Genomic DNA, 57,671 nt, shown 5'->3' with positions numbered 1-57,671 from the left:
CGTACTGCTCGACGTAGGCCTTGCCTTCCAGCTTGCGGCGCATGGTTTCCAGCGCCTGGCCCAGGTCGCCGATCTCATCACGGCGCGGCTTCGGCGGCGGCACCGGTTCACCGGCGCTGACCGCCTTGGCATAGCGGTTGAGCCGGTTCACCCCGTGCATCAGCCAGGCGGTCATCAGCAGGCCGATCAGCGCTGACAGCCCGATCAACCACGCGCCACGCTTCATGATGGCGCGCTGGCTGGCCGCGATGAAGGGATCGATGCTGCGGTTGGGCTGGGCCAGGCTGAGTACGCCGATCAAGCGGCGCCCATCGGCGGGATCGAAGATCGGCGCGGCCACGTGCATCACCGAGTGGGTGTCATCACCGGGCGTTTCCGGGCTGGAGCGCGCCCCATACTCGCCGCGCAGGGTGCGGTAGACATCGTTCCAGCGCGAGTTGTCGCGGCCGGTATCGCGGCCGGTCGAGTCATACACCACGATGCCCTTGGCATCGGTGATGGTGACCTGGTAATCCAGCGTACGCTTGGGAAAGCGCCACACCATCGCCTTGGGGTCGCGCCGCTGCGCACGCGCCAGATCGGCGACAAAGCGGCCGTCGCGGATATGCCCGGCCTTGAGATCGGCCGCCGCCATTTCCGCCAGCACGTTGGCCGCATCGACCAGGGTGGACTCCATCGCCTGGCGCACGCCCGGCTTCACTTCGTTGACGAAGATGCGCATCACGAAGAACGCGGCGATGCCCACGATCAGGAAGAAGCCCAGGAACAGTTTCAGGCCCAGCCGCATGCCTACACCTCCAGTGCGTAGCCCAGGCCACGGTGGGTGCGGATCGGGTCGGCCTCGGCGCCAGCGGCGCGCAGTTTGGCGCGCAGGGTCTTGACGTGGGTATCGACGGTGCGGTCGGCACTGTCGGCATCGCTGTCCCAGCCACGGTCCATCAGCTGGGCGCGGCTGAGGATCGCCCCGGGCCGCTGCAGCAGGGCCGCCAGCAGCGCGTACTCGTAGCGGGTCAGGTCCAGCGGCTGATCACCGAAGCGGATCCGGCTGCCCTCACGGTCGATCGCGAAGCGGCCGTGCTGCTGCCAGCCCGAGGTTTCGACGGGGGCAACGGTACGGCGCAGGCGTGCGCGGACGCGCGCCACCAGCTCGCGTGGCGAGAACGGCTTGGCCATGTAGTCGTCCGCACCCAGTTCCAGGCCGAGCACGCGGTCGAATTCGTCGTTGCGGGCGGTCAGGAAGATCACCGGCACCTCGCTGAAGGTACGCAGGGTGCGGCAGACCTCGAAACCGCTCATGTCCGGCAGGCCGACATCCAGCACCACCACGTCGAAGGCCTGCTGGCGCAGCCGCGCCAGTGCCTGGCCGCCGAGCAGGCAGTGCTCGGCGCCGTAGCCTTCGCTGCGCAGGGCATACAGAACGGTATCGGCGATGGCGGTTTCGTCCTCGACCACCAGGACGTTGTGCAGGGGGTGGCTCATGCGCGCAGCATAGCCGCTGGGCCCGCCGCCCCGTACACTGCGCCGATGAATTACCGCCACGCCTTCCATGCCGGCAACCATGCCGATGTGCTCAAGCACATCGTGCAGCTTGCCCTGCTCGACACCTTCAAGCGCAAGGACAGCCCGTTCTTCGTGCTGGACACCCACGGCGGCGCTGGCCGCTACCTGCTGGCCAGCGAGGAAAGCCGCAAGACGCTGGAGGCCGAAGACGGCGTGATGCGCCTGATGGCCCAGCCGCAGCTGCCGGCCGTGGTCGAGCGCTACCTGAAGGCGGTCCAGGCCGACAACCCGGTCGGGGCGATGATCAGCTACCCCGGCTCGCCGCTGCTGACCGCCCAGACCCTGCGCGAACAGGACCGCATGGCCGTGTGCGAGGTGCAGGATGCCGAGGCCGCGGCGCTGAAGGCGCTGTTCGCCCATGACAGCCGGGTCGGCGTGTACCACGCCGATGGCTATGCCCAGAACAAGAAACTGCTGCCACCCAAGGCCAACGGCGTGAAGATCGGCCGCGGGCTGGTCCTGATCGACCCGCCCTACGAGGGGCAGGACGCCGAATACCAGGCCATCCTGGCCTCGGTGACTGAAATCCTGGGGCGCTGGCCGCAGGCCAGCTTTGCGATCTGGTTCCCGATCAAACAGCGCCGGACCATCCTGCATTTCCTGCGCAAGGCCTGCGCCCTGCCGGTGAAGTCGGTGCTGACCGCCGAGCTGCTGATCCGCCCGGACGACTCCCCGCTGCGGCTCAACGGCAGCGGCATGCTGCTGCTCAACCCGCCGTGGCAGTTCGACCAGGTGCTGGCCCCGGCGATGCCGGCGCTCAAGCAGCACCTGGGCGAGGCCGGCGCCTCGACCCGCCTGCAGTGGCTCAAGCAGGCCGAATGACCCCCTGACGCCCAGGCCGGTACCCGGCCTGGCCGGCGCTTGCGGTCCGGCGCGGCGTGAGTGATCCGTTCACGGAACGCTGCCCCCGGAATGCGAGAATCCGAAGACCACCAAGGAATCACCGGTATGGCTACCCGTAACCGCATGCCGCCCTGGCACGAGATTTTCAAGGCACCCAGTGGCCACGAGCTGCTGATCCGCCCCATCCGGCCCGAAGACGGCCCGCCGCTGCATGCCGCGTTCAGTCTGTTCGGTCCGGAAGAGATCCGCGACCGCTTCCTGCAGTCGGTGACCGAACTGTCGCCGGAGACGACGCAGCGCCTGACCCATCCCAATCCCAAGAGCGAAATCACCCTGGTCGCGGCCGAGTCCCTGCCCGCCGGTGAAGCCGTGGTGGGTGCGGTCGCGCGCGCCTCGATCATCCCCGGTACCCGCGAAGCCGAGTACGCGATCCTGGTCAGCCGCTTCCTGGTCGGCCAGGGCCTGGGCCGGCAGCTGATGCGCAAGCTGGTCAAGTGGGCGCGTGGCAAGTACCTGGACCGGCTGTACGGCGACGTGGCCGAAGAGAACGAGCCGATGAAGCAGCTGGCGGCCTCGCTGGGCTTCCAGCCGATCCCGCACCCGAACGGCACGCCGGGCCTGGTGCGCATGGTGCTCGAACTGGACAGCTGAAACGGGGCGCGTGGCCACGCCCTGATCGGTAGCGCCGGCCACTGGCCGGCTCCCGAACATCATGCATCACCTGGAGCCGGCCAGCGGTCGGTACTGCCGGCAACGGGATCGTCCCTACGCTTGCCGCCGCCGGATGACACGGCCGCCACGTTGCGGTCTGCTAAAATCGGCGGTTCATGTCACGCACCTCCTATCCCGTTCCGCCGCTGCCACGTCCTGGACAGCTCCGCGCCTGGTGGCGCGCTCCCGCTTCGGCGACAGCGCTGGCGTGGTACATCGCCCGCGCGGCACAGTCGCACGACGGGCCGTTGCTGGTGGTCGCGCGCGACAACCACGGCGCGAACCAGATTGAAGCGGACCTGCACACCCTGCTGGGCAGTGCCGGCGACGTGCCGATCGTGGCCTTCCCGGACTGGGAAACCCTGCCCTACGACGCCTTCAGCCCGCACCCGGACATCATCTCCCAGCGCCTGGCCGCGCTGCACGCCCTGCCGTCGCTCAAGCGCGGCATCGTGGTGGTGCCGGTGCAGACGCTGTTGCAGCAGCTGGCCCCGCTCAAATACGTCATCGGCGGCAGCTTCGATTTGACCGTCGGCCAGCGTCTGGACCTGGATGCGGAGAAACGCCGCCTGGAATCGGCCGGCTACCGCAACGTCCCGCAGGTGATGGATCCGGGTGATTTCGCCGTGCGTGGCGGCCTGCTCGATGTCTACCCGATGGGTGCCGAAGCGCCACTGCGGGTGGAGCTGCTTGACGAAGACATCGATTCGATCCGCGCCTTCGATCCAGAGTCGCAGCGCTCGCTGGACAAGGTCGAGGCCGTGCACATGCTGCCCGGCCGCGAAGTGCCGCTGGACGATCTCAGCGTCGCGCGGGTGCTCAACACGCTGCGCGAACGCTTCGACGTGGACACCCGGCGCAGCGCGCTGTACCAGGATCTCAAGGCCGGTATCGCGCCGGCCGGCATCGAGTATTACCTGCCGCTGTTCTTCGACCAGACCGCGACCCTGCTCGATTACCTGCAGCCCAATGTGCTGCCGGTGCTGGCGCCGAATGTGTTCGACGCGGCCGCCGCCTTCTGGGCCCAGACCCAGAACCGCTATGAGCAGCGCCGCCACGATGTCGAGCGCCCGCTGCTGGCCCCGGAAGAGCTGTACGCCAGCCCCGAACAGCTGCGCGGCACGCTCAACGGCCTGGCCCGCGTGGAAGTATGGCCGCCGGATCACGACCGCATCGGCGATGCGCAGCCGCTGGGCGACCAGCCGCTGCCACCGCTGCCGGTCGCCGCACGCGATGCGCCGGCGGGTGAGGCACTCAAGTCCTTCATCGGTCATTACCCGGGCCGGGTGCTGATCGCCGCCGATTCCGCCGGCCGCCGCGAAGCCCTGCTCGAAGTCCTGCTCGCCGCTGAGCTCAAGCCGCCGGTGGTCGCCGACCTGCCTGGCTTCCTGGCCGACGACAGCGTGCGCTTCGGCATTACCGTGGCACCGCTGGAAGATGGCTTCGCGCTGGAGAACCCGCCGATCGCGGTGCTCACCGAGCGCCAGCTGTTTCCAGAGCGTGCGGGGCAGCAGCGCCGCAGCCGCCGTGCCGGACGCGAACCGGAAGCCATCATCCGTGACCTCGGCGAACTGAGCGAAGGCTCGCCGATCGTGCATGAAGACCACGGTGTCGGCCGTTACCGCGGTCTGATCGTGCTCGATGCCGGCGGCATGCCCGGCGAGTTCCTGGAAATCGAATACGCCAAGGGCGACCGCCTGTATGTGCCGGTCGCCCAGCTGCACCTGATCAGCCGCTATTCCGGTGCCTCGCCTGAAACCGCGCCGCTGCATTCGCTCGGTGGCGAGCAGTGGACCAAGGCCAAGCGCAAAGCCGCCGAAAAGGTCCGCGACGTTGCCGCCGAACTGCTGGAAATCCAGGCGCGCCGCCGCGCGCGTGCCGGCCTGGCGCTGCACGTGGACCGCGCGATGTACGAGCCGTTCGCGGCCGGGTTCCCGTTCGAGGAGACGCCCGACCAGCTCGCCGCGATCGACGCGACCCTGCGCGATCTGGCCAGCAGCCAGCCGATGGACCGCGTGGTATGTGGCGACGTCGGCTTCGGCAAGACCGAGGTCGCCGTGCGCGCCGCGTTCGCCGCTGCCAGTGCAGGCAAGCAGGTGGCCGTACTGGTGCCGACCACGCTGCTGGCCGAACAGCATTACCGCAACTTCCGCGACCGTTTCGCCGATTGGCCACTGAAGGTGGAGGTGCTCTCGCGCTTCAAATCCACCAAGGAGATCAAGGCCGAACTGGAGAAGGTCGCGGCCGGCACCATCGACGTGATCGTCGGTACGCACCGGCTGCTGCAGCCGGACGTGAAGTTCAAGGACCTGGGCCTGGTCATCGTCGATGAAGAGCAGCGTTTCGGCGTGCGCCAGAAGGAGGCGCTCAAGGCGATGCGGGCCAACGTGCACCTGCTCACGCTGACCGCCACGCCGATCCCGCGCACGCTCAACATGGCCATGGCCGGGCTGCGCGATCTGTCGATCATCGCCACGCCGCCGCCGAACCGGCTTGCGGTCAAGACCTTCATCACCGCCTGGGACAACGCGCTGCTGCGCGAGGCGTTCCAGCGCGAACTGGCCCGTGGTGGCCAGCTGTACTTCCTGCACAACGACGTGGAGAGCATCGGCCGCATGCAGCGCGAGCTGGCCGAACTGGTGCCCGAAGCCCGTATCGGCATCGCGCACGGGCAGATGCCCGAGCGTGAGCTGGAGCGGGTGATGCTGGACTTCCAGAAGCAGCGCTTCAACGTGCTGCTGTCGACCACGATCATCGAATCGGGCATCGACATCCCCAACGCCAACACCATCATCATCAACCGCGCCGACCGCTTCGGCCTGGCCCAGCTGCACCAGCTGCGCGGCCGCGTCGGTCGCTCGCACCACCGTGCGTACGCCTACCTGGTGGTGCCGGACAAGCGTGCGATGACGCCTGATGCCGAGAAACGGCTGGAGGCGATCGCCTCGATGGATGAGCTCGGCGCCGGCTTCACCCTGGCCACCCACGATCTGGAAATCCGTGGCGCCGGCGAACTGCTGGGCGAAGACCAGAGCGGGCAGATGGCCGAAGTCGGCTTCAGCCTCTACACCGAGCTGCTCGAACGTGCGGTACGCAGCATCCGCCTGGGCAAACTGCCGGACCTGGATGCCGGCGAAGAGGCCCGCGGCGCCGAGGTCGAGCTGCACGTGCCGGCCCTGATCCCGGACGACTACCTGCCAGACGTGCACACCCGCCTGACCCTGTACAAGCGCATCAGCAGCGCGCGCGACAGCGGTGAGCTGCGCGAACTGCAGGTGGAGATGATCGACCGCTTCGGCCTGCTGCCGGATCCGGCCAAGCACCTGTTCGCGATCGCCGAGCTCAAGCTGCAGGCCAATGTGCTGGGCGTGCGCAAGCTGGAGCTGGGCGAGAACGGCGGCCGCATCGTGTTCAATCCCAAGCCGGAGATCGACCCGATGGCGGTGATCCAGCTGATCCAGAAGCAGCCCAAGCTGTACACGATGGACGGCCCGGACAAGCTGCGCATCAAGCATCCGCTGCCACTGCCGGAAGACCGTTTCAGTGCCGCCAAGGCGTTGCTGCTGACGCTCTCACCACGCTGAGCTGCCTCCGAGATTCCCCACGACCCACCGCTTCTGCGGGCCGGCGGGTCTTTGCTGTTCATTGCCCGCGACAAGGAGAGTTGCTTTGAAACGATTCCACACCCTGCTGCTGGCCACCGGCCTTGCCCTGCTCACCGCCTGCAATGGCGGCGGCACGGGCATGACCGCCAGCGAATACCTCACTGAAAACGTCGCCCTGTGGAATGGCACCGCCATGACCGTGCAGCAGTGGACCATCGGCCCGCGTGGCGAGCAGCTGCAGAAGGCGCTGGGTGAAGGCAAGGGCCTGGCCACGTTCAAGTCCGGGCTGGAAGGCGCACGCGCCGAGACGAAGCAGCACCTGGCGATGATCGACCAGATGCCGCCGGACGAGGACGCCAAGGACGTGCACCAGAAGCTGCGCACCTACGTGCAGAGCGCCGATGAGATGTTCGGCATCCTGCTGGAGATCGCCGCGCTGCCCGAGGGCTACGACAAGGCCCAGATCATGCCGCTGGCCGGGAAGCTGCAGGCCGTCGGCAATCGCATCGACGGCGAAATGCAGGCCCTGGACGCGGCCCAGGAGGCTTACGCCAAGAAGCACGGCATCCAGCTGCAGCGGCAGTGATTCCATCGTCTCCTGGCGGCATCCGCCGCTGGGAGACGCAGCAAGAAGCTCCCGTGACCGATTCCGTTTCGCTCCATCCCGGCCCCGCGCTGGCCTGCTCCATCGATGCGCTGGCACTGTCGTTGCAGTTGCGTGATGCCTACACCCGTCACCACTGCGACCGCGTCGGCCTGCTGGCTGCGGCGCTGGCGCGCCATTGCGGGCTCGAGCCGGCGCACTGCGACCGGATCGGGCTCGCCGCCTGCTTCCACGACATCGGCAAGATCGGCATCCCCGACGAGGTGCTGCTGAGCCCCGGGCGCCATGGCCCTGCCGAGCAGGCGATCATGCGCCAGCACCCCGTGCACGGCGAACGCATTTTCCTGGCTACCGGCCGCAGCGATGCGGCGGACGTGGCACGGCTGATCCGCGCCCACCATGAAGCCTTCGACGGCAGCGGTTATCCCGATGGGCTGCGGGGCGAAGCGATTCCGCTCGGCGCGCGCATCCTGACCATCGTCGACGCCTGGGATGCGATGACCAGTGACCGCCCCTACCGCGGGGCGATCGCCCATGACCGCGCCATGCGCCTGCTTGACGATGCCGCCGGCGGGCTGGTGGACCCCTACCTGCTGGGCGCCTTCCAGGGATTGTTGAAGCGCGCCCCTGCGCTGGTCTGATCCGATCCGGCCGCCTACGAAAAACCCGGCGTTCGCCGGGTTTTCGTTCCACTCAACCGCGTGCGATCACCAGATCACGACGCGCTTGTCGTCGGCCCGCACCATCGCATCGCCCGCCTTGCACTCGAACGCCTGCGCGTATGCCGGCATGTTCGACGGCGCGCCGTTGGCACGGAAGTTGGCCGGGGCGTGCGGATCGGTGTTCAGGCGCACGCGCAGCTCGCCTTCGTTGAAGTTGCGGCGCCATACGGTGGCCCAGTTCATGAAGAAGCGCTGATCCTGCGTATAGCCATCGACCTCGACGTTGGCCTTCGGGTTTTCCTTGAGCGCCATCTGCAGCGCGTCGTACGCCACGGTCAGGCCACCCAGGTCGCCGATGTTCTCGCCCAGGGTCAGCTTGCCCTTCACGTTCACGCCCGGCAGCGACTCATAGCCGTCAAACTGCGCGACCAACTGATCGGTACGCTGGGTGAAGGCGGCACGGTCGCCGTCGGTCCACCAGTTGTCGAAGTTGCCGTTGGCGGCGAACTGGCTGCCCGAGTCGTCATAGCCGTGCATCATCTCGTGGCCGATGACCGCACCGATGCCACCGTAGTTCAGCGCCGGATCGGCCTTGGCATCGAAGAACGGCGCCTGCAGGATCGCCGCCGGGAACACGATCTCGTTCTTGGTGGCGTTGTAGTAGGCGTTCACCGTCTGCGGGGTCATGCCCCACTCGGTCTTGTCGACCGGCTTGCCGATCTTGTTGAGCATGAAGCGGTAGTTGAACGTGCGCGCGGCCTGCATGTTGCCCAGGTAGCTGTCGCCGTTGGTTTCCAGGCCCGACCAGTCACGCCACTTGTCCGGGTAGCCGATCTTCGGCGTGAAGCTGGCCCACTTCTCCAGTGCCTTCTTGCGGGTGTCTTCGCTCATCCACTCCAGCTTCTCCAGGCGTGCCTTGAGCGCCACCGAGAGGTTCTCCACCAGGTGCTGCATCTGCACCTTGGAGTCGGCCGGGAACACGGCGTCGACATACATCTGGCCCAGGCCTTCGCCGATGGCGCCGTTGACCGACTCCAGCACGCGCTTCCAGCGCGGCTGCATTTCCTTCTGGCCACGCAGGGTGGTACTGTAGAAATCGAAGTTGGCCTTCTCGAAGGCGCTGCTCAGGTAAGGCGAGGCATCATCGATGGTGTGGAAGCGCAGGTAGGCCTGCCAGGTGGCGGCCGGCACATCGGCCAGCATCTTGTCCACCTCACCGAAGAAGCCCGGCTGGGCCATCGAGAACTTCTGCGCGGCCGGCACCTTCAGGGTGTCGAACAGCGCGGTCCAGCTGAAGTTGGGGGTCAGCTTGTCCGCGTCCGCCGCGCTGACCGGATTGTAGCGCTTGGCCGGGTCACGCATTTCGATGCGCGACATCGAGGCCTTGGCCAGCCGCGTTTCGAAGTCCATCACGGCCTTGGCCTGGGTCTTGGCCTGCTCGGCATCGACGCCGGACAGGGTCAGCACCTGGGCGATATAGGCAACGTACGCATCGCGGATCTTGGCCTGCGAATCGTCGAAGTAATAGCCCTTCTCCGGCAGGCCGAGGCCGCCCTGGCCGACATAGGCGATGACGTTGGCCGAATCCTTGTAATCGGCATTGGCGAACAGCGAGAACAGTACGCCCTGGCCCAGCGCCTGGCTGTCGCGCAGGTACTGGGTGATGGCAGCGGTATCGTTCAGCGCGGCGATCTTGTCCAGCTGCGGCTGCAACGGGGTGATGCCGGCGGCCTCGATCTTGGCTTCGTCCGAACCGGTCTTCCAGATGTCGCCGATCTTGGCTTCCACCGTGCCGGCCTTGGCCTGGCTGGCGGCGGCCTGCTGCACCAGCGCGTGCTGCACTTCCAGCGAGCGCTCGCGCAGGATTTCGAAGCTGCCCCAGGTGGTCTGGTCGTTCGGGACCGGGTTGGCCTTGAGCCACTTGCTGTTCACGAACCCGTTGAGGTCGGTACAGGCGGCGATGGCGGTATCCAGATCGGCATTGTTGAGCGAGATCAGCGGGGTCTTGATCTGCGACAGATCAAACGCCGGCTTGGCATCGGTGGTGGCGGCAGGCGTGGTATCGGTCTTGCCACACGAAGCCAGCGACACGGCGATGGCGGCGGTCAGACCCAGCGGGACCAGCTTGGAAAACTTCATTCGACTCTCCGGCTACAGATGGATGCATCACCCGGACCACGGGCAATCGGGCAGCGTAGCGCGGGAGGGGACCGGGCGGACCGGCCAAAGGTCACAGGGGGGAAGTGCCCGTGGCCACAGGTGGGAACGCCCATGGTCACCGGTCGGTAGGTGCGGACGGTTGGTCCGCACACACCGGGCAGATGCATCCCCACCAACGGTGGCGATCTACCGCGCCTTGCCCTGGTTCGCCACGGCTTCGGCCGCCTTGCGTGCCGCCTCCGGGTCGCCCAGGTAGCGGAACGACTGCACCGTCAGGTCGTCGTTGAGTTCGAACAGCAGCGGGATGCCGGTCGGGATGTTGAGCTCCAGGATCGCTTCCTGCGAAACGTTGTTGAGATACTTGTAGAGCGCACGCAGCGAATTGCCATGGGCGGTGACCAGCACGGTCTTGCCGTCCTTGAGCTGAGGGGCGATCGAATCGAACCAGTACGGCAGCACGCGGTCCAGCGTGGTGGCCAGCGATTCGGTGCCCGGCAGCGCGTTGCGGTCCAGGCCAGCGTAGCGGCGGTCGTGGATCGGGTGGCCCGGGTCTTCGATGTCCATCGCCGGCGGCGGGATGTCGTAGGAACGGCGCCAGATCTTGACCTGGTCCTCGCCGTGCTTGGCCGCGGTCTCGGCCTTGTCCAGGCCCTGCAGGCCGCCGTAATGGCGCTCGTTCAAGCGCCAGCTCTTGCTGACCGGCAGCCAGTCCTGGTCAAGCTCGGCCAGGGCACCCTGAAGAGTGTGGATGGCGCGCTTGAGCACCGAGGTGTGCGCGACATCGAACTGCAGGCCTTCTTCACGCATCAGGCGGCCGGCGGCGGCAGCCTCGCGGCGGCCCTGTTCAGTCAATTCCACGTCCACCCAGCCGGTGAAGCGGTTGTCCAGGTTCCACTGGCTCTGGCCGTGGCGCAACAGTACGAGTTTCCGGGTCACTGCAGTATCTCCGACAGATGGCAAGGCAGAGCCGCATTGTAGCGGCAACCCCGCCCTGCCCGTCCGTCGTACCCGGTCCGTGGCCCTCAGGGATGCGGATGCCCGTGATGGCCCTGCGCGTCCGGTGCGGTGCGCCGGCGGCTGTCGCCGCTGCCGTGTGCGTGGCTGCCGTGTGCGTGCGCGGCATGATCGTGGTCTGCATGGCCATGCCCGGCATGGTCATCGGCATGCGGGTCCCGCGGGCTGCCGACACTGCAGGGATCACCACAGTGATCCGCCTCGATCTGCAGGGTCACGTGGTCGATGCCGTACTGCTCGTGCAACCGGGTGCCCAGCTCGCGGCGCAGACGGTCTGCATCAACGCCGACCCCCATCACCACGTGCGCGGTCAGTGCCGGGGTACTGGAGGCCAGCGCCCATACGTGCAGGTCATGCACATCCACTACGCCGTCATGCGCGCACAGGGTGGCGCGTACCGCAGCGACATCCATGCCCTTGGGCACGCCTTCCAGCAGCACGTTGATCGCTTCGCGCATCAGCACCCAGGTACGCGGCAACACCCACAGGCCGATCAGCACGGCCAGGATCGGATCGATCGGTTTCCAGCCGGTCCAGCGGATCAGCAATGCGCCGAGGATCACCGCGACCGAGCCCAGCATGTCCGCCCAGACTTCCAGGTACGCGCCCTTGACGTTGAGGCTCTCGCCGCTGCCGGCGCGCAGCAGGCGCATCGAGATGAGGTTGATGACCAGCCCGAACACCGCGATCACCAGCATCCCGGTGGAGGCGATCTCCTGCGGCGCACGGAAGCGCTGGACCGCTTCCCAGAGGATGTAGCCGGCGACCACGAACAGCATGCCGCCGTTGATCATCGCGCCGAGTGCTTCCAGCCGCGCATAGCCATAGGTGCGCTTGGCATCGGGCGGGCGTCGGCTGAGCCGGACCGCGACCAGCGCGATCATCAGCGCGAGGGTGTCGGTGGCCATGTGCGCGGCATCGGACAACAGCGCCAGGCTGTTGGTCCAGAACGCACCGGCCACTTCCACCAGCAGGAAGGTGGTGGTCAATCCCAGCGCCCACCACAGGGGTTTCTCGTGGCGGATCTCGCTGGGCAGATGGTCGTGGTCGTGACCCATGGAAGCTCTCCTGGACAATGCCGGCAGGTTAAGCAGCGCCTTGCGCGGAGACTATTACACTTACCGTAGCGTTCAGTTTGCAATTCAATAACAACAGCGCCCGGCCGCTACCTCTCGACGGCCTGTGTGGCGGGAAGACAATCGTGCATAACGTTCCAAATCTTGACGAGGCCAGCCAGCCGCTGGCGCTGGCCTGGGCCGATACGCTGGCGCGGACTCCAGAGGCTGCGGCGACGCTGCTGGCGAGCCTGTCGGCGCAGAGCCCGCCCGGGCTGGCCCACCACTTCTACGACGTGCTGCTCGAAGATCCGCGGGCCAGCCGTTTCCTCTCGCACGACCAGGTGCGGCTGCGCCTGAAACCGGCAATGCAGCGCTGGCTGCAGCCGCTCCTCACCGCCACCGCGGACAGCATCAATGCACTGGTCGCTGCGCAGCGCGTGATCGGCGATGTGCATGCCCGCGTAGGCATCCCGGTGGACCTGGTGGCGCGCGGTGCGCGCGTGCTCAAGCATCGCCTGTTCGACCGCATCATCGCGCAGGCCGACGACAGCGCGACCGCGTTCGCGGCGATCCACTGTCTCAGTGCCTCGATGGACATCGCGCTGGAAGGCATGACGCTGGCTTATACGCATGCACGCGAGCGTTCCTCGCGGACGGATGCGGCTTACCGCCTGTTCTCGCTGGTGCAGAACGTCAGCACCGAGCGTGAACGCCAACGCGCCCTGCTGCTGGATTGGGAAAACGCCCTGCTCTATGCGATGGCCAGCCAGAATGCCGACGCCGAGCTCACCGGGCTGGCCCAGTCCGAGTTTGGCCTGTGGTTCACCCACAAGGGCATTCCCAGCTTCGGCGAAAGCAGCGAAACCGGCCAGGTCGGCGCGCTGGTGGCCGCGGTCGATACACAGCTTCGCGAAGCGTTGGCGCATGCTGATTTCGCGGCGCGCTTCGGCGCATTGCAGGGGATCCGCGAGCGGCTGGCGCAGATCCGCACGTTGATGGGCATGTTGTTCGAACGGATCGGCGAACTCGATGCCGGCAGCGATGCACTGACCAACCTGCTCAACCGCCGGTTCCTGCCGACCGTGCTGCGCCGTGAGATCGAACTGGCCACTTCCACGCAGACGCCGTTCTCGGTATTGCTGCTGGACCTGGATCATTTCAAGGCGATCAACGATGCGCACGGCCACGATGGCGGCGACCGTGCCCTGCAGCATGTGGCCGCCCTGCTCGGCCAGCTCACCCGCGGCAGCGACTATCTGTTCCGCTATGGCGGGGAAGAGTTCGTGGTGGTGCTGGTCGCCGCCACCGCGGCCCAGGCAGAGGTGATCGCCGAGAACCTGCGCAAGCACATCGCGCAGAGCCCGGTGCAGTTGGGCAATGGCCAGAGCCTGTCGTTGACCACCAGCATCGGCGTGGCCGCGCACGATGGCCACCCCGATTACGAGCGCTTGATGGCGCGCGCCGATGCGGCCATGTACCAGGCCAAGAAGCGGGGCCGCGACCAGGTGGTGCTGGCCAGCGACACACTGCCGGATGCGCCGGGACGGCAGGCCCTGCAGCGCGGATGATCCGCCCGGGCGGATGCCGCCGCCCGATCCGCCTGTTTCGGCACGCGGGGCTGACCAATGGCGCATGTCCGGCGTGGTGCCTGCGGCGTAGCATCGCGACACTGCCGTCTGTTACAGGAATACCCTGATGTCGATCCGCCGCGCCCTGACCCGCCCTGCGCTGCTGCTGCTCCAGTCGGCGCTGCTGATGACACCGTTGCTGGCCACGGCGCGCGAGGCAGCCGCGCCGGCCGAACACGTCGATGCCGATGGTCCCTATGTGTTCCGTACCGCCACCGGGCTGGAGGCGGCCTGGGTATGCAAGGACCAGGTGATCCGCCGCGAGCTGCCGGCGCGCGGCGAGGCCACGGTGGTCACGCCCGAATGCGGCTATCCCCGCCCGTTGCGCGTGCTGCCGCCGCGCACGGCGGAGCTCGCCCGCTTTCCGGCCACGCCGCGGATCGTCGCGCTGTCGGACATCCACGGCCAGTACGGCCTGCTCGTGAAACTGCTGCGGGCCCATCACGTGATCGACGCCGAAGACCGCTGGTCGCTGGGTAACGCCACGCTGGTGGTGGCCGGTGATGTGTTCGATCGCGGCCCCCAGGTCACCGAAGCGTTCTGGCTGCTGTACAGCCTGCAGCAGCAGGCTGCAGCGGCCGGCGGTGCGGTGCACTTCGTGCTCGGCAATCACGAGACGATGGTGCTCTACAACGATCTGCGCTACGTCAACCCCAAGTACCTCAAGAGTGCGCAGCTGCTGGGCCGTTCCTATCCCGCGCTGTACGGCCCGGATTCGACGATCGGCCAATGGCTGCGTACCCGCCCGGTGCTGCTGCGGATCGGCGACACCCTGTTCCTGCATGGCGGCATCGCACCGGAGAATCTGGATCTGGTGCACAACATGGACACCACCAATGCCGGCTACCAGGCGGCGCTCGGGCTGCCCAAGGACCAGGTCAAGACCGCCCCGGACACGGCCCGCCTGTTCGATGGCAAGACCAGCCCGATCTGGTACCGCGGCTACTTCGATGGCCGCATGGACACCGCCCAGGTCGAGGCCCTGCTCAAGCAGCTGGGCCTCACCCGGATCGTGGTCGGCCACACCTCGATGCCGCATGTCAGCAGCTTCCACGGCGACCGCATCATCGCCATCGACAGCAGCATCAAGAACGGTGAGAACGGCGAACTGCTGTTCATCGAGAACGGCACGCTCAGCCGCGGCCTGCTCGATGGCTCGCGCGTGCCGCTGGCCGAGGGCCGGATGGGCGAGAGCGACTGATCGCTCGCGCCCAGCCCCGGCCTACCTGCCACGCTTGGCCAGGCTCTCGCGCAGGGTTTCCAAGCGCGTGGAGAGATCCTTCAACGCGCTGCCGCCCTTGCCGACCAGCCAGGACACCTCCTCCTCCATGAAGCCGGCACGGTGGCGCTCGCTGTCCGGCAACGGCGGCAGGATGTGCGCGAAGTAGGTCTTGTCGAGCAGGCGGCGCAGCAGTCGCTCGCCCGGGAAAGGCTCGTTGTTGTTGAGCGCCCGCGCGGCCTTGACCAGGTTGCGGATGTCGTACTGGGTCGGGCTCAGGTCCGGCACCTGCTTGGGCAGGTCCAGCAGCGTGTACACCGCCACGCGCGCGGTACGCACCGAGCTTTCCATGGTGAACACCACATCGTTGCGGGTCTCCACGAACTGGCCGAGCAGGCCCAGGTTGGTGCAGCCCTTGGGCACGACGTGCGGGCGGTCGCCGGCAGCACGCGGCATGAACTGCGCGGTGATGTACGGCATCAATGCGGTCCGCACCTTGGTGTTGACGGCGATCTCGTCGAGCTGGTCGATGATGCCCAGGTGGTAGCTCAGCTCGGCCAGGATCTCGCGGCCGGTACAGGCCGGCATCGGCTTGGCCACGTGATTGCCGTTCTGGTCCATCAGCAGCGCATACACCCATACCACCAGCACGTCCCTGGGCTGGTCGACGAAGTGCGGCTGGCGGTTGACGGTGAAGCTCAGCACCCAGTTGGAGTCGGTGAAGGTGATCACACCGCCGGTCACGGTCCTGCCCGAATAGGGATCGTTGACCGAGAGTTCCTTGATCTTGTCCACCAGCGGCGAGGGGCGGCAGGTCAACGTGGCCGACTCCCACATGGAGCGGTCGATGTCGCCGTGGAATTTTTCCGGTTTACCGAAGATCGGCGACTGCGCGGCGAGGTTGCGCCACAGCGCCCAGTCGCTGTCCTGCCCGGGCGTTTCGCGCGGGCGCTGCAGCACCGGCACCGTGTCCATGTCGCCGTAGGCAGTGCCTTCGGTCATCGAACCGGTCAGCGCGAACACCAGATCGCCTTCGGCAACCGGCAGCAGTGTATCGTCGCCGCCGACGCGGCAGCGCAGACCGGTGACCGTGCGCACGTCGCCGTCCACGCGCATGTCCAGATCGTACACGCGGGTGCCGAAGGTAACCTGCACGCCCTGCTCGCGCAGCATCTTCACCAGCGGCTTGACGAAGCTTTCGTACTGGTTGTACTTCGGGAACACCAGCGCGGACATGTCGTTCAATCCGTCGATGGCGTCGAGGAACCGGTGCATGTACAGCTTCATTTCCAGCAGGCTCTGCCAGTTCTCGAACGCGAACATCGAGCGCCAGAAGAACCAGAAGTTGCTCTGCAGGAAGCCCTCGCTGAAGTAGTCCTCGATGGTCACGTCATCGAGGTCTTCCTTGCGCTTGAGCATCAGCTTGACCAGTTCCCACTGCTGCGGCTTGCTCAGCCCGAACGTGGAGAAGTCCTGGATCTTCCCCTGCTGGTGCATCAGCCGGGCCTTGGAATAGTTCGGGTCGTTGTCGTTCACCGCCCGGTACTCGTCGAGCACACTGTAGCCGGCGGGCAGTTCCAGCGCCGGCACGTCCTGGAACAGGTCCCAGAAATTGTCGTAGTTCCAGTTCATCTCACGGCCGCCGCGAACCAGATAGCCCTGCTCGGGGTCGCCGGCGCCATCGAGCGAACCGCCTTCAATGTCCAGGCTGTCGATCACGGTGATGTTCGCCGCCGGCATGCCGCCATCGCGGATCAGGTAGAACGCGGCGGCCAGTCCGGCGATGCCGGTGCCGATGATCCACGCCTTGCGCGTCGCCACGCCCTCCGGTGCCACCGGGCGGTTGCGCATGTAGGCCCCCATCATGTCCGGCGGCGGCAATGTGTTCTCGGGCCGGTTGCACCAGTAGGCGCCCGTGGCATCGGGTTCTTTATCGATCACCGGTGCCCGGTGCACGTTCGTTTCCTCGACAGCCATATCACCACTCCTTTTTTCGATGGACCCACAGGAGGCGCCGGGTAACCCGACGCCTGGCAGCACGGCTTCCCTACCGCTCACGGCCCCCTCCTGGCACCGCGCTGCACACCACGATGGTACCCACCCCACCCGTGACGGCATTGATCCGCATCAATGACCGTCGGGTTGCATTGCGTGCGACACATGTCGCACACTTGCGACACCTCGCCAAACCGGGATCATCATGTCCGTGCTGCCCACCCCCTCCAATGCCGAGCTGGAACTGCTCAAGGCGCTGTGGCGCCAGGGCGCCTGCAGCGCGCGCGAAGTGCACAACGGCGCCGTGGCCGCGCTGGACTGGTCCTATTCCTCGACCCGCAAGACGCTGGAGCGGATGGTGGACAAGGGCCTGGTCGACGAATCCGTCGAGCACGGACTGAACATGTACCGCGCCCGGGTCGGCAAGGTCGCCACGTTGGCCGCCCTCAGCACGGACTTCGCGCGCCGGGTACTGGAAATCGATGGGGCATTGCCGGCGCAGGCCTTCGCCGACAGTCGCCTGCTGAGCGAGCAGGAACTGCAGCAGCTGGATGCCCTGCTCCGTGCACCCGCCAAGGACGATCAGGCATGAGCCTGACATTGGGATTCTGGGCGGTGCAGGCCACCGGCGCCCTCGCGGCGGGCGGGCTGGCGTGGGCGGTCGGCCGGCGCCTCCACCGGCGGCTGGGGCTCTCCCATGCGGCCTATGGTTACTGGATCGGGCTGTGGCTGCTGGCGGTGATGCCGGTGCTGCTGTCGACACTGGTGGCGCTGTGGGCACCCGCCCCCTTCGTGGCGCTGGCACCTGCATTGACGATGCCGCTGCCGGTCGCGCTGGATCTGGGGGATGCTGGCGCAGCCGGCGGTGCGGTGGCGGCGTCTCTCTGGGCCCGTCCCTCCGTCGCCGCACTGCTGGCGGCCGTGTATTGCGCGGGTCTGGGGATCGCATTGCTACGGGTGCTGTCGGGCATCCGGGCGACTGCCCGGTTGTGCCGCGCCACGACGCTTATCACGCCCGCCGCCTGGCCGGGGCCGCGCAGCCGTGCCTGCGCGCAGCGCTTGCAGTCGGCCGGTATCGCCTGCCGGGTCAGCGCCTTGCCGGTGAGCCCGTTCGCGGTGCGCTGGTCGCGGCCGATGATCGTGCTGCCCGTCTCGGCGATGGCGCAACTGGAGGATCGTGCGCTGAGCCTGATCCTGGGCCATGAAGCCGCGCACCTGATGCGCCGCGATCCGCAGCGCGCCGGTCTGATGGCGGTGATCAACGCGCTGCTGTGGTTCAATCCGTTCCTGCCCCGCCTCACGGCCCGCGTGCAGCTGGCGGCAGAACTGCGTTGCGATGCGCAGGCACTCGCCGACGATGCCCATGGCGGCCGCGCGTTCGCCACGGCGTATGTGCGCACGCTGCGCCTGTCCGCCGCGGCCCACGCGCCTGCCACGGCCCTGACCCACCGCGATCTGGCCGGGCATGAAATCCGCATCCGCCACATGCTGCACGGCGATGCCGCCGCGCCCCTGGCAGGATCGCGGCGCGCCATGTTGCTGGGCAGCGCGCTGCTGATCGGCAGTCTGCTGATGGTGATGCAGGCCAGCACGGCGCGACCGCTGCCTGGTCCTGCCGTCGTCAGCGCGCCGTCGCCGGTCTCAATGACGCACGCCTTGCTGCCACTGCCGCTGCCACCGGTCAGCGAGCGCCCCATCGAGGTGCGGTTCCAGGCACCGCTGGCGACACCACGGATCACCGGTCATTTCGGCGATACCGGCAGCATCCGGCAACGCGCGCACCGCGGCACCGATTTCGGTGCACGCCCCGGTACCCCGGTGCTGGCGCCCGCGGACGGCCGCGTGGTGGCGGCAACGACCGCCTACCCTGACGGCCCTCAATACGGCACGGTGGTGGTGATCGATCACGGCCAAGGCTGGCAGACGCTGTATGCGCACCTGCAGGGCGCCGACGTCGTGGTCGGTCAACAGGTGCACGCCGGTGAGCAGATCGCCCGCGTCGGCAGCACCGGACGCGTGACCGGCCCCCACCTGCATCTGGAAATGCTCCGCAACGGCGAGCGCGTCGATCCGCAGGCGCATCTGCCATGACCGGATAAGCCACTCCACACCCCCAACCCGACACTGCATTTCGATTTCCTGGCCACAGGAGGGGCACGTGTTGCCCGAAGAAATGCGGCCCTCGCCTTCTGCACGGACCGCCCATGTCACCTACGCTCCGCATCCTGCTTGCCCTGACCCCGATGTGCACGGTGTTCCCGGTCACTGCGCAGTCCCTGCCCGCGCCGGTGGCGCCGCCTCCCACGGAACTGGACGCCGTGCAGGTGCAGGGACCGGCATACGACGCACGACGCGAAGACACCGCCACGCGGATCGTGGTCGGCGCCGAAGCGCTCCGTCAGTACGGCGATATCGGCCTGTTGGATGCGCTCAAGCGCCTGCCCGGCATCACGGTCGGCAGCGGCGTGCCAGGCCGCAGCGGTGCGCTGTCGCTGCGCGGGTTGGGCGCCGGCTATACCCAGATCCTGCTCAATGGCCAGAAGGCGCCGGCCGGATTCGACCTGGAGTCGCTCACGCCGGAGATGGTCGAACGCGTGGAGATCCTCCGCGCACCCACCGCCGAGCAGCGCGGCGAAGCGATCGCCGGCTCGATCAACATCGTGCTGGTCGCCGGCGCACGCAAGGACACCAGGCAGCTGTCGATGGCCTGGGGCAACAGCAACGGCCGGAACACGCCATCGGTCAGCTGGCAGCGCAACCGGCGCACCGACCACCGCAGCAGCGCGATCACGGCGACCGCGTCGCGTCGCGGGTTCCTGGTCGAGGAGACCGGAACCGAACGTGCGTGGGACCGGCAGGGAACGCCGACCGTGCTGCGCCACACGACCCTGCGCGCGAGCGGAAACCGCGATGTGGCCTCATTTGCCCCCAGCCTTGAAGCGACGCTGGAGAACGGCGACATCCTCGCGCTGCAGGGCTTCGCCGATGCGAGCCGATTCAACCGGCTGACCGACATCGACTGGACCACGACGCTCGGCGCGCCACTGGCAACCAGCCGCTATCAGCAGCGCACGCGCATCGACGTTGCACAGGCCAATGGCAGTGCCAGCTGGACCCGCGTGTTCGAACACGGGGGTACGTTCACGACCAAACTGCGCCTCGGCGGCAACCGCGAGCGTTACACCTATCGCGAACAGGGCCAGGCGCCGGATGGGCAGCAGAATCTGGAGGACCACACCGATGCGCGACTGAGCGTCCGTGACCTCAACAGCACCGGCAAGTACACGCTCCCCACCCGTGGGCGCCATGCGCTGCAGCTCGGCTGGGAAGGCAGCGAGGATCGCCGCGATGAAGCACGCGTGCAGCGCCTGCTGCCCGTGGACGAGCACGCCGTGACGTGGGTCAGCGACCTTGCCTTCGACGCGCGCGTTCGTCGCCTGGCGGTGTATGCACAGGACGACCTCACCCTGAGCGAGCGTTGGTCCGTGTATGCCGGAGCGCGCTGGGAGCAGATCGAGAGCCGCAGTGACGGCAGCGGCTTCAGCGGTGTCCAGCGGCGTGACCAGGTGCTGTCGCCGGTACTGCAGTCGCTGTGGAAGGTGCCGGGGACCCAGGACGATCAGCTGCGAATCGCACTGACCCGCACCTATCGGTCGCCCACCCTGGCCTCGCTGATCCCGCGCCCGTACACCTCCACCAACAATCGCCCGCTCAATCCCGACGAACGTGGGAACCCCGCACTGCGCCCCGAGCTGGCGACCGGCGTGGACCTGTCGTACGAAACCTACGGCAAGGACGGCGCGCAGCTCAGTATCGGTGGCTACGCGCGCCGGATCAGCGATGTGATCCGCACGGAAACCCACCTGCAGGACGGGCGCTGGGTCGCCACGCCGGTGAACGGCGGCACGGCGATGACCTGGGGGGTGGAAATGGATACGGCGTTCCGCATCCCACAGCTGATCGCCGCCGCGCCGGACGTGGCGGTCCGCTTCAATGCGACCGCCAATGATTCACGCGTGGATGATGTCCCCGGTCCGGACAACCGTCTCGATGAGCAGGTCCGCTTCAGCAGCACCCTGGGGGCGGATTACCAGATCCGCACTGGCTGGACGGTTGGCGGCAGCTACACCTATCGGACCGGCGGACCGGTCCAGGTCAGTCCCGGGCAGTTCGAGATCAGCGCCTACGCACGCGAGCTGGACCTGTATTCGCTGTGGTCGCTCCGTGCAGGCAGCAAACTTCGGCTGAGCGTGAACAACGCAGTGCAGCGGTCGTCGCACACCGGACAATCGCGGACCAGCGAGGAAGGGACTGAACTGCTGCAGCGGCAACGCAGGATCTCGCCGCTGCTGCGCCTGCAGCTTGAACTGGCGCTCTGATCAGCCCGGCTGGCGGCTGGCCTCGCCCACCGCCGGTCGCGCACGCACGCGGCCCGGCTTGCTCGGGAAGGCATGGCGCACAATCCGCCACATGACCTGGCCGAACTGGCGCGGCAGCGAACCGGTGTTGTAGTGCTGCCCGTAACGCGCGCAGATCGCCTTCACTTCGACCGCGATGGCCGCATAGCGGTTGGCCGGGATGTCCGGGTAGAAGTGATGCTCGATCTGGTGGCTGAGGTTGCCCGACATGACATTCATCAGCTTGCCGCCGGTCAGGTTGGAGGAACCACGCAGCTGGCGCAGGTACCAATGGCCGCGGGTCTCGTCGCGCACGCATTCCTTCGGGAAGGTTTCGGCCTCGGCGGTGAAATGACCGCAGAAGATGATCACGTAGGTCCACACGTTGCGGATCAGGTTGGCCGCCACGTTGCCCAGCAGCACCGGCAGGAAGAACGGACCGGCCAGCGCCGGGAACAGCAGATAGTCCTTGAACATCTGCTTGCCCATCTTGCGGCCGACCGGGCGGAACTGCGCCCCCAGCTGACGCAGCGTCATCTTGCCGGCGAACACGCGGCCCAGGCGCAGATCCTGTATGGCAATGCCCCACTCGAACAGCAGCGCGAACACCACCGCGACCACCGGCTGCATCAGGTAGAACGGGCGCCAGCGCTGCTCGGGGAAGATCCGCAGCAGGCCGTAGCCGATATCGTCGTCCAGCCCGCGCACGTTGGTGTAGGTGTGGTGGCGGAAGTTGTGGGTCTTGCGCCAGTTGTCGGCGGTGCCGACGATGTCCCACTCATAGGTGCTGCCCTGCAGCTGCGGGTCGCCCATCCAGTCGTACTGGCCATGGATGACGTTGTGCGCCAGCTCCATGTTCTCCAGGATCTTGGACAGCGCCAACATCACCACACCGGCGATCCACGCCGGGATCAGCACGCTGTGCACGAATGCACCGAGGAACAGCAGCGCACGGCCGGCCACGCCGGTCCAGCGCACGGCAGCCACGATGCGGCGGATGTAGCGCGCATCGCGCGCAACCAATGTGGCCAGCTGGCGCGCGCGCAGTGCATCGAGTTCAGCGCCGAAGGCCTGCAGTTCGGCCGGGGACAGTGCGCGGTTGTGCACGGAAGACATGGTCACAGCTCCAGGATCAGGTCGGTGCTGGCGCTGTTCACGCACAGCTTTACTTGCGTGGCCGGCTCGGCCGCGTGTTCACCCGTGAGGGTGTGCCGGGTGACGCCGGACACCTTGCCGCAGACACAGGTATTGCAGATGCCCATCCGGCAGCCACTGGCCGGGCGCAGCCCTTCGGCTTCCAGCGCCTGCAGCAGCGAGGAGCCGCGCGGCAGCGACAGCGTACGGCCGCTGCGGCGCAGTTCGACCTGTACCGTGCCGCTCTCCGCCTCGGGCAGGACCGGCGGGGTGAACGCTTCGGACTGCAACGAGGCGACCTGGCCGTGCAGGCGCGCCTGCGCCGCATCGACAAAGCCACCGGGGCCACACACCAGGGTTCGGGCGCTGCCCAGATCACCCAGCGCCTCGAACGCGAACGTATCGACTCGCGAGGCAGGCGCCGCCGGATCGCGGGTCAACGCGATGTGCAGCGTGAACGAGGGATGGCGTGCCGCAAGGGCGGCCAGCTCATCGGCAAAACACAGTTCCTCGCGGCGGCGGGCCCAGTAGACCAGGTCCACCTGGCCCGGCATGCCGGCGCCATCGAGCTGGCGCAGCAGCGCGCGCATCGGGGTGATGCCGCTACCAGCGGCCAACAACAGCAGGCGTTCGCTGGAGGCCTCAGGCAAGGTCATCTCACCGAACGCCTGGCCGAGTTCGAACACCTCACCGATCGCGGCGGCACCGGCCAGATGCTGGCTGACCGCGCCACCGGCAATCGCCTTGACGGTGATCGCCAGCCGCCCGTCGGCCAGCACGGTCGGGCTGTAGCTGCGCGACAGGCGGCGCCCATCGACCTCCACGCCGAGGGTGACGTGCTGGCCCGGCAGCAGGCCGTGGAAATGGCGGTTGGGCTTGAGCACCAGGGTGACCGCATCCGCGCTCTCGGCGGTGCGCGACACCAGCCGGGCCAGAGGGCGGCGCAAGGTCCACAGCGGATGCAGCCGGGTGCCCCAGAAGTCGAACAGCTCCTCGGAGACCCAGCGGCGGGGGCTGGTGGCGTGACGGCGGGCGGCGAGGCGCGGGACGGTGCTCATGCTGGGCACTATACGGCCGAGCATACGACTGTGTATACAATTGTATATTGCCGGGACGGGCTATGATTCAGGGACTTGACCGCGCTGCCCCCGATGACCTCCCCAGACCTGCCCCTGCCTGCCTCCGACGACGCCCATCCCGCGCGCAAAGCCTCGATCTCGCGCGAGGATCTGCTGGCCGCGGCATTGGCCCTGATCGGGCCGCACCGCAGCGTCTCCACGCTGAGCCTGCGCGAGGTCGCGCGTGAAGCCGGGATCGCCCCGAACTCGTTCTACCGCCAGTTCCGCGACATGGACGAGCTGACCGTGGCCCTGATCGACCTGGCCGGGCGCTCGCTGCGCACCATCATCGGCGAGGCGCGCCAGCGCGCGGCCTCCTCCGACCGCAGCGTGATCCGGCTGTCGGTGGAGACGTTCATGGAGCAGCTGCGCGCCGACGATCGCCTGCTGCACGTGCTGCTGCGCGAGGGCACGGCAGGCTCGGATGCATTCAAGCACGCGGTCGACCGCGAACTGAATTACTTCGAAGACGAACTGCGGGTCGATCTGATCCGCCTGGCCGCTGCCGACGGCGCGCGCCTGCACGAACCGGCACTGGCTTCCAAGGCGATCACCCGGCTGGTGTTCGCGATGGGCGCGACGGCGGTCGATCTGCCGCCCGAAAAAGATCCGGAACTGATCGAACAGCTGACCCAGATGCTGCGGATGATCATCACCGGCGCCCGCACCTTGGCGGGCAGTCCGCCGCTGCGCTGATCAAGGGGCACCGGGCCAGCCGACGCGCCTCCAAGTGCGACGCTGCGTCGCAGCATTTCTCGTTGACACCGGCTGCCAATCGCTAATAAATTGTGAAGGTCTTCACAATTCCGCCGGAGATGGGCGTCGCCTACCGGCATCGGAACTGCAGACGCATCACACCTCCGCCCGGGGCTGGCGACGAACATCGATGGAGACAGTAGTGACAAGCAAGGACGGCGGGCGTCGCGCGCGCGGTTTCACCCTGTTGGAACTGATGGTCGTAGTGGCGATCATCGCCATTCTTGCGGCGATCGCACTGCCGGCGTACTCGCGCTATGTACTGCGTTCCAAGATCCGGCTGGCGCAGAGCGACCTGCTCGCCCTCTCGGCCACGGTCGAGAATTTCCGCCAGCGCACCCTCAGCTACCCGCCCAGCGCCGAGGTCGCCCAGCGCGGCTGGACGCCGGCCGCCAGCAGCGCAGACTTCAGTTTCAACTACACCCCCAACGACGGCGGCTACACCTTGAGCGCCGAGGCCGGCGCGACGATGGGCAAGGCCAGCGGCTGCGTCCTCAGCCTGGACGCGGCCAATACCCGCACGGTCGGCAGCGCCTGCAGCGCCGTCGGCATCGACAGCTGGTAATCCGATGCGGCTGTCCCGTGCCCGAGGCGTGACCCTGATCGAGCTGATGATCGGGCTGTTCATCATGGCGATGCTGTTGATGGCGGCGATGCCGTTCGGTACGCATTGGGTCAGCAGCAACCGCCAGATGGAAGCGCGCAGCCTGCTGTGGGAAGGCGTCTCCCAGGCCCGCGCGATGGCCCTGCGCAATCCTTCCGCGCGTCGGGCCACGGCACCGGCCGCGATGCTGCGCCTGCGCGCCGGGTGGCTGGAAGTGATGGTGGCCGGGGTGGACACACCCGCCTGGTCGGCGAAGCTGCGCAATGGCGTCCGCCTGAAGCTTGCCGACCAGGACGGTTTCGCCGATGCCGACGCACTGGTCGCCAGCGCCCACCCGGACTTCGACTGCGTCAGCTTCAATGCGCGCGGCGTGCGCCTGCCCGGTGCCGATGGCTGCACCGATAGCGACGTCGCACTGGGCCGCATCGCCGTCGGACTCTCCACCCAGGATCCGCTGTATGTCGACATGCTCTGAGCCGCGCAGTCCGCGCCGGCAGCGTGGCGACATGCTGCTCGAAGCCCTGGTCGCCGTGCTGATCACCTCGCTGATCGCCGCCGGCCTGGCGCATGTGCAGTCGCGCCTGATGGCCAACCAGCGCACCACCAAGGTCGAGCGGCTGGTGGTGGGCCAACTGCGTGAGCAGCTGCAGAACGGCGGCACCGGCCTGTGCGGCAGCAGCACGATTTCGCTCGCGCTGGCCGCCGATCTGAGCCGTGAAGCGCAGGTCGCCTGCGGCACCGCGCCGCAGATCAATGTCGGCCTGGGCGGCACCGTCCTGTCCGTCGAGGCACCGCGCGAAGTGGGCCTGAGCGTGCGCGCTGCCGATCTGGAGCTGGACGGTGACGATCCCGGCGAGCACGGCGCCGACCTGCTGCTCTCGAATCATCAATGAGCCCCCACACCACTGCCCGCCGCCAGCGTGGCCAGAGCCTGATCAGCATGATGGTCGGCCTGGTGATCTCGCTGTTGACCATCGCCGCGATGCTGGTGCTTTACAAGAACATGATCGAGAGCACCGGCAACGCATCGCGCTCTGCGCTGCGCGATGGGCAGGTCGCCTCCGCACTGCTGGCCGCGCAGATCGAACTGCAGGAAGCGGGCTTCGGCATTCCGGCCGCCGATACCCTGGGCAGCCGACTGGCGATCAGCAATGACGGCAAGCAGATCGCGTGGCGCTTCAAAGAAGAGCTGGGCCAGGCCGACCTCTGTGCGGGCCTGCGCCTGGTCGATGCGGCGGACAGTGGGACCGCCGTACGCGGGCTCTACCGCCTGCCCCCCAAGCTGTGCGGCAGCGCGGCAGCGGCGACCTGGGCGGATACCGAATGGCAACCGGTCGCCGCCGAAGCGGCGTTCTTCGACCCGGTCCAGAAAGATGGCAGCGCATTCACCGGTGCCGAACGCGAAGTCGGTGCGCTGACCCTGCGCGGCGCGGCGGAAGGGGCCGGCTACCGGTTCGTGGCCGTGCCCGATGCCTGCCTGCCCTACCAGCAGCAGGACACCGTCGAGCGCACTGGCCAGCGCGTGATCCTGCGCCAGGACAGTGACGATGTGCTGTTCTCGGTGTGCCTGCCCAACCTCACCGTCTCTCCTGCCGCATGACCAGGACGTCCACGATGCATCACCCTGTCCGGCGGATGCCCGCCCGATCCCCCCGCTCGCCCGGCCCCGCGCGGCAGCAGGGCATGGCGACGCTGTGGATCGTACTGATGGTGGGCCTGGCGGTATCGGTGACGGTCGCCGCCTCGATCTACTCCCTGCGCGGCGACCAGCAACGCCAGATCACGACGCATTCGGTGACTGCAGCGCAGGCCGCAGCCTGGCGGGGTGTCGAAGTCGTGCGGCGCTACCTGCTCGCGGTGGATCCGGCGACGATGGCCGGCTGGGCCAACGCGAGTGGCGGGCTGGCCATGCCCGCCACCATCAGCGGGATGGGCGCGATCGGCATCCCCGATGGCAACGCACAGATCACCGCACTGAGCGGTGCCAGTGGCAACTACCAGATCGCCGCCACGATCACTGCACTGGCTGGCAGCGGATCGACCACCACCAGCGCCACGGTGGAAGTGCTGTACGACGTGACGCCCGGTGGCGGTGGCACGCCCACCTCGCCCGTGTGTGCCACGATTCCCGCGGCGCCGATGGTGTTCAACGGCGACCTCAACATCACCGGTGGCTCACTCGGGGTCACCAACCCGGCCGGCTTCGAAAACATCGCCGTGGCCGGCAGCATCAACCTGTCCGGCGCCAGCCAGGCGAGCATCTCCGGCTGTGCCAAGGGCGATGTCACCCTCAGCGGCGGTGGCATCCTCAGCGGCGGCCACGTGCACTCGCAGGGCACCATCCGCATCAACCAGATGGGCAACCCCAGCAATACCACCCTGTGGGGCCGCAACGTGGCCATCGGCAGCGGCGTCAGTGGCGGCAACTACACCGCGATCCGGGCCGGCGCCTACACCGCCAACGTGTACAGCGGTGGCACCCTGATCGGCAGCACCGAAGTGGGTGGCAAGCTGATCGCCTCGACGGTCAGCGGTGGCCTGCCGTGGAGTGTGGGAACCATCGTGCCGTCCACCAGCGGGCGCATCGTCGTGGCGCTCGCCAGCGGCGATACCTGGCTGCTGGATCTGTCACGGTTGTCTGCGGATGCAGCCAATGGCGTGGTGACGGGTGCAGCATCGGCCCAGCACCTCTCCGGAACGTCCACCGATGCCTTGCCGGACCAGCTGAGCTTCCGCTCGACCGGCATCGCCGGCGGCACCGTCTCGCTGGCAACGCTGACCATCGAGCAGCTGTGGGGCCACTACCTGTCCATCAGTGGCTGGGGCGGACGCTACACGGCGGTGCTCGCCAATGGCGATGTGGACATCGTGACCGGCACCATCGGCACGCTGGTGGGTGGCCGCGACATCACCGCCACCCAGGCCGGTCTGTACTGGAACTTCCCGTCGGTGAGCAGCGGCAACGTCGCCGGCGACCTGAAGTGGGGCAGCGGTCGGCAGGCCGTCCCCGATGTCGGCAAGGCGATGCCCGGCCTGCGCACCCGCCAGACCGGCACCAGCCCCGGATTGCCCGGCATTCCGTTCTGCGACACCCGCGTCGGTGCGATCGATGTGAGCACCTACCGCGACGGGGCCAACTACATCTTCGAATGGCTGGAAGGGGCGCCGCACCTGACCATCCGCAACGTCCGCAACAAGGCTGGACAGTCGATGGACGGCGTCTACAACCTGGCGACCCAGGACCTGCGCCGGCTGCCCGCCAACGGTGCGCCGTTCCTGACCTGCAACTGGAACCAGGCGGACAATGGCGCGGCGCACTGCTTCCGCGACAAGACCGCCACCGGCGCCTGGACGATCACCGGCCTGACCCATCTGCCACGCGGCGTGTTCTGGTTCGACACTGCGCTGAAGATCGATGGCACCCAACTGCGCGACGACGACGGCAACCGCGATCTGCTCACCACGCTGATCGCCAAAGGCTACGTGACCCTGACCCAGTCCGGCCACGACCGGTTGATCGCGCCGAACTTCTCCACCCCGGCCCGGATCTGCGACGGCGATTACTACCCGGCCAACCTGTGCGACAAGACCGGCACGTCATCGCAGTTCACCGAATGGAAGGATGCCGCGGACAGATCCCACCGCGGCCTGCCGATCGGCAACGTGGCCTTGGTCACGGAAAGCGGTGCGCAGTTGTCCGGCTGGGAGATCCACGGCAACGTGATCCTGGGCTCCACCCTGGCCACCGCCGCGCAGACCACCGTGATCCACGGCAGCCTGACGGTGGGGACCAACAACCCGGGCAGTTCGACCACCATCCAGCAGGGCGGCGCGCAGGTGATCGTCCCGCAGGAGAGTGACAACCACTACAATCCCGGCATCTGCGAAGCACCCACGGTCACGCCAGGTGGCCCTGCGGCAGCGACGGTGCGCTGGAGTCGCTACCGCTGAAGCAGATGGCGCAGACGAACAAGGCGACCCGAGGGTCGCCTTGTTCGTTGATGCGGAAGGGGTGATGCGTAAGGATAAGCGCGCCCAGAGAGGCCGGCGATCAGCGGTACTGACGCTCGCAGCGACGCTCGACCACGCGGTCGCCATTCTTGGACTGCTGGTTGCCCTGGATCTGGCGACCTGCGGCGCCGCCGGCGACAGCACCGGCGACCGTGGCCAGCTTCTTGCCGTTGCCGCCGCCGACCTGGTTGCCGAGCAGCCCACCCACCACGGCGCCGGTTGCAGTGCCGGTGATGCGATTGGGATCCTTGGAATTACGCTGGACCTCGACGTTGTGGCAGACGACCTTGCTGCCGTCGTTGAAGCGGCGTCCTTCGTCCTTGGGGCCGTAGGTCTGTGCGCCAGCCACTGCCGACACCGCCAGCAAACTGCCCAGGCACAACACGCGGATGCTCGTCTTCATGGTCGATCCCTGTTTATGGAACATGCGTCGAGTGTCTGCCTGTCTGCGGCAAGCCCGGGTGAAGTTGCGTCCACGCTGCGTCAACGCAGCCGGGGGCATTCAGGCCGCAGCCATCCAGCCGCCGCGGCTTGCAGACGACCGCCCACGGCGCTGCAGTGCTTCAGGAGCAGAAAAGCGCTGTACGCACCGTGTTGCGCGCACAATCGAGCGCTGGACCCGTCGTGATGACCGACGGCGTCGCGTCCTGGGAGGCCACCCACCAAATGCGTCACGAGGACTGCTGCCGATGCATGAACCCGCCCTGCCGTCGACAACCACCGCCCGGTGCGCGCAGCACCTGGACGCGCGGACCGGAACATGACCGGCCCAACCCTGGTGCTGGACGGAAGCGCCATCCACGACATCGCCGGCTTCTACGCCGAGATCAACCGCGTGTTCATGGCCAGCGAGGACTGGCAACTGGGCCCAAGCCTGGATGCGCTGGATGACCTGCTCTACGGCGGCTACGGCGCCCTGGCAGGACACCCATCCGCCACCGTGCGCTGGACGCACATCGCACACAGCCGCGCCGCGCTCGGCGTCGCGGCCACCCGCGCCTGGCTGCAGGAAAAGCAGGCGCGTCCCGGCATGTTCAACGCCGCGACCATCAGCGCCCAGCTGGACGCGCTGGAACGTGGTGCCGGACAGACCTATTTCGACATCATCATGGGCGTGTTCGCCGCCCACCCCACCGTGCACCTGCGCACGGACTGACCGGCTGCACACCGCGCACGCGCGATACCGTCGCGGCAACCGGGACGATGCGCCGAACCGTCGTCAGTCCTTGTGTTTGTCCGACACGCTGGCCAGCACCACCGTCAACAGCAGGGGCTGGCCATCCTCGGCCTCTTCACCGGCCTGCAGGCTGGCCTGTTCGAGTTCGGCTATCAGTGCGTTGATGCGCGCCAACCGGGCAGCGTCGGCACGGAATGACAGATGGCGCACGGCGCAGTTGCGTTGGCTGCCTTCGAAACACGCCGCGGCCTGCATGGCGGCCGCCGAGAACGCGCGCAAGCTGGCGCCCACCGCACTGCTGGCCACCTTGATCAGGTTCCTGCGCCCCCCCGGCGTGCGTAGTGCGGCGGCCGAGGACAACTGCCGCGATACCGCTGCGTAGACCGCTTCGGGCCGGCGCCCGGTGCTCCGCCGTTCAACCACCTGCACCAGGCCAGCCGCTTCCAGCCGCTCCAGGTGGTGGTAGAGCGCGGTAACCGGGCGCCCCAGACGCTCGCCCAGCTCGCGCGCGGTGGCGTTCCCATCGATATCCAGCCGCTGCAGGATCGCCAGCCGCGGCGAAGACGCCATGGCCCCCAGCTGGTCGGGGGTCAGCTCCAGGGCACGCGCGGCATCAGGGCTTGCTGGGGGTCGGCTCATAATTCAAACTATAGACCAAAATTGAATAATGGGTGGTGCGAACATGCGTACTCGATTCCCGCGGATCATTGCCGTCGGCCTGGCCGCTGCCATTGCCACCTGCGGCGGCGCATCGGCCTCGCCCACGCTGCCGGCCGTGCGGAGTGGCGGCGGTGGCAGCCATGCCGCCGACCTCGCCCCCGCCGTGGCGCGGCGCATCGATGCCGATGTGCAGCAGGTCATGCAACGCTTCCAGGTGTCCGGCGCGGCGATCGCGGTGACCGTGGATGGCACCCCCATCTATTCCAGTGCCTACGGCCTGCGCGACCGTGAGCGCGCGCTGCCGGTGCGCACCGATACGCCGTTCGAGATCGGTTCGATCACCAAGCAGTTCACCGCCGCAGCCATCGTGCAGCTGCAGGAAGCGGGCAAACTGCAACTGGACGACCCACTGTCGCGCTACCTGCCGCATGCGCCGCACGCCAGCGAGCTGACCCTGCGCCAGCTGCTGACCCATACCAGCGGCCTGCGCGACTACTTCGACGGGCCCGAAGCGGAGGTCGATGACCTGGCGACCCGCCCCATCGATTTCGACCACCTGATCGCGCGCATTGCCGACAAGCCGCTGGATTTCCCTCCGGGCACGCGCTGGTCGTATTCCAATACCGGCTACGCGCTGCTCGGCAAGGTGATCGAAACCGTCTCGGGCGAGCGCTATCGCGACTACCTGCAGCGACACATGCTGGCGCCGCTGGGAATGGTCCACACCTTCACCCTGGCCGACAGCGATCGCCTGGCCGGCATGGCCGTTGGTTACCGGCATGAGCAGGGTGTGCTGCGGCGTTCGCCATATTTCCACCCGGACTGGAGCGGTGCTGCCGGCTTCCTGGTCAGCACCCTGGATGACCTGGCGCGCTGGGACGCCGGCCTGCGCGGCGGCAAGGTGGTGTCCGCAGCCGGCTATGCGCAGATGAAGACCGCTTTCGCCACTGCCGATGGCAAGCCGGTGGGTTACGGCCTCGGCCTGTTCGTGGACGAGGTGTATGGGCAGGCGCGGATTGGTCACACCGGCGGCTCGCAGGGCTACACCACTGCCGATGAGTACTTCCCTGAGCTTGGCCTGCGCATCCTGGCCTTCAGCAATCTCGGCGACAAGAAGCCGGAAGCCGGCATCACCATGACCAATCTGGTGTTCGCCGCACTGCATCCGGACATCGTCGCAGCGTGGGACCGGCCAGTTGCAGGCGAGGTTGCCGCGGTCAGCGACAGCGCAAAGGCGTCATTCCGCCAACTACAGGACGGGACCACCTACAGCGCCTTCAGCGAGGACCTGCGTGGCAAGCTGGCCGTCGGCGTCGGTGCCGGCCTGAAGAATTCGCTGGGCCCGTACGGTGCACCGACCGGCATGGTGTTCAAGGGCACGCGCCAGGGCGAAAAGGGCACGCTTTACCGCTACGTGGCCGAGTTCGGCCCGGGTGCATTCATCGGCTACACGGTCCGGCTTGACGAAACCGGCCACGTTGCCGGGTTCGCGATTGAATGACCGTGGGGCTGTGCGCGCACCGGGCATCTGGGCAAGGTCTCGCGCCGGGCGCCCTTCGCCCTGCCCGCCCCCTCCCCTACAATGGCCGACCAGGCAGCTTTCCAGGCTGCCCCCGACTGTGATGGACCCCGCGTGACAGAGAAGCAGCCCGAACACACCCCGCTGATGAAGCAGTTCTTCGCCGCCAAGTCCGACTACCCGGACCTGCTGCTCTTCTTCCGGATGGGCGACTTCTACGAATTGTTCTACGACGACGCCCGCAAGGCGGCACGGTTGCTGGACATCACCCTGACCCAGCGCGGCAGCTCGGGCGGCGCGCCGATCCCGATGGCCGGCGTGCCGGTGCACGCCTACGAGGGCTATCTGGCGCGCCTGGTCGCGTTGGGCGAGTCGGTGGCGATCTGCGAACAGATCGGCGACCCGGCGCTGGCCAAGGGCCTGGTGGAACGCAAGGTGGTGCGCATCGTCACCCCCGGCACCGTGACCGACGAGGCGCTGCTGGACGAGCGCCGCGATACCCTGCTGATGGCGCTCTCGCGCGGCAGGCACGGCTACGGGCTGGCCTGGGCCGATCTGGCCGGTGGCCGCTTCCTGGTCAACGAGGTCGATTCGGACGATGCGCTGGAAGCCGAGCTCGCGCGGCTGGAACCGGCCGAGCTGCTGGTGCCGGATGAAGAAAACTGGCCGGCCTTCCTGCAGTACCGCAGCGGCATCCGCCGTCGCGCGCCCTGGCTGTTCGATGCCGACAGCGGCCGCCGCCAGCTGCTGAATTTCTTCAAGCTGCACGACCTGACCGGTTTCGGCATCGACGACAAGCCGCGCGCCACCGCCGCAGCCGGCGCCCTGCTCGGCTATGTCGAAGAAACCCAGAAACAGCGCTTGCCGCACCTGACCGCGATCGCCACCGAGACCGCCAGTGAAGCGATCGCCATGAACGCGGCCACGCGCCGGCACCTGGAGCTGGATACGCGCGTCGATGGCGATACCCGCAACACCCTGCTCGGCGTGCTCGACACCACGGTGACGCCGATGGGCGGCCGCCTGCTGCGACGCTGGCTGCACCGACCGCTGCGCCTGCGCGAGGTGCTGGTACACCGTCATGATGCGGTTGCCACCCTGATCGATAGCGGCGCCGACGGCGACGTGCGCGACGCCTTCCGGGCGCTGGGCGATCTGGAGCGCATCCTCACCCGCGTGGCGCTGCGCTCGGCACGCCCGCGCGATTTCTCGACACTGCGCGATGGCCTGGGCCTGCTGCCCGAGGTGCGTGCTGTGCTGGCACCGCTGGATTCGCCGCGCCTGGTCGCGCTGCACGATGCACTGGGCTCGCATGACGAGTGCGCGCACCTGCTGGCCAGCGCGATCGCGCCGACGCCGCCGCTGAAGCTCAGCGATGGCGGTGTGATCGCCGAAGGCTACGATGCGGAACTCGACGAGCTGCGCCGGCTGTCCACGCACGCCGACCAGTTCCTGATCGACCTGGAACAGCGCGAGCGCATCAGCAGCGGCATCGCCACGCTGAAGGTCGGCTACAACCGCGTGCACGGCTATTACATCGAGATCAGCAAAGGCCAGTCCGAAAAGGCGCCGGTGCACTACACCCGCCGCCAGACCCTGACCAATGCCGAGCGCTACATCACCGAAGAACTGAAATCCTTCGAGGACAAGGTATTGTCCGCGCGCGAGCGCTCGCTGACCCGCGAGAAGTTCCTGTACGAGCAGCTGCTCGACATCCTGGCCAGCGGGCTGGAGCCGCTCAAGCAGTGCGCCGCCGCATTGAGCGAGCTGGACGTACTGGCCGGCTTCGCCGAGCGCGCGCAGGCGCTGGACTGGGCGCGCCCGGAACTGGAGACCGCGCCCTGCCTGAAGATCGAACGCGGGCGCCATCCGGTGGTCGAGGCGGTGCGCGAGCAACCCTTCGAACCGAACGACCTGGACCTGCATCCGGATCGCCGCATGCTGGTGATCACCGGCCCGAACATGGGCGGTAAATCCACCTACATGCGCCAGAATGCGCTGATCGTGCTGCTGGCCCATATCGGCAGCTTCGTGCCGGCCAGCCGCGCGGTGATCGGCCCGATCGACCGCATCCTGACCCGCATCGGCGCCGGTGACGATCTGGCCCGTGGGCAGTCGACCTTCATGGTCGAGATGGCCGAGACCAGCTACATCCTGCACCACGCCAGCGCACAGTCATTGGTGCTGATGGACGAAATCGGCCGCGGCACCTCCACTTACGATGGCCTGGCCCTGGCCGATGCCGTCGCGCGCCACCTCGCGCATCAGAACCGCTGCTACACGCTGTTCGCCACGCATTACTTCGAGTTGACCGCGCTGGCCGACGAACAGCACGAGGGCGGCACCAGCGGTATCGCCAACGTGCATCTGGATGCAGTGGAGCACGGCGACGCACTGGTGTTCATGCACGCCGTGAAGGATGGCCCGGCCAACCGCAGTTTCGGCCTGCAGGTGGCCGCATTGGCTGGCCTGCCGAAATCGACCGTGGCGCAGGCACGCCGCCGTCTGGCCGAGCTGGAGCAGCGCAGCCACGAGACCCGGTCAGCGGTGGTCACAGCGCAGGCGCTGGATGCACCGCAGCAGTTCGGCCTGTTCAACGCGCCCAATACCGCCGCGCAGGATGCGCTGGCCGCGATCGATCCGGACGAGCTGACCCCGAAGCAGGCACTGGAAGCGTTGTACCGGCTGAAGGCACTGCTCTGACGGAAAGCGTGAACTCTTCGCATTCCCGTAGTCAACGCAGCGTTATGCTCGGGCGGTTCCCATCCCTGCCATGGAGTCCGCCGTGAATACCGAATCGCTTGCCGCGTCCCTCTTCCAGCAGCTGCAGCAGGGCCAAGGCCTGCAGCAGGTGTCCCAGCAGTTGGGTATCGACCAGAGCCAGGCCAGTGGCGCGATCGGCGCGGCGCTGCCGCTGCTGCTCGGCGCGATGGGCCGCAACGCGCAGGAGCCCCGGGGCGCGCAGGCGCTGCTCGGCGCCCTGCAGCGTGACCATGCCCCGGCCAGTGCCGGCGGCTTCGATCTGGGCGGGCTGCTCGGCAGCGTGCTCGGCGGTGGCGGCGGCAATGCCACCAATGGCGCCGGCATCCTCGGCCACGTGTTCGGCGGCAACACCGACCGTGCCACCCAGGGCCTGAGCCAGGCGACCGGGCTGGACAGCGGCAAGACCAGCCAGCTGCTGGCCATCCTCGCCCCGATCGTCATGTCCTATCTGGCCCAGCGCTTCGCCAGCGGCGGCACGCCCAACCAGCTCAGCCAGGCCCTCGGCCAGGAAGCGCAGACGGCCAACAGCGGTGGCCTGCTGACATCCGTGCTGGACCAGGATGGCGATGGCCAACTCGGCGTCGGCGATCTGCTCAAGCTCGGTGGCGGCCTGTTCGGCAAGCGCTGACCCGGTCTCGAAATAGCCTACACCTATCGCATCTGTTAATTCATTCGAGTTTACCGAATGAACTGCAATGCCTAACGTGGGGGCACGTCTTCACATCGCGGCGCCCCACGCCCGCCTTGTGCCGGCACCCCGTTCCCGACGTCGCCATCGCCTCCCCCGCGCCGATGGTTTCCACGTTCGCCAGTCCACAGGTAGATACCCATGAAAAGCGAAGCCAAGTGTCCGTTCAATCACGCCCTCGTCGGCGATGCCACCACCAACCGGGACTGGTGGCCCAAGCAACTGCGGGTGGATCTGCTCAACCAGCACTCGACCCGCTCACATCCGCTGGATGACACCTTCGATTACGCCGAGGCCTTCAAAGGCCTGGATTACGCTGGGCTCAAAGCCGACCTCGAGGCCCTGATGACCGACTCGCAGGACTGGTGGCCGGCCGACTTCGGCCATTACGGCGGCCTGTTCGTGCGCATGGCCTGGCACAGCGCCGGCACCTACCGCATCGGCGATGGTCGCGGCGGCGCCGGCCGCGGCCAGCAGCGCTTCGCCCCGCTCAACAGCTGGCCGGACAACGTCAGCCTGGACAAGGCGCGCCGCCTGCTGTGGCCGATCAAGCAGAAGTATGGCCAGGCGATCTCCTGGGCCGACCTGCTGGTGCTCACCGGCAACGTCGCGCTGGAATCGATGGGCTTCAAGACGCTGGGCTTTGCCGGCGGCCGCCCGGATACCTGGGAGCCGGACCAGGATGTCTACTGGGGCCGCGAAACCACCTGGCTCGGCGGCGATGTGCGCTACTCGCATGGCTCCGAGGGCGTGCAGGAGGACCATGGCGTGCTGGTCTCCGATGATGATGCCGATGGCGACATCCACTCGCGTGATCTGGAGAACCCGCTGGCCGCCGTGCAGATGGGCCTGATCTACGTCAATCCGGAAGGCCCGGACGGCAACCCCGATCCGCTCAAGGCTGCCTTCGACATCCGCGACACCTTCGGCCGCATGGCCATGGACGACGAGGAAACCGTCGCCTTGATCGCCGGCGGCCACAGCTTCGGCAAGACCCACGGCGCCGGTCCGGCCGACAACGTCGATGTCGAACCAGAAGCAGCCGGGCTGGAAAGCCAGGGGCTGGGCTGGGCCAACAAGTTCGGCACCGGCAAGGGCGGCGACACCATCACCAGCGGCCTGGAAGTCACCTGGACGCGCACGCCGGCGCAATGGAGCCACGACTTCTTCGAGATCCTGTTCGGTCACGAGTGGGAGCTGACCAAGAGCCCCGCCGGCGCGCACCAGTGGATGGCCAAGGACAGCGAGGCGATCATTCCCGACGCGCATGATCCGTCGAAGAAGCACCGCCCGACCATGCTCACCACCGATCTGTCGCTGCGCGTGGACCCGGCCTACGAAAAGATCTCGCGCCGCTTCCTGGCCGACCCGCAGGCCTTCGCCGATGCCTTCGCCCGCGCCTGGTTCAAATTGACCCATCGCGACATGGGCCCGCGTGCGCGCTACCTCGGCCCGGAGATTCCGGCCGAAGAGTTCGTCTGGCAGGACCCGGTACCGGCGGCCCCGCAGGTCCCGCTCAGCGCGCAGGACATCGCTTCGCTGAAGCAGCAGATCGCCGCGACCGGGCTGAGCGTGGGCGAGCTGGTCTCCACCGCGTGGGCATCAGCCTCGACCTTCCGCGGCTCGGACAAGCGTGGTGGCGCCAACGGTGCCCGTGTCCGCCTGTCCCCGCAGAAGGACTGGGCGGTCAACCAGCCGCAGCAGCTGGGCAAGGTGCTGGCCGCGCTGGAGAAGATCCAGGCCGGCTTCAAGGGCGACGGCGGCGCGCAGGTCTCGCTGGCCGATCTGATCGTACTGGCCGGCAACGTCGGCATCGAACAGGCGGCCAAGGCCGGCGGCCATGAGGTCAACGTGCCCTTCAATCCCGGCCGCACCGATGCCAGCCAGGCGCAGACCGACGTGGACTCGTTCGCGGTGCTGGAACCGTACGCCGATGGGTTCAGTAACTACGTCAAGGGCCGTTACACTGTGCCTGCCGAGGCGCTGCTGATCGACCGCGCACAGCTGCTCACGCTGACCGCCCCGGAAATGACCGCACTGGTCGGTGGCCTGCGCGTGATCGGCACCAACGTCGGCGGCAGCCAGGACGGCGTGTTCACCGATCGCGTCGGCACGTTGAGCAACGACTTCTTCGTCAACCTGCTCGACATGCGCACGCAGTGGGTGGCCGATGGCGATGGCTACAGCGGCCGCGACCGCAGCACCGGCGTGCAGCGCTGGAGCGGCAGCCGCGTGGATCTGGTGTTCGGCTCGAACTCGGTCCTGCGTGCACTGGCCGAGGTCTATGCCAGTGCGGACGGTGAAAAGAAGTTCGTCCGCGACTTCGTGGCTGCATGGGCGCGGGTGATGGAGCTGGACCGCTACGACCTGCGCTGATCCGCCGTCGCAGGCACACGCGAAGACCGGGCCAATGGCCCGGTCTTTTTTTATCTGCGGCGCGCGCGGATCAGAGCGCGTCCAGGTCGCCCAGCGCGCGGATCAAGCGCCGCGCACGCTTGTCCGGCTTGTGCTCCGGCGGCTGGTAACCATTTTTGGCCGCGGCGCGCTGCAGGCGCAGCTCCGCCCGGCGTGCAAGCGACGCCTCACTCTCGGCATACAACTGCTGCGCCACCGGTGCCGGGCCGCGCGTCTCGCTCAGGCCGCGTACCTCGATCTCGAAGACTTCATCGCCACGGCTGATCTGCAGCGCTTCGCCCACGCGTACCGCGCGCGAAGACTTCGGGCGTTGCCCGGCCACATCCACCTTGCCGGTTTCCACCGCCTGTTTGGCCAGGCTGCGGGTTCGATAGAACCGTGCAGCCCACAGCCACACGTCCAGCCGCACGGCGGCCACCGGTGTTGCGTCAGTCATGCTTTCTACCCAGCTCCACGGCGTTGGCCGGTTGTCGATTCAAGGGTTGCGTCGCGTCCGGGTTACCGCGGCAGCCGGTGCCGCCGATCAGCGCCGGCACCCCGGCATCCAGATCGCGGCGCTGGCTGCCGACCTGGCATTCCGGTCGGTCCATCGGCCGCACCTGGGTATCTCTCAGGCGCTCCGAGGTGGAACATGCGGCCAGGCTGGCGGCAATCAAGAGCGTCAGCAGGATCGGCTGTCGGTTGTTCAAGGATGCCTTCCTCATCATGCCTCCACAGGCGTGGTGCCTTGCCATGGGCTGATTGCATCATCGGCCGCCGCCGGGTGCCGCGCAATTGCAGTGATCGGCACCCGCACATTCAGTTCGGGTTGACTCTTGCTCCCCCGCTGGTCACCATAGACGGGCTATTTTCCCTAACGGAGTAGGAGACCCCTCATGTTTAAGAAGATGATCGCCGTGCTGGCCCTGGTTGGCCTGTCCGCCTCTCCGGTGATGGCTGCCCCGCAGGACGCCCCCACTGTTGAGCCGGCAACCGCCACGGAAGTGGCCGGCGCCGAAGCATCCGCGTACTCGACCACCGCTGTCGTAGCGACCGTGGGCGCCTCCATCGCAGCCGCAACCGTGCTGTACAGCATCGGCGGCGACAGCTCGAGCGGTGAAAACGATCCGGGCGGCAATGAAGGCGGCCCCGGCGGCCCGGGTGGCCCAGGTGGTACCGGCGGCACGGGTGGTACCGGCGGCACTGGCGGCTAATCCCCTCGTTCCGCACACAAGCCCTCGCCGGGCCAAGCTTGGCGGGGGTTTTTTATGCCTGCCGTAAAACTTTGACGAAGATGATGATGAAGCCCCTGTGCCTGCCGGTTGCCATCGTGGCGACCCTGTTCCTGTCTGGCTGCATGCTGGCCCCTGGCCAACACCTGCGCCACAGCGACGTTTCAGCGAACCGCTCCAGCGAAGACGGTCGCCTTGAGATGATCCCGATCACGCCGAAGCTCATTGCCATGAACGATGCGTCCCAGGCCGAACAGGTACTGCCGGCTGCACTGCTGGATTATCAGGCCGAGCCCTACCGTGTAGGCCCCGGTGACATGCTGTACATCACCGTATGGGACCACCCGGAGCTGACCGTGCCTGCCGGTTCGCAGCAGCAAGGCAACCTGGCCGGGCGACTGGTGCAGAGCGACGGCACACTCTTCTACCCGTACATCGGCAAAGTGCAGGCCGCCGGCAAGACCCCGGTAGAGCTTCGCGCGGAAATCACCCAACGGTTGGCCAAGTACATCGAGGCGCCGCAGGTGGATACCTCGGTGCTGACCTACGCCAGCCAGCGCGTCTGGATCACCGGCGCTGCCGAGCGCTCGACCTCGGTCCCGCTGACGACAACGCCGCTCACGCTCTCCGATGCGATCAGCCAGGCCGGCCTCAATGCCAGCCAGGCCGATCTTTCCGGCATCCAGCTCAGCCGCGACGGCGTCACCTACTCGATCGACATCGAAACCGTCGCCCGCCAGCATGGCGGCCGACCGATCTACCTGAAGAACGGCGACTCGATCTATGTCCCGTATCTGGATCGAAAAGAAATCTTCGTCGTTGGCGAAGTCACCCAGCCCGGTGCCTTCAGCTTCCGCACGTCCGACATTTCGCTGAACCAGGCGATCGGCCGCGCCCGCGGCCTCACCCAGGCCACCTCGAATGGCAATGCGGTGTATGTCATCCGCGGGTCGAAGGACCTGCAGAAGGCGCCGTCGGTGATCTACCACCTGGAAGCCCGTTCACCCACCGCATTCGCCGTGGGCAGCCAGTTCATGCTGCAGCCCGGCGACGTGGTGTTCGTGGGCGCCGCCGGCGTAACGCGCTGGAACCGCTTCGTGAACCAGCTGCTGCCGTTCACCAACATCCTCTACACCGCCGCTCGTACCGAGAGCGAAGTCGGGAACTAACATGCGTCCTATGCAGCATGACGCCACGCGCTTCAACGCGCGTGGCGGGTGGGGCCGCGCCATTGGCATCGCTGCGCTGGTGGCCCTTGCCGCCTTGACCAGCAGCTGCACGACCGTGAGCCGTTCCAGCGCCGACGCGCTGCGCCTGATCTTCATTTCCAAGCCGAGCGCGACCCCCGCACAGGTCGCAGCTGTGCGCTTCCCGCAGCTGCAGTTGCGCGCACCGGACGTCAATGGCGTCCTCGTGCTCGGGTTCGTGGATGCAGGGCGCCAAGCATGGATCGCCGGCGGCGACGCAGTCTTCTACCTGCAGGGCAACGGCCTGGTCAGTGCGACCTCGGGCATCGGCCGCAGCTACGCCGCGCGCATCACCGGGCCATCGCCATTCGATGATCTCGGCTCACTGCAGGGCGCTTCCCGCGTGCAGCGCGAGTACGACTGGATCCCGGCATATCAAATGAGCGTACCGGTGACGGGCACGCTCACGAAAGTCGGCCCCGAGAAGGTGGTCATCCTGGAACGCCCACTCAGTCTGGTGCGCTATGAAGAGAAGCTCTCCGGCCCTGGTTTCCGAGAGACGAATATCTATTGGGTGGATGAGCGCTCCGGGTTCATCTGGAAGAGCCGCCAGTACCTCGCCCCCGGCTATGCCGTGGAGATCGAGCAGCTCAAACCCTTCCGCCCTGGCCAATGACCATGCTGCGCTACTGCCTGATCCTGTGTTCCACCCTGCCCTTCTTCATCGCACATGAGGCTGCGGCGCAGCCCGTGGCCGATACGGTAGAAGTTACCGTTGAGGGCGCGGTCAATGCGCCTGGCGTATACGCCCTGCCTGCAGGAGCGCGCCTGGCGGATGCCCTGATCGCCGCCATGCCCAGGCCGGACAGCTACGTCACGGGTGCCTCGCTCCTGCGCGAAAGCGCGCGCGTCCAACAGGTACGCCTCAAGGCCGGGTTGCTCTACGACCTGAAGGTGCTGCAGCAGAGCCAGGACGAAGCAGCCAGCAAACTTGCCTCCAGCCTTTCAAGGCAACTGACCGACCTTCCAGCAACTGGCCGGGTGGTGGCAGAGCTCGAGCCGCGCCTGATGCAGACGCGCAAGTCATCCAACCCGGTCGCCATGCAGTTGGACATAGTGCGGTACCCCGCCAGGCCAGACACCGTTCGCGTCGTGGGCGCGCTGGATCAGGCCTGCGAGCTTCCGCATCAGCCTACTGCGGATGTCACCCATTATCTGGCTGCATGCCCATCGAACCGCGTGGCAGACAAGGACGAAGTCCACGTGATCCAGCCGGATGGACACGTACAGATCATCGGTATTGCGCTGTGGAACCGCGCAGACCTGCAGGCCGTCGCACCTGGCGGCACGATCTATGTCCCCATCGCCGCAAGACTGATGAAAGACATCGATCCAGAGTTCAACACGCAGTTCGCCGCATTCCTCGCGACGCAGCCGCTGCCCAATCCGCGAGTAGCACCTTGATCCACGTCCGTTCCAGACATTTCGCTACCTTGGCTTTCTCAGCATTGGCATTGGCGACATCCGCCTGCCTACACGCGCAGGAAGCGCCGCCCGCCACCGCAAGCGAATGGGGTGGAATGGGCCTGCTGCAGACGCCGAGCGCGCGCATGGCTGATGACGGGGAGATCAGCTTCACTGCCTCGCACAACTCGCCGTACAGCCGCTACAACATCACGATGCAGCCATTCCCATGGCTGGAGGGATCGTTCCGCTACATCAATGTGTCCAACAGGTTGTACGGCTCAATCGCCGGCGACCAGAACTACAAAGACAAATCGATCGACGTAAAGCTTCGCCTGTGGGAAGAGTCTCGTTGGATGCCTGAGGTCGCATTCGGCGTGCGAGACCTCGGCGGAACAGGCTTGTTCTCCAGTGAATACCTCGTCGCAAACAAGCGCTTCGGCCCTATCGACGCAAGCGTTGGGCTAGCGACTGGCTACATCGGCAACCGGGGAGATCTCAGCAATCCCCTCGGTGCGATCGATGATCGATTCGATACAAGGCCGGTTCCTACGAGCAACATTAACAATGCCGGCAAGTTCGGTTTGAGTTCAATGTTTCGAGGACGAGTCGGCGTATTCGGCGGTGTCAGTTACCAGACACCTTGGGAGCCATTGCTTGTCAAGGTTGAGTACGATGGCAACGACTACAAGAACGAACCGAAGGACAACAACCTGCGGCAAACAACACCCGTCAACGTAGGTGTCGTCTATAGCATTACCCCACAAATCCAATTCACAGCAGCGTGGGAGCGTGGGGACGCACTGATGGTAGCTCTATCGCTTCGCGGAAATCCCGGCCACGCGCCTTCTGCTAAAAAGCCGTTTGATCCAGCTCCTGAGGCCATTCGTACTACCCGCCATTCCTCATCGGCGGTTGCGAGTGCCACTGGAAACACGCAGTTGGAACAAGGAAACGAGGCGCCAGAATCCAAGACGGAGAGCGCTGATTGGGCCGCTATCGCGGATCGTCTTCGCAAGAATGCAGGTTTCCGAGTAGATAAGATCAGCGCAAGCGACGCTGAGGTAATTATCACTGGCCAACAGGTGCGCTATCTTCATGCTGCAGAGGGCATAGGACGTGGATCTCGCATCCTGCACAACGAGCTTGACTCGTCCATCGACTGGTTCACGTTCGCTACCGTTCGCCTCGGGATGCCCGTCATCGAGACAAGTTTGAGCCGCGAGCACTTCGTTGACTATGTCGAGCAGCGCAGCGACCTAAACAGTTTGAAGCTGGGAGTTGAGGCATTGCCTCCCTCCTCCGCTCAACGTGAAACTGTCTACGAAGCACCACGCGCGCCCTACGGTGGCGGCTTTAACGTGGGATACCAGCAGAACGTGGGCGGGCCAGATGGTTTCATTCTTTATCAAGTCGCCGCGAACTACACAGGCAGTTACTTCTTTACAAGAAATGTTTGGCTCACGGGCACCGTGAGCGCAAATCTTTTCAACAACTACGATAAATTCAAGTACGACGCTCCAAGTAGGCTACCTAGGGTGCGTACGGACCTGCGACAGTATATGACGGACTCCGACTTCACCGTACCGAACCTCCAGCTTACGACCGCTGGCGCTTTGGGAAGAGATTTCTACGGAATGGCGTACGCCGGCTACCTGGAGTGGATGTATGCCGGCGTCGGAGGCGAGATTCTCTATCGCCCTTGGGGAGAGTCATGGGCTGTTAGTGCAAACGTTAACTGGGTTAGGCAGCGCGACTATGATCAACTTGCCGGCCTCAGGGACTACACAATCACAACGGGCCACGCGAGTTTCTACTATTCGTTCGACCGGGAACAACGCATTGTCGGCTCGCTGAGCGCGGGGCGCTATCTCGCTGGGGACTACGGTGCCACGGTCAACCTTGCACGCTCATTCGACAATGGGGTCACGATGGGCGCCTACGCAACCAAGACAAATGTTTCCGCTCGCGACTTCGGAGAAGGGAGCTTCGACAAAGGAATCTACATATCGATTCCCTTCGATACAATTCTCCCCAGGTCCAACCGGGCTCGCGCCACCTTCGTCTGGAACCCTTTGGTACGGGATGGCGGAGCGATGCTAGGCCGCAAATACTCACTCTACGGTGTCACCGGGGAGCGGGATCTAAAGTTCTTCTACGACAATCTCCAGAAGATCACGGATTGAGAACCCAACAAGAGCGCCGCATCCGCGGCGCTTTTTCTGTGCAAATGCCGCCCCGACAGTGGCAACCTCATCTAGCGCGCCCGACTCTCCATTCTTCGCCGCAAAGCCGCCAGGGGCTTCTCGACTACCGCATAGATTGCCTGCGCAGTGACCAGGGTAATGATCAGTGCAACAAGGTCGGAGATCAACGGATTGGGAAGATGCTGGTGAACTACCGCCAGGATCAGGCGATGCACCAAATACATCGAATAGGAAAGGGCCCCTAGGTGCATAACCCACCGATGATTCAGCAGCCTGGCCAGCCCTCTTTGAGGGAAAACAATTATTCCCCAAAAAATAACTACCAGTAGCGCGTAGATCGGACTATCAGCGATGGTGACCCTCACTGGCCTTGGCACTACAGATAATAGAGCAAGCGCGACCACCGCCGCCGGCATTACCCATCGAATAAAAAATCGCTCGCGCACTTCGAAGGGCAGCCGGTCTCCCATGACCGGGTTACATACCAATGCAAAAGCGGCACCTGCAAGAAGACCGTCAAATCGAGTGTCAGTCGACGTATACAATCGGTAAAAGCCAGCGCCATTGAGAGCAAGCAGGACTCTCCACACCGGCGCAAGAAGTACAGCAACCAACAAGATAGAGGCAACCCGCCTGTAGCTCAGTCGACGACGCAACATGATCAAAAGTGCCGCCGGGAAGAGCAGATAGAAATGCTCCTCGACAGCTAACGACCACAGCATACTGGACTCGGGCGGGAGACCCCCGTGACCATCTGAGTAAACAATATAGTAGTTCGTATAGTTCAAAATCGTGGCGAGGGTACCCCACACATTCTGATTCGATGGAACAAGAAGCAGGAAGCCGGCCAGCGAGCAGAGAATTATCGAAACCAACGCCGGAGGCGTGATTCGAATCAGGCGACGCATGTAGAAGGACGGCAGTGAGATGCGACTCGAAGCTTCATACTCTCGCCGCAGAAGCGTGGTGATCAAGTATCCGCTGAGGAAGAAGAAAATCGTAACTCCAAGATGTCCGGGCCAAGGACCGCCGATCAAAGCACCGTGCCCTACAAAAACAATCATTACAGCAACCGCCCGCATTCCATCAAGCGAGGGAATATAGAACGATTTAGACATTACCCGCTCCGACGACGTTTGGGCGATCACCTGATCGGTCTGCCCAGTGAATCAGACCTGCCATGTATGTGAAGAACACCGCAGTAATCGGCGCATAAACATCGATATCCTGAAACGCACAATACGCAAGGAATGACGGCAACCCTCCCAGTGCCGCGATGGCGTATGGGCGAAGAGTTCCGAAGGCAGACGATCTGCGTATAAGCCTTAGCATCAACTTCACGCCCTTCACGAAGGGAATGATGAAGAAGGCTAAGAAGGCGACCGATGCGCCCAACCCTCCGCCGCGGACAAGCGTGGAGAAGACCGTAGAGTGTGATCCGATGGGAATGGCCAAGTCGTCCACCCGAGGCTTTACGCCCAAGCCTATAAACGGATTCACTCGCATAGCTTCATCGAATGACGCCTGATAAGCAATGAATCTCGCGTTTGATGAGCCTTCACGCATATCATTGACACGACCCAGGATATCCGGAAGAAAAACCATTGCTGCGCCTGCAACCAGCGGTATGCACGCCATCAGGAGCACATAGTAGCGTCTGTTGACCACAGCTAAAGCGATAACGAGCACGCCCAAGCTTGCTCCTAGAAGCGCCGCTCTCGTAAGGGTCGCGCCGATCGTGAACAGCGCCAGTGCAAAAAACAGCCATGCGAGCCAACGGTACCGCGAGATGACAAAGCCAGCCGCGATGAAACTGGAAATGGCAATAAGCCCCGCACTAGCCGTGGCATTTGTGGAGAGGATCATCAGACGAGGCATGTCGCCGCCGTCAAACCAGTTGCGGGCTACAAAGTCTGCTTTCTGGTACAAACCAAGCAGATTGTCCATCGGCGGGAGCGCCAAGCCCAGCAGCGTCGGAATGCCAAGCACCTGCATCTTGCCTGAGAACACCAAATAGGAGAGCGGAATAGCGAGAACGATCGATATTCCGCACAGCTTCCAAAGAGTACGGGAAACCTTGACAGCCCAATACTCGTCGCGCGAATAGAGAAACTTTATGTAGGTGTAATGGCAGTAACCAACAAGCATCACGCTCAGATTATTCAACGCCGCAATGGTCCGCGACAAATCAACGCCCACTGCAACTGCGTTGTATACCAGCGACAAGAAGAGGACCGAAACGACCCCAAGCACTGCGAGTTGGAAGGCATCCCGTGGAAGCATGGAGCGCTTGAGTAGCAGAACCATGTACAAAGACGATGCATGGAAGACAAAGAAGCCAAACCCCAAGATCCACCATAGCGGAATCATCGCTATGAAAATCAAGGGAAGCGTGTACCTGCTGAATTTGAACTTCATCGCCCGCCCCTCTTGCGAGACGCGAGCTTGCGTCTAATCTTGCCGAGTCCAAGCGCAAACATTTCTCTAACCTCCGAGGGCCGGAGAACCAGAAGGCTCAACGGCCCTACGTTGAACTTCCGCCTGAACACCGCCAAGTATGACGCGGAAATGACAAGCTGAGAGATCAACAGCGAGTACGCCGCGCCGAGCACGCCATACCTCGGAACAAGGATAAGAGTTAGGGCAAGATTGAGCATAAAGCCAGGCAGAAACAGCCAGAATGTAAGCATCGGATTCGCTGCTGCATACAAAACCGGAGTCAACAGATTCCAGAGCGCGCCGACAAGCGTGCAAAGCACAGCGACTCTATACAGGTTAACGTAAGGCGCGTAGTCCTCGCCCAACATCAAGGGCACAATCAGATCAGCAGCTGCTAGCGCTATGACTGAGACCACAGCTAGAAAGGCCATCGAGACCCTAGAAATTTTGGCTGTCTCAACTATTGCCTTGCTTTGGTCCGCGCTCCTGACGCTGTGGGCAAAGAGTGCAACTCCCACGGCAAGCGCTACTTCTGTCACAACTTCGCCCAGGCGCATGACTCCGTAGTAGGCCCCCATGCCCTCCGGCCCAAGAACATCTTGAACCACGACAACATTCACCCGCTTGGCTGCAACCATCAAAAGAATACCCGGGAAATACCTCACGCCCCTCAGAATGATCTTCCGCGACACACTGAGAAATTCAGTCCATCCAGCGGACAGCATGGCTGGCGTTACCCAGTTGTAGCAGGCGACTCTTACCGCAGACACAAGGTAGGCGACCGCGAGGGTCCAGAGAGCAACTTGAATGGTAATTACGTCAAGAATGAACGTCGCCGCCGTGAGGATCAGAAGCAGCGTGCGCGGCCACGCCTCGGAGCTGTTGTACTCTTTGATCCGCCCTTGGCCAAGCAGGACGCCCTGCTCGATTCGGATCCCAAGCATTCCGGGAATGACGAGACAGGACGGAATCACAATAGTCCACGCCGAGAACCCCGGAACAAAATTCCAGATATACCAGCCGAAACCGATTGCACCGACTGTTGAGAATGTCAATATCCACAACTTGGCCTGAAATTTTACCTGAGACTCATTGCCGGCCAGCTTCGGATAGTAGTAGCCGATGGAGTGACGCGTACCGAAATCCAGCGCAGTCGCAACCAGGAGCCCCATCGTTGCGACATATCCATAGAGGCCAAACTCCGCGATGGAGAGTTTACGTGCGAGCACCACGAAAACGAGAAGATTAGCGGCCTTCCCTGCAAATCTGGTCACAATGGTGAAGGCAGAATCGATCAACAGCTTGCTGCTCATCCGACGCTACTCGCCTTGACTCGGGCAATGAAGACCTGACGCCTGCCATCAACCACGCCATTGAAGACAACCCTTGAATCGCGGCTCCAAACTGGATGTGGATCGACACGCCTGCCGCCAGTGAGGTTGTTGGTATAGAGACGGCAAAGCTCTGTCTCCACACCGCTCGCCAGATTGATCAAGCGTATTGGCACGCGGCCCTTGGAATCGCTGAAGCCCTCGGTTACGTAGGCATCCGTCAGGAGTAGCTCGCCACGCACACTGGGATGACCGCCGCCTACCGCAGCCGGATCCAGCAATCGTAGATCTGTACCGTCTGCGTTGAAGCTGCAGAAGCGCATTGTCTTCCCATCCGGCCGCAGATTCATAACGATGCGGGGCTCTGAAGGGTGCCAGTTGGGATGATGCCCCCCTTTGCGGTAGAGATCATCGTGCACAGCCAGCGCGATATCAGATCCATCGAGTTGACAGGTAATGACCTGGGTTGGCCACCCAAGACGACCTTGTACATTACGACTGAAAACCACGATCAGAAGTCGATCGTTTCGAGGAGAAACCTTTACGTTCTGGATGAAGTAGTCGCCGCTCGACAAGCCTCCCTGACGAGGGAGGGACTTCCGAATGTCAGCCAGGCTCAGAAGCAGCGTGGATTGCCCAGAATGAAGATCAGTCTTCCAAACACCCTCGCTTTGCTCGTAGTTCTGTTCAGGCTTGATCCTTCGAAGTACACGCTCTGGAACCCCGTAACCGGTCTGCGACAGATTGATCAAGTCAATGGAACCGCTGTACGAAAAACGCTTGTCGGGCGAAAGACCGTATATCGGCCCGTCAAGCTCGAAAGCTTCCAGCGTGCGCGCATCAATCCGGATGCCGGTGCCGCGCCCAGATGAGCCAATATCGTTACAGAACACCGTGTCGTCATCGTCTCCCCACTGTGCATTCGCACCCAGTTGGGTTCCCCAGCCACGGCTGTTATAGATGGATCTGTAGCGATGCTCAACCAAATCGACCACACACACTTGGCAGACGTCCCCAACATATGGAAGCCTGGATATGAACGGCACTCTGGTCAACAGGAGGTAACGGCCGCTAGGGCTTATGGGATCCACATCAAAGAAGGTGTGCATGTAGTGCCCGTCTGGCGGCGATGCCACACAAACGGTGGCTACTTCGCCGACCTCGGAAGGTCGCTGTTCTAGCGGGAACCACCTACCAAGCGGCAAGCCCTCATCATCTGGGCGTACGTGCCTAGCCAGCAGTCCCGCTGCAATGAGAGCAACCTCGCGAGAATCGCGCACGGCCTTTCGCACTGCCCGGGCGTTCCCCTTAGCCAACTCCAGGAACTTCTTCACAGGTCTCATGATCTATCAAATCCAAACGGAGGAGGCTAGCGCCTTGAAATGACCCAGTCAGCGAGGCGTCGGTACCCGGCTGTAGATACGAATACTTGAAGAAAAACCCGTGCCGCCAGTTCAGGCGAGTAGCACCCTGAGAACAGTGCCTTTGCATAAAGTGCACTCGCTTTACACCACCTCCCCTGCTTTGAGTAGCACTTTGCAACATGCCATCCCAAGTCCGCGCGAACGGCACGGGCAGTGAGGACATCGTGAACCGATCTGTGCCAGTCAGTGCGAATTGACGGATCAAATGAACTAGACACTCGCTTTGGATCAGCCACGTCACTCCATCTTGCCTGCGGGACGGCGAGCATGTGGAAGCTCGCCCCAGCGGCGGCCAGACGTATGGCGAAATCAGTGTCTTGGCCGAAACGCAGGCCTTCGCGATACAGCACACGCAAAGCGAGCTCTCTATTCAGCACCAACGTGGACGTCTGCATAAAGCCAAAATCTGCAAGCAGATACTCACAGACTTGCTCACCATCTCGCAGAGGTCGCGGTGGCTTCAGAAACGTACGGCCGCCTCCCCGATCAACCACAACCTGACCATACACGACGCGGAGGTCAGGACCGGCTTCAAGTGCAGCGACAGAATCGGAAATATGCTGTGGGAAGAAAGAGTCATCCGAATCCAGCAACGCGACGTACTTTCCGCGTGCAACGGTGATGCCGTGATTGCGCGCCACGCAGGCGCCTTGATTCTTCTGCGAGACGATCCTCAGCCGCGAGTCGTCTATCTCAGCGAGCTTCTCCAGCGATTCGTCGGTCGATCCATCATCAACCACAATCAACTCAATGTTATCGTAGCTTTGGTTCAATGCCGATTTAACAGCTTGAAGTACCACTTCAGCGCGGTTGTACAGCGGAATTATCACCGACACTATCGGAAGATGCATCGAGGACATCAGCAATCCTCCAAACGCCGCGACAGCACTTCATGGAGATACTGGCGTTGGCGAGAGAAAACGTTGGCCAGCTGATTCCGACACACCTCGGGGGACGTGGCGAGGCTGCTTCCAGTTGCAATTAGGCTACCGAGGCCCACCGATGAAAGGAGATCGGTGATCTTCCGATTCTTGTTTCCTGTAGGCACACATACAGGCATCGCACCACAGGATGCGGCAAGGAGAATTACGTGCAACCGATTACTAATCACCAGGCGCGCGCCAGAGTACGCCGACTCCAAGCCCGATATACTGTTAATCGCGAATGCGTATTCCTCACTCCCTCTCCAAGCATGACTCAGCCTTTTCATCGGTTCGTCGTCTCGAGTTACCTGAGAGATAAAACCTACGTCCCCATCAGCTGACCCGTCTGCCAACTCAAGAACCAAACCCCGAACGCGTTCATGAAGCTGCTCGACTTCGGTCGCATTCAGATTATCTTCGCGCAGTGATACAAGTGTGCTCCGACCCCCTGCCCCCCCCTCTTTCATATGAAGGTTGAAGGCAAGGTCCGGGCAGTACTCATGATTCGAGAACCCAAATCTGTCTGCACGGCCCACCGATCCATCATCGCGAATCCCGTAGAAATGCATGAATCTGGAAAGCCATGACTCCAGCCGAAGGCGCCGATCATCCATTCGACTTACTGATGCGCCGACTTTAATAATACGTACGCGCAGCAACCATAGCAGCGGAAAAAGTACTGCACGCACTAGATCGCCCGACGCAATGCCACCCGGAGGATCTCCAGGAGTCAACACCAAATACTGGCGGGATGATCTCCACGAGGAGGCGGCACGCCAAATCAGCTTTGCCATAAGACGCAACTTGCTATGGCAGACGACTTCTTCAGGTTGCACCAGAATTTCCTCCAAGAAGCTGTCAGGCGCGCCAGCGCTTGCTACCTCCAGGGAGCCGTAGCCGCGCAGCAATCGAAGTAACTCGCGATTGATGAGCGCATCTCCTGCATTACTGCACTGGGTACTGGCGGAGAAGTAGAAGTTTCGGCGAGGGTCGGACATCAAGATACCCAGTGACTTTTAGGAATGGTCAAACCATTATTTCCGATCGGTATTTATCAGCAACTGGAGCATGGCGACCGGGTTGGTCGCCAAGTAGCGACCAACCAAACGAACGGGGTCGTCCTTCAGCCGATAGAGCCATTCAAGTCCCATACGCTGCATCCAGCTCGGGGCGCGCGGCACGTCGCCCGCGAGAAATGCGTAGAGACCACCGCAGGTCTTGATCCAGCCTACTCCCCGAAGACGCTCGCGGTTTTCCAGTGCCCAGTACTCTTGGCGGGGCTTGCCCAGCGCCACCCATAGAACGTCGGCGCCAGATTCGACGATCTGCTTGCAGACCGCCTCATCCTCCTCCTTTCCAAAGTACCCATCACATCGACCTACGATCTTCACCCTCGGATACATTCGGTGGATGGCGGCCACGGCGGCGGCGTTCTGCTCTTCGGTGGAGCCGAGTATGTAAAAACGAAGCCCATGGACCTCCGCACACTCCGCGGCGTCGTGAAAGAAGTCAGTCGTCGCAATTCGCTCGGGCAGCGGGTTCCGCGTGAGCCGGCTTGCGAACACCACCGGCATTCCGTCCGCGTGAATGATGTCAGCAGCTGCCATCGCATTCCTGAACGTAGGATCCTTAGAGGCAAGCGCGATTCCCTGGCCATTCGAAGAAAGAACTACGCGAGGCAAGCGGGCGGGATCAGCCTGCGCTGCCAGGCAGTCGTCCAGCATTACAGCTGCCAGCTCTTTTCTGCCAATGGATGCAGTGAGAAGTCCGCCGACTCTAACGACGGGGAACGTGTAGCCATTTGAAGTATTCACAAGAATTCCAAGATATAGATTCGACGGACCGACGAATTAGTTCGGCAGAGCCCGCCGCTGCCTGTAGCTTCCTGGCAGCGCTTCCAGGATCGATCAATCCGAACAGAAGATATCCCTGGTGTACACCTTGGATACCACATCCTCAAGTTCTGGAGACATCCGGTTGGCGATAATTACATCCGACACCTTCTTGAATTCGTCCAGATCGCCGATCACCTGGGATGAGAAGAACTCATCTTCTTGCAGCACCGGCTCAAAGACGACAACCTTGACGCCCTTGGCCTTTATTCGCTTCATTACGCCCTGAATTGAGGATGCCCTGAAGTTGTCGGACCCGGCCTTCATGATCAAGCGATGGATTCCCACGATCTTCGGGTCACGCTTGAGCACATCATCTGCAATAAAGTCCTTGCGGGTAGAGTTGGACGCGACAATGGCCCCGATTAGTGTCTGCGGAACATCCTGATAGTTTGCAAGAAGCTGCTTTGTATCTTTGGGAAGGCAGTATCCACCGTAGCCAAATGAAGGGTTGTTGTACCCGTGGCCAATCCTGGGATCAAGGCAAACGCCCTCGATGATCTGCCGCGTATCAAGGCCGTGACAAGACGCGTATGTATCCAACTCATTGAAGTAGGAAACGCGCATCGCGAGGTACGTGTTTGCAAACAACTTGATTGCTTCGGCCTCGGTGGACTCCGCATAGACCACGGGCACATCCGGCTTCAGACTCCCCTCAACCAGCAACGCTGCAAATTTCTCAGCCCTTTCGGACCGCTCACCGATGACAATCCGACTAGGGTAGAGATTGTCGTGAAGCGCCTTTCCCTCGCGCAGGAACTCGGGCGAAAAGATGATTTGGTCAGTACCAAACTTCTCGCGGAGACGCATCGTATATCCCACAGGTACCGTTGACTTAATAATCATCAACGCCTGCGGATTGATCTCAAGAACGTCCTGGACGACAGCCTCTACCGACGAGGTATTAAAGCAATTAGATTTTTCATCATAATCAGTAGGTGTTGCGATGACTACCAGCGAAGCGTCGGCGTAGGCAACAACCTTGTCCAGCGTAGCAACGAGATTAAGACCTCCAGCCGATAGCAACCGCTGGATATCAGCATCCTCGATTGGGGAGCAGCCATTGTTGATTGACTCAACTTTGCGCGCATCCAAATCCAAAGCAACGACTGCATTACGCTGCGACAGAAGCACGGCGATTGACAGACCCACATAGCCCGTACCCGCAACTGCGATTTTCACTTACTAATTCCTCGAACTTCCGATTTATTATCAACCATCACGCCTGACATCTCACATGTAACCAAACTCATTTTGATTCCTTTCATCATGATGGAATGACAACCGGACACTTGAAGAGGCAGCGACCGACAAACTACTTTTCCGTCGACTTGTATTCGTAGTACCCGTAGCTGTAGTAGCCGGCGCTGCGCCGCTCAACAGCATTGAAGATCGCACCCTTCAGCTTGACGTTGTTTTGCTCGAATCGCTTCTTTGCCAAGGCCAGTTCCTTAGGTTGATTCAGACCGAATCGTGCAACCAATAGAGATGTGCCTGCGTGATGGGCAATGATGGCCGCGTCCGTCACCGCAAGGATCGGAGGCGTATCAATGATGACGAGATCGAAATTCGCTGACGCTGCTTCAAGAAGACGCGTGAAGTTCTCATGCATGAGCAATTCAGAGGGGTTTGGCGGCACGTCGCCACGTGCGATATAGCTCAAGTTCTCAAGCTCGGGAATAACCCGGATCGCTTTCTCGAGCGAAACTTTACCCACCAATATGTCAGACAAACCAGGCACCTGGGCGGCACCTAGAGCCTTGTGCAACGTCCCCTTACGCATATCAGCGTCGATGATCAGCACCCGCTGTCCCGCCTGTGCGATAACGGCAGCCAGATTTGAGGAGACAAAAGTTTTACCGGCACTTGGGCTTGAGCCCGAGATCAACACAATATTGTTCTTCGCTTCAAGCCGAGCAAAATGAAGACTCGTACGCAAACTGCGGATCGCTTCAATTGCCAAATCCGCAGGGTCTTTCGCCGCGAGGAGATGCAACTTACCATCTGCGCGGAATTTTCCGCGCACTGAATCATTCTGCTGGCTAACGCTGGCCGGAATGGAGGCGTACACCGGCAGACCGATTTCTTCGATCTGCGCTGGATCCTCGACACCGCGATTGAGCAGCTGCCTAAGCATGATAAGTGCTATTGAAAGAATGAAACCCAAGAATGTGCCGATCAGGACTACGAAGCTCTTCCTCGGCTTGACTGGTGCAAGCTCATCAACCACTGCCGTATCTACGACGCGCACGTTACCGACGGTACCAGCTCGCGCAACGTCCAGTTGCTGGGCCTGATTCAGCATCGCCGTGTACATTTCGTTGCTCACTTGGAGATCGCGGGTCAGCTTCAGAAGCTCCTGCTGGGCATCCGGCAAACGTTTGACTTCGCTCTGGAAACCGGATTTTCGACCCTCAAGCTCTCCAATCTGACGCATCAGCGCTTGGTATGCAGGATGGTCACGAGTGAAACGCCGGTCCATCTCAGCCTGCTGCAGGCGCAATTGCTGAATACTCGTCTCTACCGCGACCTCCTGATCCAACAGTCCTTTCGTCTGTAGCGTGAGGTCGACGGAATTCGCGCGAGTCTGATAGGCGGCGAGAGTCTTCTGTGCCGCATCGACTTGGTTACGAATGGTCGGCAGCTGTTCCTTGACGAATGCCAATTGCGCCGAAGCCTCGGCCGAATTCCGCTCTACGTTCTGCCGTACGTATGCCGCGGTAACCTGATGCAGGAAGCCCTGTGCGATCAGAGGGTTGGCGTTTTCGTAAGCCAGCCGCAGGATTCCGGACTCCTTCCCGACCTCTGAGACACCAACTTCGGACTGCAAATCAGCGATCACAGTCATACGGCGAAGCCGCGTCACAGAGAATTCCATCCCCGGATTTGCGACGAGCTTGGCAACCTGCATTGATATACCCGAGCCCTCTGCCTTTTGACCAACTACGCCCTTTAACAGCAACTGGTCGTCGCCGCCGAAGAGCGAATAGTTGCCGTTTTCACCCGCTATCAGTGTCAGCTCCTTCGCGATGAAGACGTCCGGCACGTCAAACTGGAAAATGTCGAGAACTTCTCCACCCCAGCCTGAGCCGCTCATACCGAAAAGCGGCGCCGCCAACACGCCCGGGGATCCTTCCTCGGCCTTGCGGGCCAAGTAACTACCAATGAGCGGGAATCTAGCGGGCTCGACCAGAACATCGAGCTTGAGCTGGTCGACGGCAGCACCAATCACCGACCTTGATGTGATCAAGGCGATCTCAGTGGACGCCTCTTTGGAGCCACCTGCTCCTGGCAGAGATGCGCTGAGATCCGATAGACCTGGTAGCGAAGGAACTTTTGACTCGACCTGCACCACCGCATCTGCTCGATAGATTGGTGTAGCCAGGAGAGCGTAGGCCACGGAACCGGCAAACGCGGCAGCGGTTATGCCCGCAATCAACCACTTGTGGTCGATCAATGTTCCAAAGAGCTGGCGGAGATCGAGCTCAACAACGTCTTCCTGGTTCGTGTTGCGGGAATCGATGCTTGTCATGTGCCTTGATTCAATATCAAAAAGGGGGGTGCGGCGGCGGGGTACGGCGCGGGCAAATCAGAGGTAACGCTTCCAGCTCTCCACGCCTTCAGCCATCAGCTTGTAGACGTGCTCGAAGGCTGGTCGCTGCTGCCGGTAGGGATCGGGGATATCGCGGTCGCCCTGCCACTTCCCCAACAGGAAGGTCTTTCCAGAGGCTTCCGGCGCCTGCTCGGTGATGCGCTTGACGTGTTTGCGCTCCATCGTCAGCACCAGATCGGCGGCGGACAGGATGGCGGGGCTGATCTGCCGCGCGCGATGCGCCGTGCCGTCCAGTCCATGCTCGACCAGCAGGTCCTGGGCAGTCGCGTCGATGCCGTGATTCACCAATGCGCCCAGACCGGCGGACGAGACCTGGATGCCTCGATCGCCAAGGGCGCTCCGCAGCATGACTTCAGCGGAAGGACTACGGCAGATATTGCCGACACACACAAAGAGAATATGCTTGAACACAACTTCCAATCCTGATGCATTCCCGAGAGGGAATGTCGTGCACGGCCGGATATTCGACCGCGCGCCCAAACCAACAGGATACCCCATGGCCCGGACCAGAGGGTCGAGGGTCGCCCGCAAGGGCAGTACTTCCCGGTAATTTCCGGATCGCCGCATCGTCAGTCGCCCATGATCGCGGGAAACGTGACCTAGTAGGCGCCTTTCTGCCCCAGCACCTTGGCGACCGTCATGACAATGATGGCCATGTCCAAGCCGGGGCTCCAGCGCCGGATGTAATCGATGTCGTACCGGACGCGCTTCTTCATCGACCGCAGTTCCGGCGTCTCGCCGCGCAGCCCATGGACCTGGGCCCACCCGGTGATGCCGGGCTTGACGTAATGCCGATGCATGTAGCGCTCAATCAGCCGCTCGTAGTGGTTGTTGTGCTGAACGGCATGCGGCCGGGGCCCAACGACGGACATGCTGCCGCCCAGCACATTGAAGAACTGCGGCAGTTCATCAAGGCTGGTGCTGCGCAGGAACGCGCCGAAGCGGGTGACGCGCGGGTCCCCACGGGTGGCCTGGACGATGGTACCTGCCGACTCCTGGTGCACCCTCATGGAGCGGAACTTGAGCATCCAGAATTCCTTGCCCCCTTGCCCGTGGCGGCGCTGGCGGAACAGCACCGGACCCGGGGAGCTCAGCTTGACGCCAATGGCCAGCACCAGGAACACCGGCGCCAGTGCCAGCACTGCGACGCTGGCGACCACGAGGTCCTCTACGCGCTTGGCCACCAGGTAGTTGCCCTTGACCAGGCCCTGCCGAAGGTTGATGACAGGCACGCGACCGATCTGCTCGACGGTGGGGTTGAGCATGCTGAAGCCATGGATGTCGGGCACCAGCTTGAGCGGGACCGGGTAACGCTCCAGCAGCTTGAGCAGCTTCTTGACTTCACCGGTATCGGACAGCGGCAGGGAGACCCACACCTGCTCGATGTTGTGGTGATGGGCACTCAGGTATGCATCCAGCGTATCCAGCGTCCCCAGTTTGCGTGGCTTGTCGCTATGCTTGGGGGTAGGGATATCCTCATGCGAAGCGAAGTAACCGATGATCTCGATGCCACTGCCGTTTCGGGCCTTGAGATGACGGTGCAGCTTCAGCACAGGGGCGCGAAGCCCTACCACCAGCACCCGCTGCCGGTCGACGCCCTTGGCGCGCAGCACATGCATCCGTGCGCGCACCACCACCCGCCAACCGACCAGGCTGGCGTAGCCGAGGACGAACCAGGT

The 57,671-nt window shown here is 64.2% G+C and carries 49 protein-coding genes (1 of these 49 running past the window's edge); 26 read left to right on the top strand and 23 right to left on the bottom strand.

Features of this window, described 5'->3' with window-relative positions:
* Positions 1-787, bottom strand: partial view of a two-component system sensor histidine kinase CreC gene (gene creC / locus AC07WC_RS09175; RefSeq protein WP_495209736.1) — the 5' portion only. It extends 671 nt beyond the left edge of the window; 787 of the gene's 1,458 nt are visible here — the first part of the coding sequence; the start codon lies at positions 785-787; the stop codon falls past the left edge of the window.
* A gap of 2 nt (positions 788-789) precedes the next feature.
* Positions 790-1,479, bottom strand: a complete 690-nt coding sequence (gene creB / locus AC07WC_RS09170; RefSeq protein WP_495209735.1) for a two-component system response regulator CreB — start codon at positions 1,477-1,479, stop codon at positions 790-792.
* 45 nt (positions 1,480-1,524) lie between these two features.
* Here creB and AC07WC_RS09165 point away from each other — a divergent pair, with 45 nt between their 5' ends.
* The 5 genes from AC07WC_RS09165 to AC07WC_RS09145 all read left to right on the top strand — a co-directional run bounded on the left by AC07WC_RS09165 (position 1,525) and on the right by AC07WC_RS09145 (position 7,964).
* Positions 1,525-2,382 carry a 23S rRNA (adenine(2030)-N(6))-methyltransferase RlmJ gene (locus AC07WC_RS09165; protein ID WP_019184457.1) on the top strand — a complete coding sequence of 286 codons (858 nt, stop codon included), beginning with the start codon at positions 1,525-1,527 and terminating at the stop codon, positions 2,380-2,382.
* Between the two features lie 126 nt (positions 2,383-2,508).
* The gene (locus AC07WC_RS09160) at positions 2,509-3,054 is read left to right on the top strand and encodes a GNAT family N-acetyltransferase (protein WP_019184458.1); all 546 of its coding nucleotides are present in this window, start codon (positions 2,509-2,511) and stop codon (positions 3,052-3,054) included.
* 176 nt (positions 3,055-3,230) lie between these two features.
* Entirely contained in the window at positions 3,231-6,698 is a 3,468-nt protein-coding gene (gene mfd, locus AC07WC_RS09155) for a transcription-repair coupling factor (protein ID WP_495209734.1), read from the top strand.
* Between the two features lie 85 nt (positions 6,699-6,783).
* Positions 6,784-7,305, top strand: coding sequence for a hypothetical protein (locus AC07WC_RS09150; protein WP_495209733.1), 522 nt, complete (start codon positions 6,784-6,786; stop codon positions 7,303-7,305).
* Between the two features lie 53 nt (positions 7,306-7,358).
* Entirely contained in the window at positions 7,359-7,964 is a 606-nt protein-coding gene (locus AC07WC_RS09145; protein WP_495209732.1) for an HD-GYP domain-containing protein, read from the top strand.
* A 66-nt stretch (positions 7,965-8,030) separates the two neighbouring features.
* Here the strand turns inward: AC07WC_RS09145 and AC07WC_RS09140 are convergent, their stop codons facing one another.
* From AC07WC_RS09140 to AC07WC_RS09130, 3 genes are all read right to left on the bottom strand, one after another.
* On the bottom strand, positions 8,031-10,124 hold the full coding sequence (locus tag AC07WC_RS09140) for a M13 family metallopeptidase (RefSeq protein ID WP_495209731.1): 2,094 nt from the start codon (positions 10,122-10,124) through the stop codon (positions 8,031-8,033).
* Between the two features lie 207 nt (positions 10,125-10,331).
* A complete protein-coding gene (gpmA, locus tag AC07WC_RS09135; protein ID WP_088435150.1) occupies positions 10,332-11,081 on the bottom strand; it encodes a 2,3-diphosphoglycerate-dependent phosphoglycerate mutase in 750 nt (249 codons plus the stop codon).
* An 86-nt stretch (positions 11,082-11,167) separates the two neighbouring features.
* Entirely contained in the window at positions 11,168-12,217 is a 1,050-nt protein-coding gene (locus AC07WC_RS09130) for a cation diffusion facilitator family transporter (protein WP_495209730.1), read from the bottom strand.
* Positions 12,218-12,360: 143 nt separating this feature from the next.
* Between AC07WC_RS09130 and AC07WC_RS09125 the strand changes: the two genes are divergently transcribed.
* Complete coding sequence (locus AC07WC_RS09125; protein ID WP_495209729.1) at positions 12,361-13,785, top strand: diguanylate cyclase; 1,425 nt, start codon at positions 12,361-12,363, stop codon at positions 13,783-13,785.
* Between the two features lie 127 nt (positions 13,786-13,912).
* On the top strand, positions 13,913-15,046 hold the full coding sequence (locus tag AC07WC_RS09120) for a metallophosphoesterase (RefSeq protein ID WP_495209728.1): 1,134 nt from the start codon (positions 13,913-13,915) through the stop codon (positions 15,044-15,046).
* 21 nt (positions 15,047-15,067) lie between these two features.
* Here AC07WC_RS09120 and AC07WC_RS09115 read toward each other — a convergent pair whose 3' ends face one another.
* Positions 15,068-17,041, bottom strand: a complete 1,974-nt coding sequence (locus tag AC07WC_RS09115) for an oleate hydratase (RefSeq protein WP_495209727.1) — start codon at positions 17,039-17,041, stop codon at positions 15,068-15,070.
* A 223-nt stretch (positions 17,042-17,264) separates the two neighbouring features.
* Here AC07WC_RS09115 and AC07WC_RS09110 point away from each other — a divergent pair, with 223 nt between their 5' ends.
* From AC07WC_RS09110 to AC07WC_RS09100, 3 genes are all read left to right on the top strand, one after another.
* Entirely contained in the window at positions 17,265-17,651 is a 387-nt protein-coding gene (locus AC07WC_RS09110) for a BlaI/MecI/CopY family transcriptional regulator (RefSeq protein ID WP_495209726.1), read from the top strand.
* The gene (locus AC07WC_RS09105; RefSeq protein WP_495209725.1) at positions 17,648-19,150 is read left to right on the top strand and encodes a peptidoglycan DD-metalloendopeptidase family protein; all 1,503 of its coding nucleotides are present in this window, start codon (positions 17,648-17,650) and stop codon (positions 19,148-19,150) included. Before AC07WC_RS09110 ends, AC07WC_RS09105 begins: the two co-directional genes overlap by 4 nt.
* 113 nt (positions 19,151-19,263) lie before the next feature.
* The gene (locus AC07WC_RS09100) at positions 19,264-21,438 is read left to right on the top strand and encodes a TonB-dependent receptor plug domain-containing protein (protein WP_495209724.1); all 2,175 of its coding nucleotides are present in this window, start codon (positions 19,264-19,266) and stop codon (positions 21,436-21,438) included.
* Here AC07WC_RS09100 and AC07WC_RS09095 read toward each other — a convergent pair whose 3' ends face one another.
* Positions 21,439-22,572 carry a fatty acid desaturase family protein gene (locus tag AC07WC_RS09095; protein WP_495209723.1) on the bottom strand — a complete coding sequence of 378 codons (1,134 nt, stop codon included), beginning with the start codon at positions 22,570-22,572 and terminating at the stop codon, positions 21,439-21,441. It lies immediately after the preceding gene.
* A gap of 2 nt (positions 22,573-22,574) precedes the next feature.
* Positions 22,575-23,648, bottom strand: a complete 1,074-nt coding sequence (locus AC07WC_RS09090) for a ferredoxin reductase (RefSeq protein WP_495209722.1) — start codon at positions 23,646-23,648, stop codon at positions 22,575-22,577.
* A 93-nt stretch (positions 23,649-23,741) separates the two neighbouring features.
* Here AC07WC_RS09090 and fabR point away from each other — a divergent pair, with 93 nt between their 5' ends.
* From fabR to AC07WC_RS09060, 6 genes are all read left to right on the top strand, one after another.
* On the top strand, positions 23,742-24,404 hold the full coding sequence (gene fabR / locus AC07WC_RS09085) for an HTH-type transcriptional repressor FabR (RefSeq protein WP_026069985.1): 663 nt from the start codon (positions 23,742-23,744) through the stop codon (positions 24,402-24,404).
* 202 nt (positions 24,405-24,606) lie between these two features.
* A complete protein-coding gene (locus AC07WC_RS09080; RefSeq protein WP_495209721.1) occupies positions 24,607-25,029 on the top strand; it encodes a type IV pilin protein in 423 nt (140 codons plus the stop codon).
* A gap of 4 nt (positions 25,030-25,033) precedes the next feature.
* Positions 25,034-25,543, top strand: coding sequence for a pilus assembly FimT family protein (locus tag AC07WC_RS09075; RefSeq protein ID WP_495209720.1), 510 nt, complete (start codon positions 25,034-25,036; stop codon positions 25,541-25,543).
* Complete coding sequence (locus AC07WC_RS09070; protein WP_495209719.1) at positions 25,527-25,961, top strand: hypothetical protein; 435 nt, start codon at positions 25,527-25,529, stop codon at positions 25,959-25,961. The genes AC07WC_RS09075 and AC07WC_RS09070 overlap by 17 nt, the downstream gene beginning before the upstream one ends.
* Positions 25,958-26,668, top strand: coding sequence for a PilW family protein (locus tag AC07WC_RS09065; protein ID WP_495209718.1), 711 nt, complete (start codon positions 25,958-25,960; stop codon positions 26,666-26,668). Before AC07WC_RS09070 ends, AC07WC_RS09065 begins: the two co-directional genes overlap by 4 nt.
* A gap of 83 nt (positions 26,669-26,751) precedes the next feature.
* Complete coding sequence (locus AC07WC_RS09060; protein ID WP_495209717.1) at positions 26,752-29,019, top strand: hypothetical protein; 2,268 nt, start codon at positions 26,752-26,754, stop codon at positions 29,017-29,019.
* Positions 29,020-29,119: 100 nt separating this feature from the next.
* On the opposite strand, the gene AC07WC_RS09055 is transcribed toward AC07WC_RS09060, so the two are convergent.
* Positions 29,120-29,482, bottom strand: coding sequence for a glycine zipper 2TM domain-containing protein (locus AC07WC_RS09055; RefSeq protein WP_019184476.1), 363 nt, complete (start codon positions 29,480-29,482; stop codon positions 29,120-29,122).
* A gap of 357 nt (positions 29,483-29,839) precedes the next feature.
* Here AC07WC_RS09055 and AC07WC_RS09050 point away from each other — a divergent pair, with 357 nt between their 5' ends.
* Entirely contained in the window at positions 29,840-30,235 is a 396-nt protein-coding gene (locus tag AC07WC_RS09050; protein WP_495209716.1) for a barstar family protein, read from the top strand.
* 63 nt (positions 30,236-30,298) lie between these two features.
* Here AC07WC_RS09050 and AC07WC_RS09045 read toward each other — a convergent pair whose 3' ends face one another.
* A complete protein-coding gene (locus AC07WC_RS09045) occupies positions 30,299-30,895 on the bottom strand; it encodes an ArsR/SmtB family transcription factor (RefSeq protein ID WP_495209715.1) in 597 nt (198 codons plus the stop codon).
* Between the two features lie 43 nt (positions 30,896-30,938).
* Here AC07WC_RS09045 and AC07WC_RS09040 point away from each other — a divergent pair, with 43 nt between their 5' ends.
* The 4 genes from AC07WC_RS09040 (at position 30,939) to katG (ending at position 38,262) form a co-directional block, all read left to right on the top strand.
* Complete coding sequence (locus tag AC07WC_RS09040; RefSeq protein ID WP_495209714.1) at positions 30,939-32,417, top strand: serine hydrolase domain-containing protein; 1,479 nt, start codon at positions 30,939-30,941, stop codon at positions 32,415-32,417.
* 165 nt (positions 32,418-32,582) lie between these two features.
* Positions 32,583-35,138: a DNA mismatch repair protein MutS gene (gene mutS, locus AC07WC_RS09035; RefSeq protein WP_495209930.1), complete on the top strand. Its 2,556-nt coding sequence runs from the start codon at positions 32,583-32,585 to the stop codon at positions 35,136-35,138.
* Between the two features lie 70 nt (positions 35,139-35,208).
* Positions 35,209-35,826 (top strand): DUF937 domain-containing protein, encoded by a 618-nt coding sequence (locus tag AC07WC_RS09030; protein WP_495209713.1) that lies wholly within the window; start codon positions 35,209-35,211, stop codon positions 35,824-35,826.
* Positions 35,827-36,027: 201 nt separating this feature from the next.
* Positions 36,028-38,262, top strand: a complete 2,235-nt coding sequence (gene katG, locus AC07WC_RS09025) for a catalase/peroxidase HPI (RefSeq protein WP_495209712.1) — start codon at positions 36,028-36,030, stop codon at positions 38,260-38,262.
* Positions 38,263-38,332: 70 nt separating this feature from the next.
* Here katG and AC07WC_RS09020 read toward each other — a convergent pair whose 3' ends face one another.
* Positions 38,333-38,737, bottom strand: coding sequence for an RNA-binding S4 domain-containing protein (locus tag AC07WC_RS09020; protein ID WP_495209711.1), 405 nt, complete (start codon positions 38,735-38,737; stop codon positions 38,333-38,335).
* On the bottom strand, positions 38,730-38,990 hold the full coding sequence (locus AC07WC_RS09015; protein ID WP_495209710.1) for a hypothetical protein: 261 nt from the start codon (positions 38,988-38,990) through the stop codon (positions 38,730-38,732). The genes AC07WC_RS09020 and AC07WC_RS09015 overlap by 8 nt, the downstream gene beginning before the upstream one ends.
* 186 nt (positions 38,991-39,176) lie before the next feature.
* Between AC07WC_RS09015 and AC07WC_RS09010 the strand changes: the two genes are divergently transcribed.
* The 5 genes from AC07WC_RS09010 (at position 39,177) to AC07WC_RS08990 (ending at position 44,349) form a co-directional block, all read left to right on the top strand.
* Positions 39,177-39,494 (top strand): hypothetical protein, encoded by a 318-nt coding sequence (locus tag AC07WC_RS09010; RefSeq protein WP_495209709.1) that lies wholly within the window; start codon positions 39,177-39,179, stop codon positions 39,492-39,494.
* 86 nt (positions 39,495-39,580) lie between these two features.
* A complete protein-coding gene (locus tag AC07WC_RS09005) occupies positions 39,581-40,681 on the top strand; it encodes a polysaccharide biosynthesis/export family protein (protein WP_495209708.1) in 1,101 nt (366 codons plus the stop codon).
* A 1-nt stretch (position 40,682) separates the two neighbouring features.
* Positions 40,683-41,375, top strand: coding sequence for a YjbF family lipoprotein (locus AC07WC_RS09000; protein ID WP_495209707.1), 693 nt, complete (start codon positions 40,683-40,685; stop codon positions 41,373-41,375).
* 2 nt (positions 41,376-41,377) lie between these two features.
* Entirely contained in the window at positions 41,378-42,163 is a 786-nt protein-coding gene (locus AC07WC_RS08995) for a capsule biosynthesis GfcC family protein (protein ID WP_495209706.1), read from the top strand.
* Positions 42,160-44,349, top strand: coding sequence for a YjbH domain-containing protein (locus tag AC07WC_RS08990; RefSeq protein ID WP_495209705.1), 2,190 nt, complete (start codon positions 42,160-42,162; stop codon positions 44,347-44,349). Before AC07WC_RS08995 ends, AC07WC_RS08990 begins: the two co-directional genes overlap by 4 nt.
* A 71-nt stretch (positions 44,350-44,420) precedes the next feature.
* On the opposite strand, the gene AC07WC_RS08985 is transcribed toward AC07WC_RS08990, so the two are convergent.
* From AC07WC_RS08985 to AC07WC_RS08935, 11 genes are all read right to left on the bottom strand, one after another.
* Positions 44,421-45,488 (bottom strand): acyltransferase family protein, encoded by a 1,068-nt coding sequence (locus AC07WC_RS08985; RefSeq protein WP_495209704.1) that lies wholly within the window; start codon positions 45,486-45,488, stop codon positions 44,421-44,423.
* Complete coding sequence (locus tag AC07WC_RS08980; protein ID WP_495209703.1) at positions 45,481-46,788, bottom strand: O-antigen ligase family protein; 1,308 nt, start codon at positions 46,786-46,788, stop codon at positions 45,481-45,483. Before AC07WC_RS08980 ends, AC07WC_RS08985 begins: the two co-directional genes overlap by 8 nt.
* On the bottom strand, positions 46,785-48,122 hold the full coding sequence (locus AC07WC_RS08975; protein WP_495209702.1) for a lipopolysaccharide biosynthesis protein: 1,338 nt from the start codon (positions 48,120-48,122) through the stop codon (positions 46,785-46,787). The genes AC07WC_RS08980 and AC07WC_RS08975 overlap by 4 nt, the downstream gene beginning before the upstream one ends.
* A complete protein-coding gene (locus tag AC07WC_RS08970) occupies positions 48,119-49,474 on the bottom strand; it encodes a TolB-like translocation protein (protein ID WP_495209701.1) in 1,356 nt (451 codons plus the stop codon). The genes AC07WC_RS08975 and AC07WC_RS08970 overlap by 4 nt, the downstream gene beginning before the upstream one ends.
* A gap of 35 nt (positions 49,475-49,509) precedes the next feature.
* The gene (locus AC07WC_RS08965; protein WP_495209700.1) at positions 49,510-50,424 is read right to left on the bottom strand and encodes a glycosyltransferase family 2 protein; all 915 of its coding nucleotides are present in this window, start codon (positions 50,422-50,424) and stop codon (positions 49,510-49,512) included.
* Entirely contained in the window at positions 50,424-51,485 is a 1,062-nt protein-coding gene (locus AC07WC_RS08960) for a polysaccharide pyruvyl transferase family protein (RefSeq protein ID WP_495209699.1), read from the bottom strand. The genes AC07WC_RS08965 and AC07WC_RS08960 overlap by 1 nt, the downstream gene beginning before the upstream one ends.
* A gap of 36 nt (positions 51,486-51,521) precedes the next feature.
* Positions 51,522-52,211 carry a WecB/TagA/CpsF family glycosyltransferase gene (locus AC07WC_RS08955; protein WP_495209698.1) on the bottom strand — a complete coding sequence of 230 codons (690 nt, stop codon included), beginning with the start codon at positions 52,209-52,211 and terminating at the stop codon, positions 51,522-51,524.
* Between the two features lie 183 nt (positions 52,212-52,394).
* The gene (locus tag AC07WC_RS08950) at positions 52,395-53,561 is read right to left on the bottom strand and encodes a nucleotide sugar dehydrogenase (protein WP_495209697.1); all 1,167 of its coding nucleotides are present in this window, start codon (positions 53,559-53,561) and stop codon (positions 52,395-52,397) included.
* Positions 53,562-53,694: 133 nt separating this feature from the next.
* Entirely contained in the window at positions 53,695-55,911 is a 2,217-nt protein-coding gene (locus AC07WC_RS08945; RefSeq protein WP_495209696.1) for a polysaccharide biosynthesis tyrosine autokinase, read from the bottom strand.
* Positions 55,912-55,968: 57 nt separating this feature from the next.
* Positions 55,969-56,403 (bottom strand): low molecular weight protein-tyrosine-phosphatase, encoded by a 435-nt coding sequence (locus tag AC07WC_RS08940; RefSeq protein WP_495209695.1) that lies wholly within the window; start codon positions 56,401-56,403, stop codon positions 55,969-55,971.
* A 188-nt stretch (positions 56,404-56,591) separates the two neighbouring features.
* On the bottom strand, positions 56,592-57,671 hold a 1,080-nt coding region (locus tag AC07WC_RS08935), incomplete at its 5' end, for an undecaprenyl-phosphate glucose phosphotransferase (protein ID WP_495209694.1).

It is taken from the genome of Stenotrophomonas sp. GW821-FHT01H02A (genome assembly GCF_059422145.1).
This window is presented reverse-complemented; position numbering and strand designations above follow the sequence as displayed.

What these genes read in the sequence shown, in the direction of transcription:
- creB (WP_495209735.1), bottom strand. Translation starts at nt 1,479, where the DNA reads ATGAGCCACCCCCTGCACAACGTCCTGGTGGTCGAGGACGAAACCGCC.
- AC07WC_RS09165 (WP_019184457.1), top strand. Translation starts at nt 1,525, where the DNA reads ATGAATTACCGCCACGCCTTCCATGCCGGCAACCATGCCGATGTGCTC.
- AC07WC_RS09160 (WP_019184458.1), top strand. Translation starts at nt 2,509, where the DNA reads ATGGCTACCCGTAACCGCATGCCGCCCTGGCACGAGATTTTCAAGGCA.
- mfd (WP_495209734.1), top strand. Translation starts at nt 3,231, where the DNA reads ATGTCACGCACCTCCTATCCCGTTCCGCCGCTGCCACGTCCTGGACAG.
- AC07WC_RS09140 (WP_495209731.1), bottom strand. Translation starts at nt 10,124, where the DNA reads ATGAAGTTTTCCAAGCTGGTCCCGCTGGGTCTGACCGCCGCCATCGCC.
- AC07WC_RS09130 (WP_495209730.1), bottom strand. Translation starts at nt 12,217, where the DNA reads ATGGGTCACGACCACGACCATCTGCCCAGCGAGATCCGCCACGAGAAA.
- AC07WC_RS09120 (WP_495209728.1), top strand. Translation starts at nt 13,913, where the DNA reads ATGTCGATCCGCCGCGCCCTGACCCGCCCTGCGCTGCTGCTGCTCCAG.
- AC07WC_RS09115 (WP_495209727.1), bottom strand. Translation starts at nt 17,041, where the DNA reads ATGGCTGTCGAGGAAACGAACGTGCACCGGGCACCGGTGATCGATAAA.
- AC07WC_RS09110 (WP_495209726.1), top strand. Translation starts at nt 17,265, where the DNA reads ATGTCCGTGCTGCCCACCCCCTCCAATGCCGAGCTGGAACTGCTCAAG.
- AC07WC_RS09105 (WP_495209725.1), top strand. Translation starts at nt 17,648, where the DNA reads ATGAGCCTGACATTGGGATTCTGGGCGGTGCAGGCCACCGGCGCCCTC.
- AC07WC_RS09100 (WP_495209724.1), top strand. Translation starts at nt 19,264, where the DNA reads ATGTCACCTACGCTCCGCATCCTGCTTGCCCTGACCCCGATGTGCACG.
- AC07WC_RS09095 (WP_495209723.1), bottom strand. Translation starts at nt 22,572, where the DNA reads ATGTCTTCCGTGCACAACCGCGCACTGTCCCCGGCCGAACTGCAGGCC.
- AC07WC_RS09090 (WP_495209722.1), bottom strand. Translation starts at nt 23,648, where the DNA reads ATGAGCACCGTCCCGCGCCTCGCCGCCCGCCGTCACGCCACCAGCCCC.
- fabR (WP_026069985.1), top strand. Translation starts at nt 23,742, where the DNA reads ATGACCTCCCCAGACCTGCCCCTGCCTGCCTCCGACGACGCCCATCCC.
- AC07WC_RS09075 (WP_495209720.1), top strand. Translation starts at nt 25,034, where the DNA reads ATGCGGCTGTCCCGTGCCCGAGGCGTGACCCTGATCGAGCTGATGATC.
- AC07WC_RS09070 (WP_495209719.1), top strand. Translation starts at nt 25,527, where the DNA reads ATGTCGACATGCTCTGAGCCGCGCAGTCCGCGCCGGCAGCGTGGCGAC.
- AC07WC_RS09065 (WP_495209718.1), top strand. Translation starts at nt 25,958, where the DNA reads ATGAGCCCCCACACCACTGCCCGCCGCCAGCGTGGCCAGAGCCTGATC.
- AC07WC_RS09060 (WP_495209717.1), top strand. Translation starts at nt 26,752, where the DNA reads ATGGCGACGCTGTGGATCGTACTGATGGTGGGCCTGGCGGTATCGGTG.
- AC07WC_RS09055 (WP_019184476.1), bottom strand. Translation starts at nt 29,482, where the DNA reads ATGAAGACGAGCATCCGCGTGTTGTGCCTGGGCAGTTTGCTGGCGGTG.
- AC07WC_RS09050 (WP_495209716.1), top strand. Translation starts at nt 29,840, where the DNA reads ATGACCGGCCCAACCCTGGTGCTGGACGGAAGCGCCATCCACGACATC.
- AC07WC_RS09045 (WP_495209715.1), bottom strand. Translation starts at nt 30,895, where the DNA reads ATGAGCCGACCCCCAGCAAGCCCTGATGCCGCGCGTGCCCTGGAGCTG.
- AC07WC_RS09040 (WP_495209714.1), top strand. Translation starts at nt 30,939, where the DNA reads ATGCGTACTCGATTCCCGCGGATCATTGCCGTCGGCCTGGCCGCTGCC.
- mutS (WP_495209930.1), top strand. Translation starts at nt 32,583, where the DNA reads ATGAAGCAGTTCTTCGCCGCCAAGTCCGACTACCCGGACCTGCTGCTC.
- AC07WC_RS09030 (WP_495209713.1), top strand. Translation starts at nt 35,209, where the DNA reads ATGGAGTCCGCCGTGAATACCGAATCGCTTGCCGCGTCCCTCTTCCAG.
- katG (WP_495209712.1), top strand. Translation starts at nt 36,028, where the DNA reads ATGAAAAGCGAAGCCAAGTGTCCGTTCAATCACGCCCTCGTCGGCGAT.
- AC07WC_RS09020 (WP_495209711.1), bottom strand. Translation starts at nt 38,737, where the DNA reads ATGACTGACGCAACACCGGTGGCCGCCGTGCGGCTGGACGTGTGGCTG.
- AC07WC_RS09010 (WP_495209709.1), top strand. Translation starts at nt 39,177, where the DNA reads ATGTTTAAGAAGATGATCGCCGTGCTGGCCCTGGTTGGCCTGTCCGCC.
- AC07WC_RS09005 (WP_495209708.1), top strand. Translation starts at nt 39,581, where the DNA reads ATGAAGCCCCTGTGCCTGCCGGTTGCCATCGTGGCGACCCTGTTCCTG.
- AC07WC_RS09000 (WP_495209707.1), top strand. Translation starts at nt 40,683, where the DNA reads ATGCGTCCTATGCAGCATGACGCCACGCGCTTCAACGCGCGTGGCGGG.
- AC07WC_RS08995 (WP_495209706.1), top strand. Translation starts at nt 41,378, where the DNA reads ATGCTGCGCTACTGCCTGATCCTGTGTTCCACCCTGCCCTTCTTCATC.
- AC07WC_RS08985 (WP_495209704.1), bottom strand. Translation starts at nt 45,488, where the DNA reads ATGTCTAAATCGTTCTATATTCCCTCGCTTGATGGAATGCGGGCGGTT.
- AC07WC_RS08980 (WP_495209703.1), bottom strand. Translation starts at nt 46,788, where the DNA reads ATGAAGTTCAAATTCAGCAGGTACACGCTTCCCTTGATTTTCATAGCG.
- AC07WC_RS08975 (WP_495209702.1), bottom strand. Translation starts at nt 48,122, where the DNA reads ATGAGCAGCAAGCTGTTGATCGATTCTGCCTTCACCATTGTGACCAGA.
- AC07WC_RS08965 (WP_495209700.1), bottom strand. Translation starts at nt 50,424, where the DNA reads ATGTCCTCGATGCATCTTCCGATAGTGTCGGTGATAATTCCGCTGTAC.
- AC07WC_RS08960 (WP_495209699.1), bottom strand. Translation starts at nt 51,485, where the DNA reads ATGTCCGACCCTCGCCGAAACTTCTACTTCTCCGCCAGTACCCAGTGC.
- AC07WC_RS08955 (WP_495209698.1), bottom strand. Translation starts at nt 52,211, where the DNA reads ATGCTGGACGACTGCCTGGCAGCGCAGGCTGATCCCGCCCGCTTGCCT.
- AC07WC_RS08945 (WP_495209696.1), bottom strand. Translation starts at nt 55,911, where the DNA reads ATGACAAGCATCGATTCCCGCAACACGAACCAGGAAGACGTTGTTGAG.